General features: G+C 74.6%; 47 protein-coding genes (1 of these 47 running past the window's edge). 15 read left to right on the top strand and 32 right to left on the bottom strand.

Annotation, left to right across the window (positions count from 1 at the left end; all coding sequences use genetic code 11):
- On the top strand, nt 1-474 hold the 3' portion of the coding sequence (locus ACIPXM_RS28455; RefSeq protein WP_401661087.1) for a Wzz/FepE/Etk N-terminal domain-containing protein. Its footprint begins 237 nt before the window's first position; 474 of the gene's 711 nt are visible here — the last part of the coding sequence; the start codon falls outside the window, past its left edge; it ends in the stop codon at nt 472-474.
- 46 nt (nt 475-520) lie between these two features.
- Here ACIPXM_RS28455 and ACIPXM_RS28450 read toward each other — a convergent pair whose 3' ends face one another.
- From ACIPXM_RS28450 to ACIPXM_RS28415, 8 genes are all read right to left on the bottom strand, one after another.
- Nucleotides 521-1,129 carry an acyltransferase gene (locus ACIPXM_RS28450; protein ID WP_401661084.1) on the bottom strand — a complete coding sequence of 203 codons (609 nt, stop codon included), beginning with the start codon at nt 1,127-1,129 and terminating at the stop codon, nt 521-523.
- Between the two features lie 43 nt (nt 1,130-1,172).
- A complete protein-coding gene (locus tag ACIPXM_RS28445) occupies nt 1,173-2,219 on the bottom strand; it encodes a glycosyltransferase family 2 protein (protein WP_401661081.1) in 1,047 nt (348 codons plus the stop codon).
- Nucleotides 2,220-2,334: 115 nt separating this feature from the next.
- Nucleotides 2,335-5,592 carry a DUF4082 domain-containing protein gene (locus tag ACIPXM_RS28440; RefSeq protein ID WP_401661078.1) on the bottom strand — a complete coding sequence of 1,086 codons (3,258 nt, stop codon included), beginning with the start codon at nt 5,590-5,592 and terminating at the stop codon, nt 2,335-2,337.
- Between the two features lie 126 nt (nt 5,593-5,718).
- On the bottom strand, nt 5,719-6,834 hold the full coding sequence (locus ACIPXM_RS28435; protein WP_401661076.1) for a DegT/DnrJ/EryC1/StrS family aminotransferase: 1,116 nt from the start codon (nt 6,832-6,834) through the stop codon (nt 5,719-5,721).
- Complete coding sequence (locus tag ACIPXM_RS28430; protein WP_401661073.1) at nt 6,834-7,553, bottom strand: acetyltransferase; 720 nt, start codon at nt 7,551-7,553, stop codon at nt 6,834-6,836. Before ACIPXM_RS28430 ends, ACIPXM_RS28435 begins: the two co-directional genes overlap by 1 nt.
- Entirely contained in the window at nt 7,550-9,724 is a 2,175-nt protein-coding gene (locus ACIPXM_RS28425; RefSeq protein ID WP_401661070.1) for an aminotransferase class I/II-fold pyridoxal phosphate-dependent enzyme, read from the bottom strand. Before ACIPXM_RS28425 ends, ACIPXM_RS28430 begins: the two co-directional genes overlap by 4 nt.
- Nucleotides 9,721-10,830: a Gfo/Idh/MocA family protein gene (locus ACIPXM_RS28420; protein ID WP_401661067.1), complete on the bottom strand. Its 1,110-nt coding sequence runs from the start codon at nt 10,828-10,830 to the stop codon at nt 9,721-9,723. Before ACIPXM_RS28420 ends, ACIPXM_RS28425 begins: the two co-directional genes overlap by 4 nt.
- 67 nt (nt 10,831-10,897) lie before the next feature.
- Nucleotides 10,898-12,370: a sugar transferase gene (locus ACIPXM_RS28415; RefSeq protein WP_401661064.1), complete on the bottom strand. Its 1,473-nt coding sequence runs from the start codon at nt 12,368-12,370 to the stop codon at nt 10,898-10,900.
- A 349-nt stretch (nt 12,371-12,719) separates the two neighbouring features.
- Between ACIPXM_RS28415 and ACIPXM_RS28410 the strand changes: the two genes are divergently transcribed.
- The 3 genes from ACIPXM_RS28410 (at nt 12,720) to ACIPXM_RS28400 (ending at nt 15,515) form a co-directional block, all read left to right on the top strand.
- A complete protein-coding gene (locus tag ACIPXM_RS28410) occupies nt 12,720-13,658 on the top strand; it encodes a glycosyltransferase (protein ID WP_401661062.1) in 939 nt (312 codons plus the stop codon).
- A gap of 223 nt (nt 13,659-13,881) precedes the next feature.
- Nucleotides 13,882-15,189: a glycoside hydrolase family 6 protein gene (locus ACIPXM_RS28405; protein ID WP_401661060.1), complete on the top strand. Its 1,308-nt coding sequence runs from the start codon at nt 13,882-13,884 to the stop codon at nt 15,187-15,189.
- A 113-nt stretch (nt 15,190-15,302) separates the two neighbouring features.
- The gene (locus ACIPXM_RS28400) at nt 15,303-15,515 is read left to right on the top strand and encodes a cold-shock protein (RefSeq protein ID WP_401661055.1); all 213 of its coding nucleotides are present in this window, start codon (nt 15,303-15,305) and stop codon (nt 15,513-15,515) included.
- A gap of 16 nt (nt 15,516-15,531) precedes the next feature.
- Here the strand turns inward: ACIPXM_RS28400 and ACIPXM_RS28395 are convergent, their stop codons facing one another.
- From ACIPXM_RS28395 to ACIPXM_RS28385, 3 genes are all read right to left on the bottom strand, one after another.
- The gene (locus ACIPXM_RS28395; protein ID WP_401661052.1) at nt 15,532-16,785 is read right to left on the bottom strand and encodes an exo-alpha-sialidase; all 1,254 of its coding nucleotides are present in this window, start codon (nt 16,783-16,785) and stop codon (nt 15,532-15,534) included.
- Between the two features lie 113 nt (nt 16,786-16,898).
- On the bottom strand, nt 16,899-18,296 hold the full coding sequence (locus ACIPXM_RS28390) for an NAD(P)/FAD-dependent oxidoreductase (RefSeq protein ID WP_401661049.1): 1,398 nt from the start codon (nt 18,294-18,296) through the stop codon (nt 16,899-16,901).
- 173 nt (nt 18,297-18,469) lie between these two features.
- Nucleotides 18,470-19,171 carry a TetR/AcrR family transcriptional regulator gene (locus tag ACIPXM_RS28385; protein WP_401661046.1) on the bottom strand — a complete coding sequence of 234 codons (702 nt, stop codon included), beginning with the start codon at nt 19,169-19,171 and terminating at the stop codon, nt 18,470-18,472.
- Between the two features lie 139 nt (nt 19,172-19,310).
- On the opposite strand from ACIPXM_RS28385, the gene ACIPXM_RS28380 reads away from it, so the two are divergent.
- Nucleotides 19,311-20,945, top strand: a complete 1,635-nt coding sequence (locus tag ACIPXM_RS28380; RefSeq protein ID WP_401661044.1) for an amidohydrolase — start codon at nt 19,311-19,313, stop codon at nt 20,943-20,945.
- Nucleotides 20,946-20,979: 34 nt separating this feature from the next.
- Here the strand turns inward: ACIPXM_RS28380 and ACIPXM_RS28375 are convergent, their stop codons facing one another.
- Nucleotides 20,980-22,158 (bottom strand): LacI family DNA-binding transcriptional regulator, encoded by a 1,179-nt coding sequence (locus ACIPXM_RS28375; RefSeq protein WP_401661042.1) that lies wholly within the window; start codon nt 22,156-22,158, stop codon nt 20,980-20,982.
- A gap of 160 nt (nt 22,159-22,318) precedes the next feature.
- On the opposite strand from ACIPXM_RS28375, the gene ACIPXM_RS28370 reads away from it, so the two are divergent.
- The 5 genes from ACIPXM_RS28370 to ACIPXM_RS28350 are packed head-to-tail and all read left to right on the top strand — an operon-like array spanning nt 22,319 to nt 27,746.
- Nucleotides 22,319-23,965, top strand: coding sequence for an ABC transporter substrate-binding protein (locus ACIPXM_RS28370; protein WP_401661040.1), 1,647 nt, complete (start codon nt 22,319-22,321; stop codon nt 23,963-23,965).
- A gap of 35 nt (nt 23,966-24,000) precedes the next feature.
- Nucleotides 24,001-24,960, top strand: coding sequence for an ABC transporter permease (locus ACIPXM_RS28365; protein WP_401661435.1), 960 nt, complete (start codon nt 24,001-24,003; stop codon nt 24,958-24,960).
- Entirely contained in the window at nt 24,957-25,850 is an 894-nt protein-coding gene (locus tag ACIPXM_RS28360; protein ID WP_401661038.1) for an ABC transporter permease, read from the top strand. Before ACIPXM_RS28365 ends, ACIPXM_RS28360 begins: the two co-directional genes overlap by 4 nt.
- 7 nt (nt 25,851-25,857) lie before the next feature.
- Entirely contained in the window at nt 25,858-26,871 is a 1,014-nt protein-coding gene (locus tag ACIPXM_RS28355; RefSeq protein ID WP_401661036.1) for an ABC transporter ATP-binding protein, read from the top strand.
- The gene (locus tag ACIPXM_RS28350; protein ID WP_401661033.1) at nt 26,868-27,746 is read left to right on the top strand and encodes an ABC transporter ATP-binding protein; all 879 of its coding nucleotides are present in this window, start codon (nt 26,868-26,870) and stop codon (nt 27,744-27,746) included. The genes ACIPXM_RS28355 and ACIPXM_RS28350 overlap by 4 nt, the downstream gene beginning before the upstream one ends.
- 53 nt (nt 27,747-27,799) lie before the next feature.
- On the opposite strand, the gene abc-f is transcribed toward ACIPXM_RS28350, so the two are convergent.
- The 10 genes from abc-f to ACIPXM_RS28300 all read right to left on the bottom strand — a co-directional run bounded on the left by abc-f (nt 27,800) and on the right by ACIPXM_RS28300 (nt 40,302).
- The gene (gene abc-f / locus ACIPXM_RS28345) at nt 27,800-29,470 is read right to left on the bottom strand and encodes a ribosomal protection-like ABC-F family protein (RefSeq protein ID WP_401661031.1); all 1,671 of its coding nucleotides are present in this window, start codon (nt 29,468-29,470) and stop codon (nt 27,800-27,802) included.
- A 186-nt stretch (nt 29,471-29,656) separates the two neighbouring features.
- A complete protein-coding gene (locus ACIPXM_RS28340) occupies nt 29,657-30,436 on the bottom strand; it encodes an SGNH/GDSL hydrolase family protein (protein WP_401661029.1) in 780 nt (259 codons plus the stop codon).
- A gap of 82 nt (nt 30,437-30,518) precedes the next feature.
- Nucleotides 30,519-32,489 carry an amino acid transporter gene (locus ACIPXM_RS28335; protein ID WP_401661026.1) on the bottom strand — a complete coding sequence of 657 codons (1,971 nt, stop codon included), beginning with the start codon at nt 32,487-32,489 and terminating at the stop codon, nt 30,519-30,521.
- A 222-nt stretch (nt 32,490-32,711) separates the two neighbouring features.
- Nucleotides 32,712-33,260 (bottom strand): carboxymuconolactone decarboxylase family protein, encoded by a 549-nt coding sequence (locus ACIPXM_RS28330; protein WP_401661024.1) that lies wholly within the window; start codon nt 33,258-33,260, stop codon nt 32,712-32,714.
- Between the two features lie 7 nt (nt 33,261-33,267).
- Complete coding sequence (locus ACIPXM_RS28325; RefSeq protein WP_401661021.1) at nt 33,268-33,795, bottom strand: DUF6187 family protein; 528 nt, start codon at nt 33,793-33,795, stop codon at nt 33,268-33,270.
- Nucleotides 33,788-35,236, bottom strand: a complete 1,449-nt coding sequence (locus tag ACIPXM_RS28320; protein WP_401661018.1) for an FAD/NAD(P)-binding protein — start codon at nt 35,234-35,236, stop codon at nt 33,788-33,790. The genes ACIPXM_RS28325 and ACIPXM_RS28320 overlap by 8 nt, the downstream gene beginning before the upstream one ends.
- Nucleotides 35,233-35,718, bottom strand: a complete 486-nt coding sequence (locus ACIPXM_RS28315; protein WP_401661432.1) for a DUF6423 family protein — start codon at nt 35,716-35,718, stop codon at nt 35,233-35,235. Before ACIPXM_RS28315 ends, ACIPXM_RS28320 begins: the two co-directional genes overlap by 4 nt.
- A 268-nt stretch (nt 35,719-35,986) precedes the next feature.
- Nucleotides 35,987-37,018: a DUF6235 family protein gene (locus tag ACIPXM_RS28310; RefSeq protein ID WP_401661015.1), complete on the bottom strand. Its 1,032-nt coding sequence runs from the start codon at nt 37,016-37,018 to the stop codon at nt 35,987-35,989.
- A gap of 258 nt (nt 37,019-37,276) precedes the next feature.
- A complete protein-coding gene (locus tag ACIPXM_RS28305; protein ID WP_401661012.1) occupies nt 37,277-38,563 on the bottom strand; it encodes a cytochrome P450 in 1,287 nt (428 codons plus the stop codon).
- Nucleotides 38,560-40,302: an FAD-dependent monooxygenase gene (locus ACIPXM_RS28300; RefSeq protein ID WP_401661010.1), complete on the bottom strand. Its 1,743-nt coding sequence runs from the start codon at nt 40,300-40,302 to the stop codon at nt 38,560-38,562. Before ACIPXM_RS28300 ends, ACIPXM_RS28305 begins: the two co-directional genes overlap by 4 nt.
- Before the next feature lie 512 nt (nt 40,303-40,814).
- Here ACIPXM_RS28300 and ACIPXM_RS28295 point away from each other — a divergent pair.
- Together ACIPXM_RS28295 and ACIPXM_RS28290 are read left to right on the top strand one after the other, a co-directional pair.
- Nucleotides 40,815-41,564: a VC0807 family protein gene (locus tag ACIPXM_RS28295; protein ID WP_401661007.1), complete on the top strand. Its 750-nt coding sequence runs from the start codon at nt 40,815-40,817 to the stop codon at nt 41,562-41,564.
- A 267-nt stretch (nt 41,565-41,831) separates the two neighbouring features.
- A complete protein-coding gene (locus ACIPXM_RS28290; RefSeq protein WP_401661004.1) occupies nt 41,832-43,892 on the top strand; it encodes a SpoIIE family protein phosphatase in 2,061 nt (686 codons plus the stop codon).
- 15 nt (nt 43,893-43,907) lie between these two features.
- Here the strand turns inward: ACIPXM_RS28290 and ACIPXM_RS28285 are convergent, their stop codons facing one another.
- The 3 genes from ACIPXM_RS28285 to ACIPXM_RS28275 form a co-directional block, all read right to left on the bottom strand.
- Nucleotides 43,908-44,525, bottom strand: a complete 618-nt coding sequence (locus ACIPXM_RS28285; protein ID WP_401661429.1) for a DinB family protein — start codon at nt 44,523-44,525, stop codon at nt 43,908-43,910.
- 138 nt (nt 44,526-44,663) lie between these two features.
- Nucleotides 44,664-45,392: an HAD family hydrolase gene (locus ACIPXM_RS28280; RefSeq protein ID WP_401661002.1), complete on the bottom strand. Its 729-nt coding sequence runs from the start codon at nt 45,390-45,392 to the stop codon at nt 44,664-44,666.
- Nucleotides 45,393-45,523: 131 nt separating this feature from the next.
- Nucleotides 45,524-45,997 carry an Lrp/AsnC family transcriptional regulator gene (locus tag ACIPXM_RS28275; protein ID WP_401660999.1) on the bottom strand — a complete coding sequence of 158 codons (474 nt, stop codon included), beginning with the start codon at nt 45,995-45,997 and terminating at the stop codon, nt 45,524-45,526.
- Between the two features lie 333 nt (nt 45,998-46,330).
- Here ACIPXM_RS28275 and ACIPXM_RS28270 point away from each other — a divergent pair, with 333 nt between their 5' ends.
- Together ACIPXM_RS28270 and ACIPXM_RS28265 are read left to right on the top strand one after the other, a co-directional pair.
- Nucleotides 46,331-47,833 carry an FUSC family protein gene (locus tag ACIPXM_RS28270; protein ID WP_401661426.1) on the top strand — a complete coding sequence of 501 codons (1,503 nt, stop codon included), beginning with the start codon at nt 46,331-46,333 and terminating at the stop codon, nt 47,831-47,833.
- Between the two features lie 149 nt (nt 47,834-47,982).
- A complete protein-coding gene (locus tag ACIPXM_RS28265) occupies nt 47,983-49,065 on the top strand; it encodes a lactonase family protein (protein WP_401660996.1) in 1,083 nt (360 codons plus the stop codon).
- Nucleotides 49,066-49,163: 98 nt separating this feature from the next.
- On the opposite strand, the gene ACIPXM_RS28260 is transcribed toward ACIPXM_RS28265, so the two are convergent.
- From ACIPXM_RS28260 to ACIPXM_RS28240, 5 genes are all read right to left on the bottom strand, one after another.
- Nucleotides 49,164-50,081: a hypothetical protein gene (locus tag ACIPXM_RS28260; RefSeq protein WP_401660994.1), complete on the bottom strand. Its 918-nt coding sequence runs from the start codon at nt 50,079-50,081 to the stop codon at nt 49,164-49,166.
- 98 nt (nt 50,082-50,179) lie between these two features.
- Nucleotides 50,180-51,262, bottom strand: coding sequence for an N-acetylglucosamine kinase (locus ACIPXM_RS28255; RefSeq protein WP_401660991.1), 1,083 nt, complete (start codon nt 51,260-51,262; stop codon nt 50,180-50,182).
- Nucleotides 51,259-51,936 carry a uracil-DNA glycosylase gene (locus tag ACIPXM_RS28250; RefSeq protein WP_401660989.1) on the bottom strand — a complete coding sequence of 226 codons (678 nt, stop codon included), beginning with the start codon at nt 51,934-51,936 and terminating at the stop codon, nt 51,259-51,261. The genes ACIPXM_RS28255 and ACIPXM_RS28250 overlap by 4 nt, the downstream gene beginning before the upstream one ends.
- A gap of 98 nt (nt 51,937-52,034) precedes the next feature.
- Entirely contained in the window at nt 52,035-53,120 is a 1,086-nt protein-coding gene (locus ACIPXM_RS28245; RefSeq protein ID WP_401660986.1) for a WD40/YVTN/BNR-like repeat-containing protein, read from the bottom strand.
- A 179-nt stretch (nt 53,121-53,299) separates the two neighbouring features.
- On the bottom strand, nt 53,300-54,382 hold the full coding sequence (locus ACIPXM_RS28240) for an NADH:flavin oxidoreductase/NADH oxidase (protein WP_401660983.1): 1,083 nt from the start codon (nt 54,380-54,382) through the stop codon (nt 53,300-53,302).
- Nucleotides 54,383-54,530: 148 nt separating this feature from the next.
- Here ACIPXM_RS28240 and ACIPXM_RS28235 point away from each other — a divergent pair, with 148 nt between their 5' ends.
- The gene (locus tag ACIPXM_RS28235) at nt 54,531-54,884 is read left to right on the top strand and encodes an ArsR/SmtB family transcription factor (RefSeq protein ID WP_401660980.1); all 354 of its coding nucleotides are present in this window, start codon (nt 54,531-54,533) and stop codon (nt 54,882-54,884) included.
- Nucleotides 54,885-54,905: 21 nt separating this feature from the next.
- Here the strand turns inward: ACIPXM_RS28235 and ACIPXM_RS28230 are convergent, their stop codons facing one another.
- Nucleotides 54,906-55,505, bottom strand: coding sequence for an ankyrin repeat domain-containing protein (locus tag ACIPXM_RS28230; protein WP_401660977.1), 600 nt, complete (start codon nt 55,503-55,505; stop codon nt 54,906-54,908).
- A 209-nt stretch (nt 55,506-55,714) separates the two neighbouring features.
- Nucleotides 55,715-57,085 (bottom strand): FAD-dependent oxidoreductase, encoded by a 1,371-nt coding sequence (locus ACIPXM_RS28225; RefSeq protein ID WP_401660975.1) that lies wholly within the window; start codon nt 57,083-57,085, stop codon nt 55,715-55,717.
- Nucleotides 57,086-57,317: the final 232 nt, after the last annotated feature.

Here is a 57,317-nt window from a genome sequence, read left to right as displayed (position 1 = left end):
CAGCGGCTCCAGTCGCCGGACGGGCGCGCGGAGTTGCGGGCCGCGGGCGTGCGCGGCGACTACCGCCTCACCCCCCGCAACAGCGGCACCAGCGCCACGCCGTACTACTCGATCCCCACCCTGCAGATCGAGTCCGAGCAGCGCGCGCCCGAGGACGCCGACCGGGTGGTGCAGACGATCATCAAGGTCTACGAGCGGCACCTGAAGGCCCTCCAGGCCGAGCAGCACGTGTCCGCCTCGACGCTGCTCACCGTCGATCTGGTGAACCGCCCCGGCACGGTGGCACTGCCGCCCAACCGGACCCGCGCGGTGGCCGGGGTGGGGGCGCTCGGTGCCCTCGCGGGGGTGATGGCCGCGCTGTGGGCCGAGCGGTACGCGACCGCCCGGCGCCGCCGCCGCGCCGGGGCGACCGCCGGGCCGGTGGCCGGGGCGGGCGCCGGGGCGCGCGGGGCGGCGGCCTCGGCGACGGCCTGAGGGCCGCGCCGGGCGGCGGACGGGGGGACGAAGGACCGGCACCGGCTCAGCGCGCCGAACCGTGCTCGGTGAGCCGCCCGTCGCGCTCCTCGTACCGCTCCCCGGTCTCGGGGCAGGTCCACAGTCCGGCCCGGTCGGGGTCCGCGACGAGCCGGACGCCCGCCTTGCCGACCCAGCCCGTCTGCCGCGCGGGCACGCCCATCACCAGGGCGAAGTCGGGCACGTCCGCGGTCACCACCGAACCGGCCGCGACCAGCGCCCAGCGGCCGATGGTGACCGGCGCGACGCACACCGAGCGGGCGCCGACGGCGGCGCCGTCGCCGATCCGCACCGCGACCGGCTCCCAGTCGCCGCCGCGCTTCAGCCGCCCGTCGGGGTCGACGGCGCGCGGGTTGTGGTCGTTGGTGAGGACCACCGAGGGGCCGATGAACACCCCGTCGCCGAGCACCGCGGGCTCGTACACCAGGGCGTAGTTCTGCAGCTTGCAGTTGTCGCCGATGACGACGCCGGGGCCGACGTACGCCCCCCGGCCGATCACGCAGTTCTCGCCGAGGCGGGCGTCCTCGCGGATTTGCGCGAGCTCCCACACACTGCTCCCGGCGCCGACGACGGCCTTCGCGTCGACCTGGGCGGTGGGCTGGACCCGGTGGTTCACGGTGGTGCCTTTCTCCAGGGAATCTCTTGGGCGGAGTCGTGGTCTAGATGCCGTTGCGGCGCCAGGAGCGCCACCAGAACCACTCGCGTACCCGCTCGGCGACCGCGGACAGGATCAGCGGCTGGAGGTACGGCATGGTGCGGGCGCCGATCAGGCGGCGCAGCCGCAGTGCCCGGTACTCGGGCAGCGTGTCGGCGTCCGGGGTGCAGGCGCGGGCGAAGGCCACCAGCTCGTCGACCGGGACGACGTCGGTACGGCCCCGGTCGTACGCCCGGTAGGCGCGGCGCAGGGCCTGGCGGGCGAGCCGCCGGTCGACGAGCCGGGCGAGGTGGTCGGCCTGTGGCAGCCGGTCGGCGCACTTGTCGAGGACGGCGGTGAACGCGGCCCGCCGCTGCCGGATGTCGTCGAGCTGGCCGCCGAAGTCGACGGTCGACATGTTGTTGCCGTGCACCCGGTAGAACGCCTGGTCGGCGCCGCGGACGTAGCCGACGTCGGCGTGCGAGGCGAGCCGCATCCACATCTCGATGTCCCCGGCGTGCGGCAGTTCGGGGTCGTAGCCGCCGACCTTCCGCTGGAGGCTGGTGCGGACCACGACCTCGGGCGAGGTGATGCAGCCGGTGCCCTCGCGGAACCGGCGCTCCAGCCACCAGTGGCCGGGGTAGACGACCGAGCCGGTGGACTCGGTGCGGGCGGCCGGGAGCGGCCCGCCGTGTTCGAAGCGCAGCGGGCGGCCGTAGCAGAAGCCCGCCCGCGGGTGGGCGTCGAGCAGGGCCACGGCCCGCACGAGCGCCCCGGGGACCAGCCGGTCGTCGGCGGACAGCAGCACGACGTAGTCGCCGTCCGCCCAGTCGAGCAGGCCCTCGTTGTACGTGGCGATGTGGCCCTTGTTGCGCTCGTGGACCCGGACCTCGATCCGCGGGTCGGACGCGGCGAGTTTCCTGGCCACCTCCGCCGAGTCGTCGGGGGACGCGTCGTCGATGATCAGCACCCGCACGTCGAGGCCGGGCTGTTCGTCGAGCACGCTGCGTATGCAGTCGGCCAGGAAATGGCCGTACTTGTAGCAGGGGATCACGACGCTGACAGAGCTCATCCGGTGCATGTCCGATCTGGGTCGAGTCCGGTCCGGTCCGGCCGGGCCCCGGCGGGGGGCCCGGCCGGACCGGGTGGTGCGGGTGGTGCGGGGTGCTGCGGTCGGGCCAGCCGGGTCAGCCTGTCGTGAAGACCGGGCCGACCCAGTAGTTGGTGCCGTTGTAGGAGTTGTTCGGGAAGGCGCTCGCGCCGTAGCGGTACAGGCCGTTGGCGGATCCCGGGCCGTCGGCGGGCGCCGACAGCGGGTAGGCGAGGTGCGGAGTGGCGAAGTACCCGGCGTCCGAGGCGTAGTTGCCGCCCGGCGCGTGGTACGAGACCACGTACCGGGTGTTCGCGGTGACCGGCACCGGGGCGGCGAAGGTCAGGGTCTGCCATCCCGCGGCGGTCTCGCCGGTGAAGGTTCCGGTGGCGAGCAGGGTGCCGGAGTCGCTCCACAGGCTGCCGGTGTGGGTGCCGGTGTTGCCCGCGCCCTTGTAGAAGGTCACGCCGGTGACCTTGCCGTCGAGCGCGGACGTGAACCGGGTGCCGAGTTCGAGGGCGTTGGAGTCACTGGTCTCCGACGCCTTCGCCGGTACCGCCTCGGGTCCCCACAGCCGGCACGGGCAGCTGGCCGGGGGCGGGGTGTCGCTGGTGGTGAAGTCCCAGCTCACCGGGGTGCCCATGGCGTTGCCCCACAGGTCGGCGGCCTGCACCGACGCCGTGTAGGTGGTGCCGAGCGCGAGCTGACCGGCCAGCGTGAACGCCGCCGTGCGGCCGTCCGAGCTGAGCGTGGCCGTGCCCGGCACGGTGGCGCCGCCGTCCTCCTTGACGGTGAACACCAGGGTGCTCGCGTCCAGGGCTTCGCTGAAGGTCGCGGACAGCGGCGAGTTGATCGCCACCCCGGTCGCGTTCACGGCCGGGGTACGGCCGGTGACGGTCGGCGGGGCGGTGGAGGCGGAGCCCGTCTCCAGGATCGCGTCCACCCAGTAGTTGCTGGACCCGGACGACTGCGAAGGGAACGCGCTGGCGGAGGCGTACTTGTAGACGCCGTTGCCGCCGTCGACCCCGTTCTTCAGGGCGGTCAGCGGGGCGAGCCCGGCCCCCTTGTCGGCGAAGTACCCGGCGTCGTACGCGTATCCGCCGTTCGGCGCGTAGTAGGAGGCGACGTACGTGGTGTCGGCCTTGACCGGCACCGGGTTGGCGAACTTCAGGGTCTGCCAGCCGGAGGCCGTCTCGCCGGTGAAGGTGCCGGTGGCGAGCAGCTGCCCGGACGCCGACCACAGGCTGCCCTTGTGGGTACCGGTGTTGACGGCCGACTTGTAGAAGCGGACGCCGGTGATCGTGCCGGGCACCGAGCTGCGGACCTTCACGCCCAGCTCGACGGCGGAGCCGTCACCGCCGTTGGCGAGGGCCGGGGCGGCCGAGGCCGGCCAGACCGTGCAGGGGCAGCGCTGCGCCTCGACGGTCAGCGGCACCGTGGTGGTGGCGCCGATGTTGACGCTGTCGTCGACCGCGCGGACCTTCAGCTGGGCCGGGCCCATGGTCATCGGGGTCCAGGTGTACGACCAGGAGGTGGTGCCCTCGGCGGCCCGCCAGGTGGTGCCGCCGTCGGTGGAGACCTCGACCCGGGCGACCACGCCGTGGTTGGTGCCGGGGTCGTTGGCGGTGCCGGTGACGGTGATCTGCTGGAGCGCCGGGACGGCGCTGTTCGGGGCCGGGCTGGTCACGGTGACCGTCGGGCCCGTGGTGTCGTTCGAGGCGTCGGCCCGCACCAGGTTGTCCTGGCGCGTCAGCGGCTGGATGCCCATGTCGGCGAGGATGTTGACGGTGGCCTGCTGCATCCGCTTGTCCTCGGTGACCACGCCGCCGTCCGGATCGGCCGTCGGCACGTTGGTCAGACCCCAGGACCACTGCACGGTGCCCGCGCCGAACACCAGGGCGCGCGAGGTCGGGTCACGGAACGCCACCAGGCTGTGGGTGGCGGTGCCGTTGCCGTAGTTGTTGCCCCAGTCGAGCAGGTACTTGCCGTCGTTGACGTCGACCGCGGTCGACGACATCCGGATCTGCCCGGCGGGCCGCGAGGCGTTCTCGACGTCCGCGTCCCACTCGTAGCCGAGGGTGCCCTGCGGGAAGGTGGCGACCTGGTTGCCGGTGAGGTTGGCGACCGAGGTGTCGCGCCACAGCCGCATCTTCGCGAACGCGGCGGGGACGGTGATGGCGTCGCTGCGGTAGCCGTTCACCTGGAACAGCGAGCCGGTCAGGATGTTCTGCGGCCGGTAGGGCGCGCCGCCCTTGGTGCTGTCCGGGTCCATCCAGGTGCCGGTCCACTGGGTGCTGGGGTCCGGGACGCCGTTGGGCGTCGGGAACTTCAGCTTGGTCTCCTTGTAGCAGACCAGGGTGCGGTCGGCGGTGTGCGAGGCGTCGATGCCCGGCTCCAGGCGGGTCTTCCAGAAGACCTCGTTGCCCGAGAAGTACGTCTGGTGCTGCCCCGCCTTGCGGGCGTTGAGCACATGGGTGAACTGCTCCGCGGTCCAGTACTCGTCGTGGCCCTGCGACATGTACATCTTGTGCCGGGGCAGGATGGTGGCGCCGCGGGTGGCCACGTCGATGCCGGAGGCGTAGCTCACGTCGTAGCCGTTGCGCTCCAGCCAGGCGATCATCTCGAACTCGGAGCCGTAGACCCCGTTGTCGCCGCTGATGTCCAGCGGGCGGTTGTAACTCACCTTGTACGCGCGGCCGTCGGGCGCGGGCCCGTTGCCGTCGTACAGGTTGGTGCCGCCCCAGTCGTTGTACGCCTGCCAGGTCTGGTCCGAGGTCTGCACCAGGATGTCGGAGGTGCTGGCGTCGTTGCGGACCACGAAGGGGTACGGCATGAGGCCGTTGCCGTCGCCCTGGTCGAAGTTGGCGATGTAGAGCCCGGACGGTGCGTTGCTCGGCACCTGCCAGCTGGCCGTGGTGGGCCAGTTGCCGCAGTCGAGCAGCCCGGTCGCCTTCTCGGTGAGGCAGTCGGGACGCTTGAAGAGATAGGTCGCCGGGTAGGACTGGTCGGCCTGCGCGTCCGTCGACATCTGCCGCGCGCCGTCACCCCCGTACCAGCCGAGCCGGAAGATCCGGACGTGGTACGCGACCGGGGACTGGATCTTGAACTGGACGGTCTCGCCGGGCTGGACGCTCATCTTGGTCGAGAAGCCCGCGATGTCGCCGTAGTTGTTGCCGGAGAACCACTCGGACATCGGTGTGCCCGGCTTGGAGTTCTCGCACACGATCGGGTTGCTGCCCGAGCCGCACGGATCGGCGACGGCGCTCGCCTGCCCGCTCGAAGGCAGGAATATCGCGGTCAGCGCCGCGGCCAGGGCGACTATGGCGCCTCTGGCCCGGCGGAGTCGGTTCTGCATCGCTGTACCTTTCACGGGCAGTGCAGTCCCGGCCTGGGGGCCGGGGGTGGTGGGGGAGCGGGCCCCTGGGGCCGGTCCGGGGGAACGGGGGTGACGAACCGGCCCGCAAGCGGCGGACACGCCCTGTCAGTCCAGGGCATTCACCAGTGCGTCCACGACCCGGCGCTGCTGGTCGTGGGTGATCTGCGGGAACAGCGGCAGCGACAGGATCTCGTCACCGGCCCGTTCCGCGTGCGGGAAGTCCCCGCGCTCGTGGCCGAGATGGCGGTACGCGGGCGTCAGGTGCACCGGCGACGGGTAGTGCACGCCCGCCCCGATGCCGCTCGCGTTGAGCGTGCCGACCACGCCGTCGCGGTCGGCGCCCGGCACCCGTACCACGTACAGGTGCCAGACGTGCGTGGTGCCGTCGGCGGCCACCGGCAGCGTCACCCGGCCCGCCTCGGCGAGCGGGGCGAGCAGCTCGACGTACCGGGCGGCGGCCGTGCGGCGGGCCTCGTTCCCGGCGGCGAGGCGGCGCAGCTTGGCGCGCAGCACCACGGCCTGCAGCCCGTCGAGACGGCTGTTGAAGCCGGGCACGTCGTGCCGGTACTTGGCCACCCCGCCGTGGTTGGCGATGGCCCTGACCAGCTCCGCGGCCTCGGCGTCGTCCGTGAGGACCGCTCCCGCGTCGCCGTAGGCGCCCAGGTTCTTGCCCGGGTAGAAGCTGGTGGCGGCGATCCCGCCGGTGCCGGGGGTCCGGCCGTCCCGGGCGGCGCCCTGGCTCTGGGCGGCGTCCTCCACCACCCGCACATGCGCCGGAAGGGCCTCGGTGAGCGCGGTGACATCGGCGCACTGCCCGTACAGGTGCACCGGCACCACGGCCCGGGTCGCCGGGCCGACCGCCGCGAGCGCGGCCTTGGGGTCGATCAGGAGGGTGTCGGGCGCGCAGTCCACCAGGACCGGGCGGGCCCCGGTGCGGGCCACCGCGCCCGCGGTGGCGATGAAGGTGTTCGCGGGCAGCACCACCTCGTCGCCCGCGCCGACCCCGGACGCCCGCAGCGCCAGCTCCAGGGCGTCGGTGCCGTTGGCGACACCCACGCAGTGCGCGACCCCGCCGAACTCCGCGTACTCCCGCTCGAACGCGGCCACTTCGGCGCCGCCGATGAACGCGGTGTCCGCGAGGACCCGGTCGAAACCGGCGCGTATCTCGGCCTCGACCTCCGCGTGGGCCGCCTTCAGGTCCACCAGGGGAATGTGGTTCATCAGCCGTTCGCTCCTCGGGGCAAGGCTCCCGGGACTGCCGGGACAGGGGTGTCGAAACCATGGGTGAGCCGGTCGAGCGCCGACGCGGCGGCCGGGCGCAGCCGACGGGCCGGGGACCCGGCCCAGACCTCGCCCGGCGGGACGTCGGTGAGGACCACCGAGCCCATCCCGACGAGCGACCAGGCACCGACCGAGGTGCCCTCGCGGACCAGGGCGCCCGCGCCGAGATAGGCGCCGGTGCCGATCCGGGCGGTGCCGCCGAGCCGGACGCCGGACGCGACCGTGACGAAGTCGCCGAGCTCGTCGTCGTGGGTGAGCACGCTGTGCGGCATCACCGCGACATGGCGGCCGACCCGCACCGCCGCCGTCAGGACGGTGCCCGCGAGCAGCACCGTGCCGGGGCCGAGCACCGAGGTCGCCGACACCACCGCCGTCGGATGGACGACGGTGGTGTACCGCTCGTCGGGCAGCGCGAGCCGGGCCACCAGACGGGCCCGCGAGGCGTAGTCCCGCGGGCTGCCGACGCACACCACGAAGGCGGCGTCGGGGAGTTCATGGACGAGCCCGGTGCCACCGAGCACCGGCACGCCGTCGACCTCGGTGCCGTGCAGCGCCGGGTCGTCGTCGAGATGGCCCGCGAGCGGCAGGCCGGCGGCGCGGGCGGCCTGCGCGGTCTCCCGCGCGAAGCCGCCCGCACCGACGATCACGAGCTGGGTCACCGGCGCCCCGCCGCTTCCCGCAGGACCTCGACCACCCGGTCCTGCTGCGCCTCGGTCATGGTGTGGAACAACGGCAGGATCAGCGAGTCCCGGCTCAGCCGCTCGGTCACCGGCAGCGGCGCCACCGGGTGCTCCGCGTAGGCGGGTTCGAGATGACTGGCCATGATGCCGCGCCGGGCGGACACCCCCGACTCGGCGAGCACCGCGAGGAGTTCGTCCCGCCCGACCGGGAACTCCGCGCCGAGCAGCACCCAGTACGACTGGTAGTTGGTCGTGCCGTGCGCCGGGTCCCGCACCGGGTCGAGCCCCGGCACGTCGTGGAGCAACGCCGTGTAGCGGGCCGCGAGTTCACGGCGCCGGGCGACCATCGCGTCCAGCTTGTCCAGCTGGGTCAGGCCGACCGCGGCCTGGATGTCGGTCATCCGGTAGTTGAACCCGGTCTCCAGATAGCTCTCCAGGACCGGCCCGGTGCTCGCGTGCCGCTCCGCCGCCGACACGTTCATGCCGTGCTCGCGCAGCCGCCGCAGCCGCGCCGCCCACTCCGCGTTGTCCGTGGTGATCATGCCGCCCTCACCGGTGGTGAGCAGCTTGCGCGGATGGAACGACCAGGCGGCGAGCAGCGCGCTGCGGCCGACCGGACCGCCGCTCACGGTCGAGCCGATCGCGCAGGCCGCGTCCTCGACCAGCGGCATCCCCCAGGCGGCGCACGCCTCCCGCAGCTCCTCCACGTCCGCGGGCACCCCGCCCTGGTGGACCGCGAGGACGGCCTTCGCGCGCGCGGTGCGGACCGCGTCGACGGTCGCCGCGGTGAGGTTCCCGGTGGCCTGGTCGACGTCCGCGAACACCGGCTCGGCGCCCACGTACCGGACGGCGTTGGCGGTCGCGATGAACGAGAACGACGGGACCACCACCTCGTCGCCCGGGCCGATGCCCAGCGCGACCAGCGCCAGGTGCAGGGCGGTGGTGCAGGAGCTGACCGCCACCCCGTGCCGGGCACCGACCCGGTCCGCGAACGCCTGCTCGAAGGCGGCGACCCGCGGGCCCTGTGCCACCCAGCCGGACCTGACCGCGTCGGCGGCGGCCTCGGCCTCCTCCTCGCCCAGCCACGGCACCATCACCGGGATCCGGGCCGGGGCCGCCTGCTCCGGCCCCTCGGCCCCGGACTCCTCGGCCTCGGCGGTGGCGCGCAGGTCCGCGTCGGTCGCCGTGGCGCCCTTCTCGGCCCGCCACCAGTCGACCAGGTCCCGAAGGCCCGTCCGCAGGTCGATCTCGGCCTTGAAGCCGAGCAGCTCCGCCGCCTTGCTCGTGTCCGCGAGCCGCCGGGTCACCCCGTTGACCGCGCGTGCCGGACCGTGCACCGGCGCCAGGTCCGAACCCATCACCTCCAGGAGCGCGTCCGCCAGCTCCCGCAGCGAGGTCTCGGTCGCCGACGCCACGTTGAACACCTCGTCGGTGAGCCCCGGGCGGGCCGCCAGGATGTTCGCCCTGGCGATGTCACGGACGTCCACGAAGTCCATCGTCTGGGTGCCGTCGCCGAGGATCAGCGGCGGCTCGCCCGCCTCGATCCGCTCCATCCAGCGGATCAGCACCTCGGTGTACAGACCGTGGATGTCCATCCGCGGCCCGTAGACGTTGAAGTAGCGCAGCGCCACGTAGTCCAGGCCGTACATGGCCTGGAAGCTGCGCAGCATCCCCTCGTTGAACGCCTTCGCCGCCCCGTAGAACGTGTCGTTGTTGTACGGGTGGTGCCGCTCGTCGGTCGGGAAGGACTCGGCGAGCCCGTACACCGACGCCGACGAGGACGCGATGACCTTGCCCACCCCGGCGGCCGCGGCGGCCTCCAGGACGTTGAAGGTGCCGTCGACCATCACCTCGTTGGCGAGCCGCGGCTCCTCGGCGCACTGGGTGATCCGGATCGCCGCCAAGTGGTAGACCAGATCGGTGCCTTCGGTCACCCGGCGGACCGTCGCCGCGTCCCGGATGTCGCCCTCGACCAGCGAGATCCGGCCGCTCGCCAGGGCCTTCGCCAGATTGGCCCGGCGGCCGCGGACGAAGTTGTCGAGCACGACGACCTCCCGCGCACCCCCCTCGACCAGCAGATCCGTCACATGCGAGCCGATCGTCCCGGCACCGCCGGTGACCAGGATCCGCTTGCCGTCGAAGTCGTTCAACGCCGTTCTCCCGCCGTTTCGTTCACGTTCTTCAGGGACCGGTCGGCCCCGCTCCGCAACCCCACGACCGCGCCACGGAACTGCAGGCTCCGCGACGCCGCCTCCAGGATGTCCAGGACCCGCAGGCCCGCCCGCCCGTCGGTGAGCGGCGCCCGGCCCTCGGTGATCGCCGCCGCGAACTCGTCGACCATCGTCCGCAGCGCCTCCTTCTCACCGAGCGCGGGCGCGATCATGTCCCCGCTGCGGTACGAGATCAGCGCCTCGCGCCGCTCGTCCGCGCCCAGGTCCTGCGGCGTCGCCAGGTCCACCCCGCGGTCGAACACCGCGATCCGCTGGGCCGGGTTGAGGTCGTCCCAGACCAGCGTCCGCTTGGCGCCGCCGACCATGGTGGTGCGCACCTTGGTCGGGGACAGCCAGTTCACGTGGACGTGCGCGATGGCCCCGGTGTTCAGCTGGAGCGTCAGGTACGTGATGCAGTCCTGGCCCGCGCCGATCGGGTCGGCCCCGTGCGCGGCGACCGCCACCGGCTCGACGTGGTCCGGCAGGATGAAGTCCAGGATCGACAGGTCGTGCGGGGCGAGGTCCCACAGCACGTCGATGTCCTTCTGCACCAGGCCGAGGTTGATCCGCACCGAGTCCACGTAGTGGATCTCGCCGAGGGCGCCCTCGCGCACCAGCTCCCGGATCTTCGCGACGGCCGGGGTGTAGCAGTAGGTGTGGTCGCACATCAGGGTCAGTCCGCGCGCCTCCGCCTCGGCGACCAGGGCGGCCCCGTCGGCGTAGGTGGTGGCCAGCGGCTTCTCCACCAGGACGTGCTTGCCCGCGCGCAGCGCGGCGAGCGCCACGTCCAGATGGGTGCCCGCCGGGGTGGCCACGGCGACCGCCGCCACCTCCGGGTCGGCGAGCACGGCGGCGTAGTCGGCGGTCGCCCGGACCGTCGAGTAGCCGCCGAGCACCCGCTCGGCGCGGCTGACGTCGAGGTCGCACAGCCAGCGCAGCCGGAACCGGTCGCTGGACTGGAAGTTGCGCACCAGATTGGGGCCCCAGTAGCCGGCGCCTATGACGGCGACTCCCAGTCGCCCGTCGGGTCGGTCGGCGTCGTTCAACGTGTTCCCCTCCACATCGGTGGGTCCATCGGTGGTCGGTCGGGTCGGGCAGGTGCGGGTGCGCGGTTCAGTAGGCGCCGGTGCCGCGGACCACGGCGGGTCCGGTGCGCAGCAGGATCACGGCGTCCAGGGCCAGGGACCAGTTGTCCACATAGGCCAGGTCGAGCCGGACGGCCTCGTCCCACGGCAGGTCGGAGCGTCCGCTGACCTGCCAGAGCCCGGTGAGGCCCGGCTTCACGAGCAGCCGTCGGCGGATCTCGTGGGTGTAGCCGGCCACCTCCTCGGGCAGCGGCGGCCGCGGCCCGATCAGCGACATCCGGCCGCTCAGCACATTGATCAGCTGCGGGAGTTCGTCGATCGAGTACTTGCGCAGGGTGGCGCCGATCCGGGTGATCCGCGGGTCGTCGCGGACCTTGAACAGCAGGCCGTCGCTGTTCTGGTTGGCGTGCGCCAGCTCCGCCCGCCGGGCCTCGGCGTCGTTCTGCATGGTGCGGAACTTCAGCATGGTGAACTGCTTGCCGTGCAGCCCCACCCGGGCCTGCCGGAACAGCGCGGGCCCCTTGCTGCCGAACCGCACGGCGAGCGCCACCGCGCACATCAGCGGCGACAGGAGCAGCAGCAGGACGCCCGCGAGCAGCCGCTCCGCCAGCTCCTTCGGCAGCCGGGCCAGCCGGGAGAGCCGAGGTGCCCGTACGTGTATCAGCGGCACCCCGCCCACCGGCCGGACCTCCAGCCGGGCGGCGGCCACGTCACCGAGCGCGGGCGCGACCAGGAAGTCGCCCCCCGCCGCCGCGGTGCTCCAGGCGATCCGGCGCAGCTGCGGGCCGTCCATGTCCGGCGTCGGCAGCACCACGACGGCCGCCGGATCGCCGAAGGCCCGTATCGCCTCCGGCACTTCGTCGACACCGCCGAGCACCGGAACCCCGAAGCGTTCCACCGCCGAGGCGTTCACCGGATCGGTCAGGCACACCCCGGCGAAGTCCATGCCCTGCAGCGCGGGGCCCGCCGGTGTCCCCGGACGGCCGTCCCGCTGCAGCGCGGCGAGCAGTCCGGCCACCCCGGCCGACGGGCCCACCAGGACGGCGGTGGTCCGTCTTCGCCCGCGCGCCCACTGCCCGCGCAGCCGTCGCCGCAGCGCGCAGCGGGCGGCCAGCGAGAGGACGGCGGCCGGGACGGTCGCCAGGATCATCTCGTACATCAGGTCCGGGTCGTGGGCCAGCCCCCAGCCGAGCACCGCCGCGAGCGCCGGGAGCACCAGCGCACCGCGCAGCACCCGCCGGTACAGCTCGCTGCCGGAGCCCAACGGGCCGCTCGCGTACCCGCCGTGGGCGTGCAGCACCGCCACCCACGCGGGCGGCAGGCCGAGCACGACCGGCCAGTGCCCTCCCGTCCGCCACACGCACAGCGCGGCGACGGTCGCGGCCGCGGTGTCCGCGGCCAGCAGGGCGATCGGGTGTCTCCTCCGCCACCACGGGCGTGGGACGACGACATGTGTGGATTCGACACGGTGCCGCTCATGCGTGACCGGCAGGACGGTCATCCATTCCCCCCAAGGGCGCTTCGCGCGCACCCCGCTGAACCCTCCGGCCCGTCCCCCGGTCCGCCCATGAGTGCACAACTCATGGGCAGGGGAAGGGCGGTGAGGGTCGACGAGGGTACGCGGCTCTTCCGCCTGAACTGTTCGGTGCGGACCGAGTCGCAAGTCTCCCCAGCCACGGCAGGGCCCGCACAGGACGCAGAATCCGCCCGGTACGAGTGTTTCGTGCCCGAGGCGGATCCGGCAGCGCTCAATCTAGACCAACTGGGGCAGGCCATCCAGGAGTTGTGTGAAACTCCTACCGATAGTTGAAGGATCTGTAAGAGTCGGACGCGTTGGTCATACTGTCCTCGTGTCCACCGGTCCTCACCGCGCGCCCACGAGCGCCCCCGGCACCCCGCCCGGTGCCGTGCCCAGCATCGTCATCCCCGCCCACAACGAGGAACGCACGCTCGGCCGGCTCCTCGACCGGCTCCTGGACGGCGCGGCCGAGGGGGAGTTCGACATCCTCGTGGTCTGCAACGGCTGCACGGACGGCACCGCCGCCGTCGCCGCCGCCCGCGGCCCCCGGGTCCGGGTGGTCGAGACCCCGGTCCCCTCCAAGCACCAGGCCCTGCGCCTCGGCGACCGGCACACCGGGACCTTCCCCCGGGTGTACGTCGACGCCGACGTCGAGATCGGCGCCGCCGACGTCCGGGCCCTGGCCGCCGCCCTGACCGGCCCCGGCGGCGGCCAGGGCGCCGTGCAGGCCGCCGCACCCGCCCGGGTCCTGCCGATGACCGGCTGCTCCTGGCGGGTGCGGGCCTACTACCGGGTCTGGCAGCGGCTGCCCGCCGTCCGCGAGGGACTCTTCGGCCGGGGCGTCATCGCGCTGACCGAGGAGGGCCACGCCCGGATCGCCGCGCTGCCCCCGCTGATGGCCGACGACCTCGCCGCCTCGCTCGCCTTCGGCCCCGCCGAACGGGCCGTGCTCGACGGCGCCACGGTGGTCGTGCGCCCGCCGCGCACCTGGCGGGACCTGATCCGCCGCCGGGTCCGCGCCGCCACCTCCACCGCCCAGCTGGAACAGCACCAGCAGACGTCCGGCGACCCCGGCGCGAACACGCCCCCGCCGTCCGCCCGCACCGGCCTCGGCGACCTGAAAGCCCTGCTCCTGGCCGATCCGACGCTGCTTCCCGCGATGCTCGTCTTCGTCGCGGCGGCGCTCGCGGCGCGCAGGGGCGCACGCAAGGCCATCGAGAAGCGCGACTTCGACACCTGGCTCAGGGACGAGAGCAGCCGCGCCTCCTGAGCCCCCGCTCGCGCGTCCGGTGCGCCCGATGCGCCCCGGGCGCGCGGGGAGCACCAGGCGCACACCGAGCACCGGCCCCCGCGGCCCCTGCCTCCACGCGCCCCGCACGCGCCCCACGTACACGCCGTGCACTCCGCCCGTACGGCCGAACGCCTCCGCCCCGCCCCCACGCGATCACCGCGCAGCCTAGGCTGCTGCTTGATCATCCGTGGGAGGGACCATCATGACCAATCGGACGGTACGCGGCGGCCGCGCGCGCCGCAGGGCCGCGGGCCTGGCGGCGGTGCTCGCCGTGGGCGCCGCCTGGCTCGGCGGCGGGACGGCGGCGCGGGCGGAGGGGGCGGGCGGCGGCCAGGCCGACGCCGGGCGCCCGCTGGCGCCGAGCACCCGTTTCTATGTGGCGCCGGACAGCCGGGCCGCCCAGCAGGCCGTCGCCGACGCGGCGGCGGGCGCGAGCGAGGACGCGGCCCTGATGACCCGGCTCGCCGCGCTGCCGCAGGCCACCTGGTTCACCGGCGGCACCCCCGAGCGGGTCAGGGCCGACGCCGCCGCGCTCACCGAGCGGGCCGCCGCGGCCGGACAGGTGCCGGTGCTCGTCGCGTACAACATCCCCGGCCGCGACTGCGGCAGCTACTCCGGCGGCGGGGCCACCACCTCCGCCGCCTACCGGGAGTGGATCGGCGCCCTCGCCGACGGCATCGGCGACCGGCGGGCCGTCGTCGTCCTCGAACCGGACGGCCTCGCCGCCCTGCCCAAGGACTGCGCGGGCGGCATCGACCCGGACGGCAGCCGCACCACCACCCGGCTCGCCGACCTCGGCCACGCCGTGACCACCCTGAAGGCCCGCCCCGGCGCCACCGTCTACCTCGACGCGGGCAACAGCCAGTGGCGCGGGGTCGGCGAGATGGCCCAGCGGCTCATCGACGGCGGCGTCGCCGGTTCCGACGGCTTCGCGCTCAACGTCTCCAACTTCCACCCCACCGAGCGGCAGACCCGCTACGGCGGCTGGGTCGCCAAGTGCGTCTGGTTCGCCACCAAGGGCCCCGCCTGGGGCCGCGGCCACACCGACTGGTGCGCAAGCCAGTTCTGGTCCGCCGCCGCGCCCAACGACGGCAAGCCCGGCAACGCCGTCTCCGCCGACGACCCGGCCACCTGGCACTGGATCGACGCCTGGTACGACCAGACCGTCGGACAGCCCCCGGTCGCCGAGCTCGCCCACTTCGTCGTCGACACCAGCCGCAACGGCCGCGGCGCCTGGCACCCCGCCCCCGGCAGCTACGCCGACCCGGAGGCATGGTGCAACCCGCCCGGCCGGGGCATGGGCCCGCGCCCGACCGCCGACACCGGACAGCCGCTCGTCGACGCCTATCTGTACGTCAAGACCATCGGTGACTCCGACGGCAGCTGCACCCGGGGCACCGGCGGTCCCGTCGACCCGGTGTACGGCGTCGTCGACCCGCCCGCCGGCGGCTGGTGGCCCGAGTTCGCGCACGGCCTGGCCCGCGAGGCCCAGCCCGCGCTGCTCCCCTGACCGGGTGAGGCCGGGCCTTCTCGGGTCCATGAGTCAATGAGGAGGGGATCCCATCCGTCGTACGGGGTATCGACATCAGACACCCCCTTGTGCCACGGAAGGGAGCCCCCCTCATGGAGACCGAACCGGGCCGCAGCGTCGGCTTCGTCCAGTCCTTCGACCGCGCCGCGGGCTACGGCTTCGTCCTGCCCGTCGGCTCCCACGACCCCGTCTACTTCCGGGCCACCGCCCTGGAGGGCATCCGCTCGGTCTCCGAGGGGCAACAGGTGTCGTTCGTCCTCGTCCTCGGCGACGGCCGGTTCGAGGCGACCGAGATCCGCGCCTGACCGGACGGCGGCGCCGTCACCGCCCCGCGGCCCGGGCGGCGAGCCGGGCCAGCGGGACGCGCCGGAAGGTGATCGTCTCGTACGGGGAGCGGCGCCCGGTCTCGTACAGCACACCGATCGTGTCGTCGCCGACGGCCACCAGGTCCGAGTAGGCGGCCGGGTCGGTCGACAGGGTGAGCGCCCGGGTCAGCGTCCGGCCGCCGTCGGTGCTGGTCCACAGCGCGGCGGCGGCCCGCCGGTCGGGGACCGACGGCGCCGAGAACAGCAGCAGACCGTCCCCGGACGCGGACGCGGACGCGGAAGCGGTGCCGGGCACGGCCAGCAGGCTGCCCTGCACCACCGGCACGGCGGCCAGGGCGGGTTGGGGCGCGTAGGGGCGGTCAAGCGTGGCGCCGCCGTCGTACGAGCGGGCGTCGGCGCGGTTCCCCGGGGCGCTCCCGAGCTGGTCGCGGGTGCTGAAGTAGAGGCTGCCGTCGGGCAGTTCGGCGGCGGTCGACTCATTGCCGTTGACCGAGCCCTCCGGCGCGTCGTCGACGAAGCCGATCCGCCAGGTGCGCCCGCCGTCGTCGCTCACCAGCGCGTGCGCGCCGTAGTAGCGGGGCTCGCGGCCGGTGTCCCGGGAGCCCGGCGGGGGAGCGGTCGAGTGGTCGGCCGGGACGACGAGCCGCCCCGCGTACCGGCCTCGGGTCAGGACGACGGCGTGCCCTGGCCCGGTGGCGTACCACCGCCAGCCGGGCAGCTTGGCGGCGGCGGTGATGTCCTCGGGCGGCGAGAAGGAGCGCCCGTCGTCCGCGCTGCGCTGCACGTACACCCGGCGGCCCCGGTCGGCGCCCACCCGCCCCTGGAGGATCATGCGTTCGGTGACGGCGCCGTCGTTGCCCGAGGACAGCAGCACGACGTCACCGCTGCGCGGGTCGACGACCGGCGCCGGATTGCCCCGGGTGTGGCCCCGCCCGGCGGCGACCACCGCGAGCGGCCCCCAGGTGCAGCCGCCGTCGGCCGAGCGCCGCAGCACCAGGTCGACGTCCCCGGAGTCCCCGGCGCCGTGCCGCCTGCCCTCCGCGAAGGCCAGCAGGGTGCCCGCCGGGGTGCGCACCACCGCCGGTATCCGGTACGCGGCGTAGCCGCCGGTCCCCGCCCGGTACGGGACGGAGCCCGCGCAGCCGAGCCGGGCCGTGCTCCGCCCGTGGCCCACCGGCACGTCCGTCACCGCGACACCCGCCACCAGCGCGGCCACCACGGCCGCGTATCCCCACCGCCCCCAGCGCATACCGGCCACCGCATCCCGCCCCGGCGGCCGGCCCGTCAACTCCCCTTCACGAAAGGGTGATCGGCGGGGGAAGGGCAGGTGAACCCGGTCGTGCCCCCAGGGCGACCGGCGCCTCAGCTGTCGAAGCCCATCCCGGCCCGGTCGAGTGCCCGCAGCCACAGGTTGCGCCGCCCCTCGCGCGCGTCGGCGCGGGCCAGCGACCACTGGGTCAGACCGATGCCGACGGACCGCAGCGGCTCCGGCGGGAACGGCAGCGGCTTGCGGCGCACCAGGTCGAGCGAGGTGCGCTCGGTGCGCTCCCCGGCGAGCAGGTCGAGCATCACCTCGGCGCCGAAGCGGGTGGCGCCCACCCCGAGGCCGGTGAAGCCCGCCGCGTACGTCACCCGGCCCTGGTGGCTGGTGTCGAAGAACGCGCAGAAGCGGGTGCTGGTGTCGATCGCCCCGCCCCAGGCGTGGCTGAAGCGGACCCCGGCGAGCTGCGGGAAGGCGGTGAAGAAGTGCCGGGCCAGGGTCTTGAAGGTCTCCGGCCGCTGTTCGCGCTCCGCCCGCACCCCGCCGCCGCGCGCCCGGTACACCGCGTCGAAGCCGCCCCACAGGATCCGGTTGTCGGCGGACAGCCGCACATAGTGGAACCGGTTGGCGCAGTCGGCGAAGCCCTGCCGGTTCTTCCAGCCCACCGCGCCGAGTTGACTGTCCGTCAGCGGCTCGGTCATCAGCGCGTAGTCGTAGACGGGCACGGTGTACGGGCGGTGCCGCCGCAGCAGCGAGGGGTACGCGTTGGTGGCCAGGGCCACCTTCCGGGCACGCACCCGGCCGTACGGCGTGCGCACCGCGATCCGCGCGCCGTCCTCGGTGAGCGCGCCGCCCGGGGTGTGCTCGTACACCCGCACGTCGAGCTCCTGGCAGGCGCGCTTGAGGCCCCAGGCGAGCCGGGCCGGGTCGACCATGGCGACGCCGTCCTTGTTCCACAGTCCGCCGAGGAAGGTGGGGGAGTCGATCTCGGCACGGACCCGCGGCTCGTCGAGCAGCTCGACCTCGGCGCCGTACCGGGTGGCGGCCTCGGCCTCCTCGGCGAGTCCGGGCAGCTGGTACGGCTCCGTCGCGACCGCGAGCGAACCGCTGCGCCGCCAGTCGCAGTCGATGCCGTAGCGCGCGACCGCGTCCTCGATGGCCTGGAGGTTCGCCATGCCGAGCCGTTCGAGCCGGCCGATCTCGTGCGGCCAGCGGGCGATGCCGTTGCCGAGGCCGTGGGTGAGGCTGGCCTCGCAGAAGCCGCCGTTGCGGCCGGAGGCGGCGTGCCCGACCTCGGCCGCCTCGATGAGCACCACGTCGGCGGACGGATCGCGCTCCTTGGCGATCAGCGCGGTCCACAGTCCGCTGTAGCCGCCGCCGACCACGAGGAGGTCGCAGTCGGTGGGACCGACCAGGGCGGGCGCGGGCGCCGGGCGGCCCGGGTCGGTCAGCCAGAACGGGATGGGCGCGGCGTCCCGGAGGGCGTGCACGGGGTCCATGGGGCGGCTCCTTCGGTCGCTCGACCGGGACGGGCGGCGGCGGGTACGGAGGCCGCCGCGAAGTGCCGCCATCAGACCCGGCCCGGCGAAGTTGCGTCAATGGTGTTGTCGTAAGCCGCCCCACCGCCGCCCCCACCACCGCCCGCGCGCCCCGGAAGCCCCCCGAGGCCCGCTCAGCGCGCCGCCAGCCGCGCCCCCACCGCGTCGAGGAGGAGTTCGAGCGCGAACGGGTGCCCGCTGTCCCGCATGTCCGCCGCGAGCAGCGGGAAGGTCGCCGCCACATGCGGATGGGTGTCCGCCGCGAGCCTGCCGTACGCCTCGTGCCACACCTGCTCGTCCGCCTCCCGGGCCGCCGTCGGCAGCGCCTGCGCCGCCGCGTCGAGTGCGGCGAAGGCCAGTGCCTGGTCCACGAAGGCGTGGTAGATCCGCACCGCCTCCGGGTCGGGGAACCCGGCGGTGCGCAGCACCCCGAGGATCGCCTCGACCGCCCTGGTCTCGTGCTCGCGCCCGGTGGTGCGGTGCGCGGCGAGCGCCGCGACCTGCGGGTGGGCGAGATAGGCGGCGTGGATCCGCAGCGCGATGTCCCGCAGATCGGCCCGCCAGTCGCCGGTGGCCCGCCAGTTCGCCTGGGCCAGGCCCACCATCTCGTCGGCGAGCGCGAGCAGCAGGTCGTCGGTGTTGCGGAAGTAGCGGTAGACCGCGCTGGGGTCCGCGCCGAGCGCGGCGCCGAGCCGCCGTACCGACAGCGCGTCCGCGCCGTGCTGGGACACCAGGCGCAGCGCGGTCTCGACGATCACCCGCTCGGAGAGCACGGTCCCGTGCTTGGTGGGGCGGCGGCGCTGCCGCCGGTCTTCCGGAACCACTCGTTCGGCCATGGCCGGACCCTATCGCCGCCGAGCTTATGACAACACCCTTGACGTTTATCGCCCGCCGCCGGTTCCATGACGCATCCCCTTCGCCGGCCCCGCGCCGGCCGCCCCGTACCGGGGCCCCTCACCCTCCAGGAGTACGCAGATGAGCACCGCCGACCTGGTCTTCACCGGAGGCCCCGTCTTCACCGGCGACCCGGCCCGCACCCGGGCCACCTCGCTCGCCGTCGTCGGCGAGCGGATCGTCGCCGTCGGCCACGACGAGGTGCGCGGGCTGATCGGACCCGGCACCGAAGTCGTCGACCTCGCGGGCAAGTTGCTGATCCCCGGCTTCCAGGACGCGCACATCCACGCGGTGTACGGCGGCGTCGAACTCGCCGAGTGCGACCTCAGCGGCACCACCGGCGTCGACGAATACCGCCGGATCATCGCCGAGTTCGCCGCCGCCCACCCCGGCCAGGAGTGGATCACCGGCGGCGGCTGGTCCATGGAGAGCTTCGAAGGCGGCCTGCCCACCCGGGAGTTCCTCGACGCGATCGTTCCGGACCGCCCGGTGCTCCTGGTCAACCGCGACCACCACGGCTCCTGGGCCAACTCCCGGGCCCTGGAACTCGCCGGGATCACCGCCGACACCCCCGACCCGGCCGACGGCCGGATCGAGCGCGCCGCCGACGGCACCCCCTCCGGCGTCCTCCAGGAAGGCGCCGCCAACCTGGTCAGCCGGATCGTCCCGCCGTGCAGCGCCGCCGACCGGATCGCCGGACTGCTGCGCGCCCAGCGGCTGCTCCACTCGTACGGCATCACCGGCTGGCAGGACGCGCTGCTCGGCGAGTTCGGCGGCAAGCCCGACCCCTCCGACGCCTATGTCGCCTGCGCCGAGGACGGCACCCTCACCGCCCGGGTCACCGGCGCCCTGTGGTGGGACCGCGAGCGCGGCGCCGAGCAGATCCCCGGCCTGGTCGCGCAGCGCGCCAAGCTGGACGTCGGCCGGTTCAGGGCAGGCTCGATCAAGATCATGCAGGACGGCATCGCGGAGAACTTCACCGCCGCCATGACCAGCCCCTACCTCGACGGCTGCGGCTGCGCCACCGGCAACACCGGACTCAGCTTCGTCGACCCCGAGGCGCTGCGCGGCCACGTCACCGCACTCGACGCGCTCGATTTCCAGGTGCACTTCCACGCGCTCGGCGACCGCGCCGTCCGTGAGGCCCTGGACGCCGTCGAGGCCGCCGTCGCCGCCAACGGCCGGCGCGGCAACCGGCACCACCTCGCGCACCTCCAGGTGGTCCACCCCGACGACATCGCCCGCTTCGCCCGGCTCGGCGCGCTCGCCAACATCCAGCCGCTGTGGGCCGCCCACGAGCCGCAGATGGACGAGCTGACCATCCCCTTCCTCGGCCCCGAACGTGCCGCCTGGCAGTACCCGTTCGGCGACCTGGTGCGCGCCGGGGCCACCCTGGTCGCGGGCAGCGACTGGCCGGTCAGCAGCCCCGACCCGCTCGCCGGGATCCACGTCGCCGTCAACCGGGCCGAGCCGGGCGCCACCGACGGCCGGGTCTTCCTGCCCGAGCAGCGGCTCGACCTGTCCACCGCGCTGGCCGCCTACACCGCGGGCTCCGCCCATGTGAACGGCCACGACGACGCGGGCAGCCTGCGCGCCGGACACCTCGCCGACCTGGTGGTCCTGGACCGGGACATCCTCACCGCCCCGGCCGCCGAGATCGCCGAGGCCCGGGTCGAGCAGACCTTCGTCGGCGGCGCCCGCGTGTACGCGGGCTGACCCACCAGCGCCGGGACGGACCAGGAGGGAGGGATCAGCGATGGGCGGACGAGGCCCGCACCTGGAGCAGGGCGGTGAGCAGCACCCCGGCGGACCCTTCGGCGTCACCCGCCAGGGCCGCCACCAGCTGCGCGACGCCCGCCTCGGCGACCTCCGCCGGGCGCAGGCTCACCGTGCTGACCGGCGGGTCCGCGTGGGCGGCCGAGTCGTCCTCGCTCACGCACACCACCCGCAGGTCGTCGGGGACGGCGCGGCCGAGCCGCCGGGCCGCGTCCATGACGAGCGGCGGGCTCGCCTCGGCGACCACGAACAGGGCGTCCGGCGGCGGATCGGCGGTCAGGGCCGTCTCCACCGCGCGCACCACCGGGCCGTTGCCCGGCGCGGGCACCGCGGTCACCCGCTCCTCGGCGCCGTGCTCCGCGCACCACGCGCCGTACGCGGCCCGCACCTGGCGGTGGAACCGGGTGGTGCTGTCCGGCACGACGAGCGCGGGCCGCCGCGCCCCGCCGTCCCACAGATGCCCGAGGGACTCCCGTACGGCCGCAGGCGCGTCCACGTCCACCCAGTGGGCACCGGGTCTGCCCGCCACCGAGGCGTCGCTGAACACCGGGATGCGGGCCGCCAGGAAGTCCTCGACCAGCGGATCGTCCGCCACCGGGTCGGCGACGATCACCGCGTCCAGCGGCAGCTCGGCCCACTCCCGGTGCAGCGTGCCCGCGGGCAGCATCACCAGGGCGTAGCCGTGCCGCAGCGCGGTGGCGGCGGTCGCCGCGGTGAGCCGGGCGAAGTACGCCGAGTCCAGATACGTCCAGGGCTCACCGGCGAACTCGCCGACCACGTAGCCGATCAGCCGGGCCCGCCCGGCCCGCAGGTGGCGCGCGGTGGGGTTCGGCCGGTAGCCCATCCGGCGGGCGGTCTCGACGGCCTTCGCCCGGACGGCGTCGGAGAGCCGCCCGGTGCCGTTCAGGGCCGCCGACACGCTCGTCTTCGACAGGCCCGCCTCCCGGGCCACGTCGACGAGCCGCACCCGGGGCGCCGGCCGGAACCCGGACCCGCGCGGCCCGGCTGACGGACCGCCCGGCTGCCCGGCCGACGGTCCGACGAGCGGCCCGGCGGGCGCGACGGCCGGTGGGACGGCCGCGGGACCGGTCGTCCCCGCGGCCCCGCCGGGCCGTTCCTCGCCATGCCCCGAAGCGTGCTCCTGTGCGGTCATCCGCCGATGGTGTCACCTTCGTGACCTGCGCGAAACCGTTCCCGCAATGTCTCCGAAACTCTTGTGCGGGAACGTTCCCGCATCAATACTCGCCACCAATCCCCCCAGCCCGAAACCCCCAAGCCCCCCGTCACTACACCCGTAAAGGGGTGGGTCTCCCTTGCGTACGCCCAGACCTCGCACGCCCCGGCTCTCCGCCGCCCTCGCCTGCGTCGCCGCCCTCGCCCTGACCGTCTCCGGCTGCTCCGGCGCCACCCAGCAGCCCGGCGCCGGACCCGGCGGCTACGCCGTCGCCCCGCTCACGCCCGCGGCGAAGGGCCCGCTGCCCTCGCTCACCTGGTCGCTGTACGCGGAGCCGTACACCCTCGACTACGCGCTCGCCTACGACTACCCGCCGAACACCGTCCTCGCGAACGTCTGCGAGCAGCTGCTGCGGGTCACCCCCGACCTGAAGATCGAGCCGGGCCTCGCGGTCAAGTGGGAGAACCCCGACCCGCTGGTCTGGGTCTACACCCTGCGCCCCGGCGTGACCTTCCACGACGGCACCGTGCTGACCGCCGACGACGTGGTCGCCTCCCTGAAGCGGCAGATGGACCCCGCCACCGGCTCCCCGTGGGGCTCCGCCTTCAAGAACGTCAAGGCCGTCGAGAAGACCGGGCCGCTCCAGGTCACCCTGCGCCTGTCCAAGCCGGACATCCTGCTCAACGAACTGATGGCGGCCTCGCCCGGCACCATCGAGAGCGCCGCCTTCCTCGCCAAGGCGGGCAAGGACTACGGAGTCCCCGGCGGCAAGGTCAACTGCACCGGCCCCTACGCCCTGGAGAAGTGGCAGCAGGGCGAGTCGATCACCCTGCGCAAGCACCCCGGCTACTGGGACAAGAAGCTCACCCCGAAGACCGACACCGTCCGCTTCACCTTCGTCGAGGACCCCGCCGCCCGCGCCAACACCTTCCTCTCCGGCACCGCCGACGGCGGCTACATGATCCCGCTGGCCGCGCTCGCCCAACTGCGCGCCTCCGCCAAGGGCAAGGTCTACTTCGGCCCCAACACCGCCACCGCCAACCTCGCCGTCCTCGACTTCAAGGGCACCCTCGGCGACCTCAAGGTCCGCCAGGCACTGCACCTCGCCCTCGACCGGACGAACATCATCAAGGCCGCCGCCGGCGGCATCGGCGTCCCCGCCAAGGCCCCCACCGCGCGCGGCGCCTGGGCCCTGCTGCCCGAGCGCACCGAGGGCTACTTCAAGGAGCTCCCCGAACCCCGCTACGACATCGCCAAGGCCAAGGCGCTCGTCACCGAGGCGGGCGCCAACGGCAAGAAGCTCACCCTGGTCACCAGCACCCTCTCGCCCGAGATCAGCGTCGTCGCCAACGCCGTGCAGGCCGCGGGCCGCCAGATCGGGCTCGACGTCCAGCTGAAGTCCGTCGCCCCCGACGCGTACAGCAGCATCTTCGTCGACCCGAACGCCCGCAAGGGACTCGACCTGGTCATCACCAGCGGCTACGACAACACCCCGGACCCGCTGGAGTTCTACCAGTACCTGCGCACCGGCGACTTCGGGAACTACGGCAACTGGTCCGACCCCGTCTACGACGCCGCCTTCGACCGCGCCAACGCCGCCGCCGACCCCGGCGCCCGCAGCGACCTCACCCAGGAACTCCAGAAGATCGCGATGCGCGAACTGCCCATCATCCCGGTCTACGAGGCCCCCTACTCGGTCTTCCTCGGCAACAAGGTCACCGGCGCCCCCGCGGGCATCGCCCAGCTCTACTACCCCTGGGCCGCGACGATCGGTGCCGCCTCCTGATGAACGGCAAGAACCGCACCCACGGCCTCCCGGGCCTGACCCGCTACCTGGCCGGACGGCTCGCCGGACTCCTCGGCGTCCTGCTCGTCACCTCCTTCCTCGTCTTCGCCAGCATCCACCTCGCCCCCGGCGACCCGGTCACCTTCCTGCTCCACGGCCGCCCCGCCACCCCCGAGACCGTCGCCGCCCTGCGCGCCGAGCACCACCTCGACGACCCGCTCGCCGCCCAGTACCTCAGCTGGCTCGGCGACGCCCTGCACGGCGACTTCGGCCGCTCCGCCCAGTACCACCAGCCCGTCGCCGAACTCCTCGGCTCCCGGCTCGGCGGCACCCTGCTGCTCGTCGGGTACGCGGCGCTGCTCGTCGCCCTGCTCGGCGTCACCGCCGGAGTGCTCGCCGCGCTGCGCCCCGGGCTCGTCGACCGTCTCGTCCTCATCGGCACCGGCATCGCCACCGCCACCCCGTCCTTCGTCAGCGCCATCGCCCTGGTGTCGCTGTTCTCGGTGCGGCTCGGCTGGTTCCCGGGACCCGGCGGCACCCCGGAAGGACTCGGCGACCGGCTCTACCACCTCACCCTGCCCGCCTTCGCGCTCGCCACCACCTTCGCCGGACTCCTGGCCCGGGTCACCCGGTCCGCGATGCTCGACGAACTCGGCCGCGAACACGTCGAGGTGGCCCGCGCCCGCGGCGTCGCGGGCCGGACCGTGGTCCGCCGCCACGTACTGCGCAACAGCCTCGGCCCGGTCGTCACCGTCGGCGGCACCATGCTGGCCGGACTCCTGGTCACCACCTCCATCGTCGAGACCGCCTTCGACGTGCCGGGACTCGGCTCGCTCCTGGTCCAGTCCGTCACCTCGCAGGACTTCGCCGTCGTCCAGGCCGTCACCCTGCTCAGCGTCGCCGCGTTCGTCCTCGCCAACCTGGCCGTCGACCTGCTCGCGCCGCTGATCGACCCCCGGCTCACCCTGCTCACCCACGGGGAAGGCACCTCATGACCCTCACCGCACACCCCGGTGCGGCCGAACCCGCGACGGCCCTGCGCCGCCGACCCGGCCTGCGCGGCCTGCGCGCCCTCGGCGCCCAGGGCCCGCTGTTCACCGCGGCCGTCCTGGTGCTCGCCGCGCTGGTCCTGGTCGCCGTGTTCGCGCCGCTGATCGCCCCGTACGACCCCGAGGGCATGGACCTGTCCGCCAGCCTGGTCGGCACCAGCGGCGACCACCTCCTCGGCACCGACCAGTCGGGCCGCGACGTCCTGTCCCGGCTGTTGCACGGCGCCCGCACCGGACTCCTCGGCCCGCTGCTCGTCGTCGCCGTCTCCACCGTGCTCGGCACCGCCCTCGGCGTCATCGCGGGCTGGCGCGGCGGCTGGGCCGACACCCTGCTCTCCCGCTCCATGGACCTGGTCTTCGCCATCCCCGGACTGCTCGTCGCGATCATGCTGGTCGCGGTCGTCGGCTCCGGCATGACCGGACCCGTCGTCGCCATGGCCGTCGCCTACACCCCGTACGTCGGCCGCCTCGTGCGCGGCATCGCCCGCCAGGAGAAGGCCCGCCCCTACCTGGAGGCGTACCGCGTCCAGGGCTGGTCCGGCTGGACCATCTGCGTACGCCATCTGCTGCCCAACATCGCGCCGACCGTGCTCGCCCAGTCCGCGATGAACTTCGGCTACGCCCTGATGGACCTGGCCGCCCTGTCCTTCCTCGGCTTCGGCGTCCAGCCGCCGACCGCCGACTGGGGCGCCATGATCAACGAGGGCCAGTCGGCGATCCAGCAGGGCGCGATGCTGCCCGCGCTCGCCCCGTCCTTCGCCATCGTCCTCGCCGTCGTGGCGTTCGGCATCGTCGGCGAGGGCATCGCCGACCGGATCGCGAAGCGGGAGCGCTGAACCAGCCATGACCACCCACCCCCAGACGATCCCGTCCGGCGCGGCCCCCGCCGCCGCCCCGGTCCTCCAGATCGACCGGCTCACCCTCCGGCTGCCCGCCGGCCGGGCCGCCCGCCCGCTCCTCGACGGCGTCTCGCTGACCGTCGCCCCCGGCGAGACCGTCGGCCTGGTCGGCGAGTCCGGCTCCGGCAAGTCCGTCGCCTGCCGCACCGTGCTCGGCCTGCTGCCGCGCGGCGCCACCACCGAGGGCCAGGTCAGGGTCGGCGGCCAGGACGTCCTCGGCATGGACCGCAACACCCTCGCGGACCTGCGCGCCCGCCGGGCCGCCATGGTCTTCCAGGACCCGCGCGCCTCCGTCAACCCGCTGCGCCGCATCGGCGACTTCGTCACCGAGGGCCTGCGCGCCGCCGGCACCCCGGCCGCCAAGGCCACCGAACGCGCCGCCGAACTCCTCGCCGCCGTCGGCATCCGCGACCCGCGCGGCGCGCTCCGCCGCCGCCCGCACGAGTTCTCCGGCGGCATGCTCCAGCGCGTCGTGATCGCCGCCGCGCTCGCCGCCGACCCGGCGCTCCTCGTCGCCGACGAACCCACCACCGCGCTCGACGTCACCACCCAGGCCGAGATCATCGCGATCCTCACCCGGCTCCAGGCCGAACGCGGCACCGGACTCCTCTTCGTCACCCACGACCTCGAACTCGCCGCCGCCATCTGCGACCGGGTGTACGTGATGTACGCCGGGCGGATCGTCGAGACGGGCTCCACCCACGCCCTCTTCGACCGGCCCCGCCACCCCTACACCGCGGGACTGCTCTCCTGCACCCCGCGCCTCGACCCCGGCGCCCCGCCGCCCCGCCCGATCCCCGGCCGCCCGGTCTCGGTCGCCGAGGCCCCGCCCGGCTGCGCCTTCGCCGCCCGCTGCGCCCACGCCCTGCCGCGCTGCACGGCCGAGGCCCCGGCGCTGCTGCCCTACGGCGAAGGGCACGCCGCCTGCCACCGCGCCGACGAAGGGATCCTGCTGTGACGAGAGAGCCGACCGAGCCGACCGGACCGATCCCGTGGACCGGGCCGACCCCTGACGATGCCCCCGCCACGGCCGGGTCCGGCCTGGTGGTGCGCGGGCTCCGCAAGACGTACGGGGACCATGTCGCCGTCGACGACGTGTCGTTCCGCCTCGCCCCCGGCTCCTCCCTCGGCATCGTGGGGGAGTCGGGCAGCGGCAAGACCACCACCGTGCGGATGCTGGTCGGCCTGGAACGGGCCGAGGCGGGCACCGTCACCCTGGACGGCCGGGACCGCTCCGCCCGCCCGCGCGGCCGGGCCGAGCGGCTGGCCAGGGCGCGCGAGATCCAGATGGTGTTCCAGGACCCGTACCTCTCCCTCGACCCGCGGATCACCGTCGGCGGCTGCGTCGACGAGGTGCTGCGGCTGCACTCCCCGCTCGGCCCGGCGGCCCGCGCCGCCCGGGTCACCGAACTCCTCGACCAGGTCGGCCTCGGACCGCGCGAGGCCGCCGCACTGCCCCGGGCGCTGTCCGGCGGCCAGCGCCAGCGCGTCGCCATCGCCCGGGCGCTCGCCGCCGAACCCCGGGTGCTCGTGCTCGACGAGGCGGTCGCCGCGCTCGACGTCTCCATCCAGGCGCAGATCCTCGAACTCCTCGCCACCATCCGGCGGGAGGCGGGCGTCGGCTATCTCTTCGTCACCCACGACCTGGGGGTCGTGCGGCACGTGACCGAGGAGGTCGTGGTGCTGCGGCACGGCCGGATCGTCGAGGCCGGGCCGACCGGCCAGGTCCTCGACGCGCCCCGGCACCCGTACACCCGGCTGCTGCTCGACTCGGTGCCGCGCCGGGGCTGGGACCCGGCGCGGATCGCCGAGGCCAGGTCGGCGGTCGGCTGACGGACCCGGCGGCGGGACCGGTACCGGCGCGGGGGCCGGTACCGTGCCCGTCCTCACCGTGCGGCGGTCGCCGACACCGCACGCCCCGCCCGGAGTTCGAGCCGGTCGCCGCCGAACGCCGCCTGGAACGACGGGTCGTGCGAGACCGCGACCACCGCGCCGGGGAACCCGGCGAGCGCCGCCTCCAGTTCCTCGACGAGCGCCAGGGCCAGATGGTTGGTCGGCTCGTCCAGGACCAGCAGATCCACCGGCCGGGTCACGAGCCGGGCCAGTTCGAGCCGCCGCCGCTGCCCCACCGAGAGCGACCGCACCGGGACGTGCAGGTCCTCCGCGCGGAACAGACCGAGGCCGAGCAGCTCCGCCCGGTGCTCCTCGGGCAGCCCCGGCCTGCCCTGCGCGTAGGCGGTGAGCAGCGGTGCGGCGGGCGCGGTCGCGGGCAGCTCCTGGGCGAGGTGCCCGATCCGCTCCGGCAGCCTCACCTCGCCGCCGTCCGGGGCGAGTTCACCCGCGAGCACCTTCAACAGGGTGCTCTTCCCGGCCCCGTTGGGCCCGGAGACCAGCAACCGGTCGCCGGGCCCGAGGTCGAGCGTGTCGAGCGCGAGCCGGTCGCCGACCGTCACCCCGGACAGCGTGACCCGGGGGCCGTGCCCGGCCCCGGTGGCGGAATCGCTCCCGTCCGGGCCGTCGAAGGGGCCGTCGAACCGGGCCAGGAACCGCAGCGGCTCGGGCGGCGCGGCCACCGGCCGCTCCCGCAGCTCCGTCAGCCGCACCCGGGCCGCCCGCACCTGCCCGGACAGTTTGTTCTCGCTGGACCTGCGGTGCTTGCCGAAACCCTGCCGGGGGTCGCGCCCGGTGGCGGCGAGCCGCTGCCCGGCCGCGGCCACCAGATCCTCGGTGCGGGCCACCTCGTCGCACCACTCCTGGTGCTCCTGCGCCTGCCTGCGCCGGGCCGCCGCCCTGGCCGTACGGTATCCGGCCCAGCCGTCGCCGTAGCGGGTGACGGTACGGGTGTCCCGGTCGACCTCCAGGATCACGGTGGCCGTCGCCTCCAGGAAGGCCCGGTCGTGGGTGACCACGACGACCGTCCCGCGATGGGCGCGCAGCCGCTCCTGGAGCCAGCGCACGGCGGCCCGGTCGAGATGGTTGGTCGGCTCGTCGAGCAGCAGCAGTTCGGCGCCCGAGGCGAGCACACAGGCGAGCGCCAGCCGGGACTGCTCCCCGCCGGACAGCGTGCCGACCCGCCGCTCGGGCCCGATGTGCCCGAGCCCGAGCCCGTGCAGCGCGGCGGCGACCCCGGCGTCCGCCTCGTAACCGCCGCGTTCCTGGAAGCGGTCGAGCAACTCCCCGTACGCGGCGAGCTGTTCGTCGGTGGCCTCGCCGAGGCCGCGTTCGGCCTCCCGCAACCGGGCTTCGAGGGTGCGGAGTCCGGCGAGCGCGGCGTCGACGGTGTCCTGGACGGTGTGCCCGGGGCCGACGTCGTACGTCTCGCCGAGGGTCTGGGCGAGCCGGGCGACGGAGCCGGGGAACCGCACGGTGACCTCCCCGGCGTCGGGCGCCTCGGTCCCGGCGATCAGCCGGAGCAGGGTGGACTTGCCGGAGCCGTTCTCGCCGACGACGGCGGCCCGCTCGCCGGGCCGGACGGAGAAGGAGACGTCGTCGAGGACCCGGCGGGTGCCGTAGGTCCGGGAGACATGGTGAAGGGTGAGCTGGGCGCGGTCGCGCATGGGGGAGTCCCTGAAGGTGGGTTCGACTGTCTGATCTGCCGGGCGGGCACGGACACGGGCGGCCCGCCGCGGGACGCGTCACAGGCGTCGGCGGCTCGGGCCGGGTCCGGGGGCCGGGATCAGAGGAAGTAGTAGTGCGAACTCACGCTTCGACGGTAACAAACCGGGCGCGGGCACCGCGCGCGATTATTCGCGCGCGGCCGTCACCGGCGCAGGCTCCGGGCGCTTCGCCGTGCGGCCGTCGCCCGAGGAGCGGCCGCGCAGACGGCGGCCGATCCAGGGGCCGAGGAAACCGGCGACCCAGGCGGCCTCGGCGGTCAGGGCGCGGACGCCGGAGGGCGGCCGGACGGCGGCCGGCGGCAGCGGGCGGGTCCAGGAGTCGTCGGCGCCCGGCAGGGCCAGGGCCTCGGCGAAGGCGGCGGCGATCAGGGTGTGGCCGAGCGAGGAGGCGTGCAGCCGGTCGGTGCTCCACAGCCGGGGGTCGGTGGACGCCGGGTGCCGGTCGATCTCGACGACGGTGACGCCGTGCGGGCGGGCGGCCTCCCGTACGGCCGCGTTCAGGGCGGTGATCCGGGGCGCCAGCGGCCGGGCGGCCGGGATCAGCCGGGTGAGGTCGGGGGCGGCGACGGTGACCACCCGGGTGCCCGTCGCGGTGAGCGCGGCGAACATCGCCGCCAGGTGGCCGCCCACCTCGTCCGCGTCGAAGCGGGGCCGCAGCAGGTCGTTCACCCCGGCGACGACGGTCGCCAGGTCGGGCGCCAGGGCGAGCGCGGGCCCGAGCTGCTCGGCCCGTACCTGCCCGGCGAGCCGTCCCCGTACCGCCAGATTCGCGTACCGCAGCTCCGGGCTCGACCGCGCCACCGTCTCGGCGAGCCGGTCGGCCCAGCCGCGCAGCCCCGTGGTGTCGTCGCCGTCGCCGACACCCTCCGTCTGACTGTCGCCCAGGGCGACGTACCGCAGGAACACCGGCCCGCCTCGCTCACGCTGATCCCAGCACCGCACCTATTAACTTTGTTGAGTATAGGGGGGTGGGTCGCGGCCGTACGGCTCAGCCCACGTGCACCCGCGGCCGCCGCTCCCGGTCCGGCTCGGCCTCGCGCAGCACCTCACGCGTCACCGGCGCCACCTCGCCCTGCCCGAACAGGAAGAACCGCAGGAAGTTGGTGAACGGATTGCCCTCCGTCCACTCGAAGTAGATGTGCGGCCGCGCCCCCGTGGTGTCCCGCACGTGCAGCAGCAGCGCCGCCAGCGCGTTCGGGATCGACGAGCTCTCCACCGTGAGCACCCGGTAGCGGTCGTGCAGCACCTCGCCCCGGACCACCAGACCCGCCTCGAACTCCGACGGGTCGGTGACCGTCACCTCCACGAAGACGAAGTCCTCCTGCGGCGACAGGTCGTTGTCGTTGCGGATCTGCTCGATCTTCTCGCGGTACTCGGTGGCGTCCCGCTGGTCCGGCTCGTTGGCGATCAGCCGCGGCGTACGGCGGGCGATGTCCTGGACGAAGCGCTGGGCCAGCTCGTCGAGCTCGACATGGGTGACCCGCAGTTCGAAGGCGCGGCCGAGCCGGGAGAGCAGCGACACCAGGATGATCCCGGCGATGAAACAGGCACCGATCTTCACGCCGTCCGGACGCTCGATCACGTTCACGACGGTGGTGTAGAGGAACACCACCGAGATCACGCCGAAGCCGATCGTCCAGCCGCGCTGCCCCGCCTTGTGCGCCGCGATGGTCACCGCGATCGCCGCCGAGCAGATGAGCACCAGGACACCGGTGGCGTACGCGCCGCCCTGGGCGTCGACATCGGCGTCGAAGATCCACGTCACCAGGAACGCGACCAGGATGAAGACGATGACCATCGGCCGCACCGCGCGGGCCCAGTGCGGCGCCATGCCGTACTTCGGCAGATAGCGCGGCATCAGGTTCAGCAGACCCGCGAGCGCCGACGCCCCCGCGAACCACAGGATCGCGATCGTGGCGACGTCGTAGACCGTGCCGAAGGTGTTGCCCAGGTACTCGTGCGCGAGATACGCCAGCGCGCGGCCGTTCGCCTTGCCGCCCGACTCGAACTCCTCGTGCGGGATCAGCACCGTCGTCATGAAGCTGGTGGTGATCAGGAAGACGCTCATGATCAGCGCCGCCGTGGTCAGCAGCTTCTTGGTGCCCCGGATCCGGCCCGCCGGGCGCTCCTCGGTGTCGTCCGGGTCGCCCTTCACATGCGGCATCACCGCGACCCCGGTCTCGAAGCCGGACAGTCCGAGCGCCAGCTTCGGGAACACGAGCAGCGCCACCCCGACCATCGCGAACACGTTCCCGTGCTCCTGGGTCAGCGCGCTCGACCAGTCGGTGACCACATGGCCCTCGGTCGCCACGTGCCACAGGCCGGTGACCACCACCACCGCGTTCAGCAGCAGATAGACGCCGACCAGCGCGACCGCGACCCCGATGGCCTCCAGGAAGCCCTTGAGGAACACCGCCCCGAGCAGCGCGATCAGGATCAGGGTGATCACCAGCTGCTTGTCGTGCAGCGCGTTCTCCAGATGCGGGTTCTCCACCAGGTGGGTGGAGGCGTCCGCCGCCGACAGCGTGATGGTGATGAGGAAGTCGGTCGCCGCGAAGCCCAGCAGGGTCAGGACGAACAGCTTGCCCTTCCACTTCGAGAGCAGCCGCGACAGCATCGCGATCGAGCCCTCGCCGTGCGGACTCTCCTCCGCCACCCGCCGGTACACCGGCAGCGCGCCCGCCAGGGTCACGACCACCAGGACGACCGTCGCGACCGGCGAAAGGAGCCCGGCGGCCAGGGCCGCGATGCCCGGCTGGTAGCCGAGTGTCGAGAAGTAGTCCACACCGGTCAGACACATGACCCGCCACCACGGCTGGCCCTTGTGCTCCGGCTGCCCCTGAGGCTGCCCAGCGGCCTCCGGCGGCGCGGCACCCGGCCGCCCCTTGCCCATGTCGGACAGGCCCTCCAGCATCCATGCCCGAAGGCGGCTGGTGGGGGCGGGCGGTGGCGTGGCCATCGAGGGGCTCCTGCTGTCCGGTACGGCGCGGGGTCGGGTTTCGGCCATCGAACGGACGGCGGCCGAGTCAGCGTACGCACGCCGTACGTACGGAACGGCCGCCCGCGCGTATGGAAACCGTCAAGATCCCCCCGGCGGCCGTTACCCACGTCACCCGCCGGGCCCGCCTCCTGCCGCCCCGGACCTCTTCCCGCCCCGGACCTCCCGTGGCCCCCCGCCCGGTCAGCCGGCGGCGGGCGCGCCCGCCAGCGCGGTGTAGCCGTGCTCGTGCAGCCGGGCCGCCGAGACCGGCACGTACGCCGGGTCCGCGACGATGCCGAGGCCCTCCACCATCCGGTTCATGAAGTTGAACAGGGCCCCGACCAGGACCGCGTCGTACAGCGCCCGGTCGTCCCAGCCCGCCGCGCGGACCGCCTCGGCGTCCCGCTCGGTGAGCCGGTCCGGGGTGCGGGTGAGCACGGCGAGGTAGCGGAGCACCGGCTTGAGCCGCTCCTCCACCGGGGCGGAGTCCAGGTCCGCGAGCGCCGCGGCGAGCAGCCCCTCGGGGACCCCGAACGCCTCGGCGGTGGCGGTGTGGATGCCGTGGCAGTAGCCGCACGCGTTCAGTCCGGACACATAGGCGGCCATCAGCTCGCGCTCGGCGACGGTGAACGGGGAGGGCCCGCGCAGCAGCCGCTCGTGCAGCACGAGCAGCGGCTCCGAGGTCTCCGGGTGGCTCTGGAACACCTGCAGGAGCATGGCGTCGGCGGGCAGCGAGGTCAGATAGGACATGGCGGCATCAGTTCTCTGTGGTGAGGGGGCGCTCTGTGGTGAAGGGGCGCCGGTCGGCGTCGAACCGGTCGATGTCGTCCCGGCGCAGCCGGCAGGCGGTCAGATGGGCCAGGGTGGCGGGACCGACGTCCCCGAGGTCGCAGTGGCTGAGCAGCCGCACGGTCTGCTCCCAGGCCCGGCGCAGCGACACGGGCGTCGCCGCGGCCGGCCCCATGGCGTCGATCGCGGTGCGGGCCGAGCGCCAGCGGCGGACGCCGGTCTCGACCAGCACGTCGTAGTCGAGGGTGGCCGTGACCCCGTGCCGCAGCCGGTCCACGGCCAGCATCACCTGGGCCGGATCGTCCGCGAGCACCGCCATGCCGAGACCGGCGAGCAGCCGGTCCGTGTCGAGACCCATCAGCATCACGCCGGTCTCGGTGAACGCGGGCTCGTCGACCGGTGTGAGGGCGAACCGGGGGTCGTAGTCGTCGGGCGCGGGGACGGTCGCGGTCGCGCCCGAGATCCCGGCCGAGGTTCCGGCGAACGGGTCAGGCATGCGCGAACTCCCTTTCCGGTACGTCCCGCACGTCGTGCCCGTCGTGCCCGTCCGGTCCTTCGGGTCCGTCCAGGGCCGCCCGGGCGGCGGGTACGAGCGCCGCGCCCGTGCCGGCCGGCACGCACGCCGGGTCCTGCGCGCGGGGGAGCAGTCCGGCCTCGGCCAGCCGGGCGGCGATGGCGCCGGCCACTCGCGCGGTGGCGACCCGGTGGCCGTCGATGTTGCGCGCGGCGGGGCCCAGCACCATGCAGGCCGCCGCGCCGACGGCGGACACCTGGGGCGCGGCCCGGTAGGCGAGGGTCCGCTCGTCGAGGTCGGGCCAGCCGTCCCGGGCGCCCACGAGCTCCTCGGGCAGCACCTGCGCGCCGTTCGAGACGACCGTGCCGAGCGCCAGGACCACATGGTCGCCGACGACCCGCTCGCCGTCCGCGAGGACGACCGCCCGTCCGCCCGACGGCTCCGGGGCGACCGCGGTGACGGCCCGGCCCCGGTGCACGGTGAGCCGTCCCTCCGCCTCCGCCCGCTCCATCAGCGGGCGGAACTCGAACATGACGGACGCCCGCCGGTGACCGCCCATCAGGGCCAGCCGGTCCTCCCAGCTCGTCCCGTCGAAGCGAGCCCGGCCTTCGGCGCGGAAGAAGGACGCGTTCACGTCGGCGCACTGGTAGCGCTCCTCGGTGGCGCGCAGCACCCAGTCCACCCGCACGCCCGCGTTCAGCGCGTTCGCGATCAGATGGGCCGCGCTCAGCCCGGCGCCGACGACCACCAGACGGCGGACGTCCGCCGGGACGGGCTGGTCCCAGTAGGTCACCCCGGCGGGCGTGGCCTCGCCCTCCCACCAGTCGGCCGGCGCCTCGCGGCGCTCCTCGCCGAGGCACAGCACGACGTGCCGGGCGCGCAGCGCGAAGCCCTCCCCGCCCACGGTGACCCGGTCGGCGGCGGGGCGGACCTCACGCACGTCCGCCCGCCAGGTCCGCTCGTCCACGTGATGAAGCGTGGCGATGTGCCGGCAGTACGCCTCGAAGACGTCGACGGGCACGACGGAGCGGTGCCCGGACTGCGCCATCCGGATCTCGCGGCGCTCGTCGGGCGTCAGCGACGACCAGTGCAGCCGGGCGAAGTCGAGGAGTTCGCAGTCGCGGTAGCCCTCGACCCCCGGGTGGTGCTCGTACGGGGAACGCAGCACCCGCTGGCCGAGGGTGTCGATCCGGTCGAGGAACCGGCCGCAGGGCCGCCCGTCGCGGTCGAGGAGGGCCACGTCGCGCACCCCGAGGTGCCACAGGGCGGACGCCACCGCGAGCCCGGCGGGCCCGGCGCCGACCACGGCCACGTCGGCGGTGGCGGGCGGCGGGGTGAGCGGCGCGTGGCCCGCGGGCATCGGCGGCCAGTCACGGCCGCGCGGCGACTCGAGCAGCCGCGGCGGGGGGACGAAGGTGATCACCCGACGACCGTCACCGGGACGATGACCTCGACGACCGGGCGCTGCGGCATGCCCTCGGCCACCAGCCGCTCGACGGTCCGCGCGGTGATCTCGGGGGTGTCGGTGACGAGCGGGCTGAACCGGGAGTACGCGTAGGTGGGCGTCCGCCCGGTGGTCTCCAGGGAGTACATCTTCACCACGGACTCACCGGGACGGACCTCGCCGCCGAAGAACGTCAGACGGCGCTGGTCGGGGGTGAGGAACGACTTGGAGAACTGCCGTGACATCACGAGCGCCTCGGAGCCGTCGACGAACACGGAGTCCTCGTCGGTGGCGGCCTGCATGGCCACCCAGGTGCGGTCCGTCAGGTTGGTCTCGGCCTTGATGATCTGCCAGCGGCCGGGCTCGGGGAGGTTGACGCTGACGGAGACGTCGTGGTCGACGGTGTCGATGGCGCCCGAGATCATCAGGACCCGGCGGCGGAGGTCGGCCACGCCCGCCATCTGAATGTCGCGGGCCCGGACCCGCGAGGACACGTCTATGCCGGAAACATCCAAAGGCGCCATCGAAATCCCCAGAGTTCATGAAAAGCGGCGGTGAATCGTTGATCGCGGCCGACGTTTTCACGGGCCCCGGACTTGGTCAAGGAGTTCACGACGACTCAGGCAGGTCGGGGGCAGGTCGAGGGCAGGTCAGAGGCAGGTCAAGGGCATGTCGGGGGCACGTCGGTACGCGGGCGGACCGTCCCCCGGCCCGCCCGCGTACCCGTGTTCAGAGCGGCCTGCCGGCCGCCGCGTCCACCCCCGGGGCCTCGCCGATCGTGATCAGATCGACGATGTCGAAGGTGTCGAGGTCGTGCGCCCGGACCTTGAGGACGAGGCGTTCCCGGACCCGCACGCACAGCGCGAGCGGTTCGGCCGGGTCCTCGACGGTCTCGTACGCCCGGAAGGCCGAGCGGTCGGCGATGGCGAACAGGGCCTTGTGCACGGCGTTCCGGTCGATCTGCCCGGCCCCGTCGGACCACTTCTCCAGCCGCTCCCAGCCCGCCCGCAGCCGCATCGGGCCACGGACCCGGCCCTCGCCCCCGGCCGGTTCCCGCGCGTCGGGTGCCGCGCCGCCGTCGGCTGCCTGGCCGCCGGGCGACGGCGGCGCGCCGGGTGCCCGAAGTCCGCCGGGGAGCCGTACGAGAAGTTCGCGGGCGGACCGCAGAGCCCGTTGGACCGCCGGGACCGGACGCCGGGTCAGGACCGCGTCCAGCAGCCGGTGGGCCGTCCAGGCGTCCCCGTCGCGCAGGTGCGCGAGGGCCTGCCGGTACAGGAAGTCGACCTCCTCGCCGTCCGCCAGGTCCGGCGCCGCCACCAGGTCCTCGATCCGCCGCTCCCGGGCGCTGGCCACCGACGGCAGTGGCGCCGGGCCGGCGACGGACGGTTCCCGGGGCCGGACCACGACGGTGACCCGGCCCTCCGAGACCTCGGCGAGGGCCGCGAAGAACAACCGGCTGGCGTCGTCGAGCCGTTCCGCGTCGATCACCTCGACCCGGCAGGGACCCACCTGGTCGAACCACGCGCGCGCCACCGCGCCGAGCGTGCGGGCCACCCAGACGGTGTGCGGCGACCCGTCGGGCCCGGCGCGGCTCTCCTCCGCCCCCTCGTTCACCGCGCACGCGGGATCGTCGGGCGCCACCAACCGCAGCGCGCCCCGGGCGGGCGGCGGCCACGCCTCGGTGACACCGGCGCGCAACAGGGCGCGCACCGGCGAGAAGGAGACCGCTCCGTCCTGTGCCCGCACAGCGAATGTACGCATTCCTACCCCGGATTCCATCGGCGGGACCGTGCCTCTGCACGGTCCGGGACTTAGGAAAGTAGTGACGACCCCGGTACGCGACATCTTCGAAAGTGCTCTCGTACCAGCACCGCCGGAAAGCCTCCCGCCGACCTCGCCAAGTCCGCTGTCGACGGAACCCCGGATGAGGTAGGCGTGGGTACGGCCCCGCCGGGGCACGGCCCGCCCGGCGCGGCCAACCGGCCACCGGCCCCCGTGTTCAGCTGCGCGCGGAGATGTTCAAGCGACGACCGTCAGCCGCTCCGGGCCGTGGAACACCCAGTCCGGGGCGTACCGCACCTCGACCGCCGGGCGGGCGCCGGGCGCGAGCGCGGGCAGCCCGTCCAGGAGCGCCGCCAGACCGGCCTCCGCCTCCGCCCGGGCCAGACCCGCGCCCGCGCAGTAGTGGACACCGAGGCCGAACGCGCAGTGCCGGACGTGCTCCCGGCGCACATCGAGCCGGTCCGGGTCCGGGAAGCGCTCCGGGTCCCGGTTGGCCGCGCCCAGGACGAGCACCAGCCGGTCGCCCCGGCGCACCGGATGCCCCGCCAGCAGGGTGTCGCGGTGCGCCCAGCGGGTGATCATCTGGACCGGCGGGTCGCGCCGCAGGAACTCGTCGACGGCGCCCGGCAGCAGCGCCGGGTCCGCCCGCAGCACGGCCCGCAGCTCCGGCCGGTGCAGCAGGGCGAGCGCCGCCTTGCCGAGCAGCCCGGTGGTGGTCTCATGTCCCGCCGTCAGCAGAGGGACGCAGGTCGCCGACTGCTCCTCGGGGGTGAGCGAGGTCCGCTCGTCGGCCGCCCGCACCAGCGCCGACAACAGGTCGCCGCGGTCCCGGCCCGCGCCGCGCCGGGCAGCCAGCTCCCGCCGGAAGAACACGGTGAGTTCGTCCGCCGCCCGCTCCGCCGCCCGCTCCACCGCCGTCGTCCCGGCCGCGTCCCGGTCGCCCCGGGTGCTGCCCGCCCGTTGCAGTACCAGCGCCCGGTCCCGGAACCAGCCGTGCAGCTCCTCCGGGATCCCGAGCACCCCCGCGATCACCAGGAGCGGCAGCGGGGCCGCGAACTCGGCCACCAGATCGACCGGTTCGCCCGGCGGCCTGTCGGCGAGCGGCGCCACGAGCTGCCGCGCGATCCGCTGGATGCGCGGGCCGAGCGCGGCGACCGGGCCCGCCCCGAGCGCCGGGGAGACCAGCGTCCGCAGCCGGGTGTGCCGGGGCGGATCGAGGAACACCAGCCAGTTCTCCACCACTTGACGCAGCACCGGGTACCCGGGCGGCGGCGCCGCCGCCCGGCCGGTCGCCGGGTTCGCCCGGCCGAACTCCCGGCGGGCCAGCGTCCTGGCCACCTCCGCGTACCCGAAGACGTACCAGCTCGTCGGGCCCGCGCCAGGACCCGGGTGCCGGACCGGGTGCACCGGGCCCGCCGCCCGGTAACGGTGGTAGACCGGGTAGGGATCGGCGAGGTCGAGCCCGGCGGGGTCGAACTCGGGCAGCGGGCGGCGCGGCGGAAGATACCTGGACCCCACGCTCATGCGCCCACCCCGGGGCCGCCGTGGCCGGTCCCGCCCGCCCTGCCCGCCCCGCGCACCAGGTCCACCAGCAGATCGGGACACCGGGGCGGTGCCGCGCCGCGCCAGGCCACATGGCCGTCCGGCCGGACGAGCACATACGGCCGCTCGTAGCGCGCCGCGACCTCCGGGTCGGCGCACCGCACCACCCGCAGCGGCACCCGCCGCTCGGCGAACGCCCGTACCGTACCGTCCGGTTCGACCCCCACCCCGGTCCCACCGTTCCCACCGGTCCCGCCGGTCCCACAGCTCCCGCCCGGCTGGTCCGCGCCGCCGAGGCAGAGCAGCACGAACCCGCCCCCGTACAGATCGAGCGTCGAACGCCCCGGCGCCAGCCACGCGTGCGGCGCGCGGGCGCCCGGCAGCGTCGACCGGTTGAGGACGGGACCGCCCGGCCCCACGTCGCCCGCCCCGCTTGGCTGGACGTCGTCGGGCTCCGCGGCGATCACCGCGGAGCCGTACCGGTACGTGAGATGCAGCTCGGGCCGGTCGAACTCGCGCCGCGCGTCGGAGTCCGCCAGCTCCCGCCCGAGCACCGCCCTGGCCCGCGCGCCCGCCGGGTCGTCGTCGAGCAGCGCGAGCGGGATCTTCCGCTGCTGGGTACGGCGCAGATCGCGGTGGGCCTCCGCCACCCCCGCCAGGGCCACCGGACGGCGCTCCGCCTGGTACGAGTCGAGCAGCGCGGGCCCGGCCCAGCCCGCCAGGGCCGCCGCCAGCTTCCAGCCGAGGTCGGCCGCGTCGCACACGCCCGTGCTCATCCCGAGACCGTCGGACGGCGACAGCGTGTGCGCCGCGTCCCCGGCCAGGAACACCCGGCCGCGCCGGTAGTGCTCGGCGACCCGGTGGGCCAGCTGCCACACCGCGTCCGACACCAGCTCGAACGGTGTGTCGAGCGGCACCGCGCGCCGCACCACCTCCAGCGGCGCGGCCGTGCCGACCGGCGCCGTCAGCCGGTACAGGCCGCGCCCGTCGACCGCCCGCAGCGGATAGCGCAGCCCGCTCGGCGACACCAGACAGTGGATCAGCGGGGCGCGCGGCCCGAGGAGCTTCGGCAGCTCCGGCGCCCGGAACGCGATGGTGCGCAGCGTCCGCCCCTCGTGCAGCTCGGGCGCCGCGATCCCGGCCGCCTTCCGCACCGGCGAACCGGCCCCGTCGCACCCCACCAGATAGCGCGCCCGCACCAGGAACCGCGCCCCGTCGCCGGTCGCCACCGTGGCCGTCACCCCGTCGCGCCCGGTGGTGTAGCCGAGCAGCCGGCAGCGCAGCCGTACCGGACCGTCCGGATGCCGGCCGAGCCGGTCGACGAGCAGCGGTGTCATCCAGTGCTGCGGGCAGACCGCCGCCGGCTCCGGGGTGTGCTCGGGCAGCGGCCGGGTGGCGGCCGTGCCGAAGTCCAGCCGGTGCAGCTCGTGCCCGCCGACCGCCGTCACCCAGGCGACGTCCAGCGAGTGGTCGCCCGGCCAGCCCGCGCCGCGCAGCGCGTCCGCCACCCCCCAGCGCCGGAACAGCTCCATGGCGCGCGGCCCCGCCGTGGTCACCCGCGGGTCGGCACTGGTCCCGTCGCCCGCCTCCACCAGGGTGAAGTCCACCCCGCGCCGGGTCAGATCCAGCCCGAGCGCCAGTCCGACCGGACCGCCGCCCACCACCAGGACGTCCGTCTCCCAGGTCCCCGGCGTCGACCGGGGTTTCTCGTACCTGCTCATGGCTGGGCGTCCTCCCTCGGCACGGAACTCCTCGGCGTGGCACGTCATCGACTCCGGGACCCGGTCCGGCACGCCGGGACGCTCCCGGGCCGTCCGGGCCGGATGCGCGAAACGCATCGTGAAGCCCCGGCCCCCACCCGCAGCCGTGCTCCGCACCCGCAGCCGTGTTCCGCACCCGCGCCCCGGAACCAGCGGCTCCGGACTGTTCCTCAGAGTGCGCGCCGATGATCACTCCTCGCCAGGGCGTACGGACCGGCGCAAGGGGCATTCGACCTGCCGATATGACTCCCTGTGCATCACATCGTCGGTTTGAGTGACGACCGGCTCAAAAGTGACGCTCGCGGGGTGGCCGGAGACGGAGTCCGGGCCTCCGGACGCCTTGGAGATCATTTGGTACGGCGGGCCTTGTGACCGTCACGGGCGCGGCCCTACGGTGCCCCTGCCGTCGTACCGGCGTCACCGCGCACCTCGCGCGAGTCAACCGCGCACACCGCGCGATCCAGGGGGAAAACATGTCAGCAGCCTCGGCCCCACCGGCCCCGCAGGAACCGCCCAGCCCGTCGGGTGCCGTCATCGCCATCGGCTGGGTGCTCACCATCGGCCTCAACGTGGTCGCGCCGATCCTCACCTACAACGCGCTCGAGGACCGTGGCTGGAGCGAGTTCGCCGCGCTGCTCGTGAGCGGTGTGTGGCCGGTTGTCGACACCGTGGTCCACCTGGCCTGGCACCGCAAGATGGACGAGTTCGCGATCATCACCCTCTTCCTGCTCGCGGTGACCGCCGTCGTCTCGCTGATCGGCACCCACTCCACCCGGGCCCTGCTGGTCAAGGACTCGGCCGTGACCGGCCTCTTCGGTGTCATCTGCCTGGCCACCCTGCTCGCCCCGAGGCCGCTGATGTACTACTTCGGGCGCCGCTTCTCCACCGACGGCACCCCGGAGAGCCACGCCTGGTGGAACGGGCTCTGGCAGTTCGAGGGCTTCCGCTCGGTGATGCGCCTGATGACGATCGTCTGGGGCACCGCCTACCTGGCCGAGGCGATCGTCCGGGTCGTCCTGTCGTACACCCTCTCCGTCGACGCCATGGTCGTGGTCAACCCCTTCCTCATCTACGGCACCCTCGGCCTGCTCGTGCTGTGGACCATCCGCACCTCCAAGCGCTCCCGTGCCGAGGGTGACGCCCGTCAGGCCGCCCTGGACGCGGCGGCGGCCGAGGCGGCGGCCGAGGCGGCGGCCCGCCCCCAGTCGGAGCCGAACGTCTGACGGTGGTGCCGAACGTCTGACCGACCCGCCCGGACCTGCGGAAGCGCTCGCCCTTTATGTCTCATATAGGGTGATTCGATAGGAATCCGGGAACTTCCCGGGGTGCCCGCCGAAGCGGTCGGCGGACGACGTCAGCGGGCCGGGAGACCCAGGAGACCCAGGAGATCCAGAAGATCCGGCAATACCGGCAATACCGGCAGTCCCATCAATCCAGACAGGAATCGCGGATGCGCCCCTCGGGGCCCGGCCGATGCGTAGGTCGATGCGTTGGACACTGATCAGTCGCCGAGCAGGGTCCCGCAGCCGCCCCTGGCGGCCGTCGGGTACGCGGGCGTGCTCAACGACCTGCTGCCCATCGCGCTGTGGCGCGAGGACGCCGGCGGCCGGATCGTCGAATGGTCGCTGGCCGCCCAGGACCTCCTCGGGTACCGCCCCGAGGACGTCATCGGGCGGCTGGCCACCCCGCTGTTCGTCCCGGACGGCAACCGCGAGCTCGCCGACCGGCTGACCCGCCAGGTCCAGGCCGGGGAGACCGTCGTCGGCACCCTGCCGGTCCGCCACCGGGACGGACACTCGCTCGCCATGGAGATGTGGATCGTGCCGGCCGCCGACCCCGAGGGACGGCCCGGCGCGATGCTCATCGCCTTCGAGACCTCCCAGGTGCTGCGGATGCGCGACTCCCTCGCCGCCCTGGAGTCCCTCTTCACCCAGTCGCCCATCGGCCTCGCCACCCTCGGCCCCGACCTCCGCTTCGTCCGCGTCAACGACGCCCTCGCCCGGATGAACGGCGTCCCGCCCGCCGACCACCTCGGCCGCCGCCTCACCGAGGTCGTCCCCGGCGTCAACGCCGGCGCCCTCGAAGCCCTGATGCGCCGGGTCCTCGACACCGGCACCGCCGTCGTCGACGCCCGCCGGGTCGGCCGCACCCCCGCCGACCCCGGCCGCGACCACATCTGGTCCAACTCCTACGCGCCGCTCCTCGACCACGGCGGCCGCCCGCTCGGCGTCATCGCCTCCCTCATCGACATCACCGACAGCCAGCAGGCCCACATCGAGGTCGAACGCGCCCGCCACCGCTTCGCGCTGCTCGCCGAGGCCGGCGCCCGCATCGGCACCACCCTCGACCTCGCCCAGACCGCCGAGGAGGTCGTCGCCTTCCTCGTCCCCCAGCTGGCCGACTCCGCCGACGTCCACCTCCTCGAAGCCGTCCTCGACCCCGACGAGAGCTCCGCCGCCCACCGCGGCGTGCTCCGCCGCCTCGCCGCGCGCTTCCCCGACCCCAGCGCCCCCACCGCGCTGCTCGCCCCGGGACAGACCTTCCAGATCCCGCTCGACTCCGCCTACGAACAGGTCATCACCGACGCCCGGGCCATGGACCTCGGCATCCCCGACATCCCCCAGCTCCTGCGCGACCCCCGCCTCGAAGCGCTGCGCCGCTACTTCGCCGCCCGGATCGGCTCCGCCCGGCTGATCCCGCTGGTCGCCCGCGGCAAGGTGCTCGGCAGCGTCTCCGTCACCCGGCTGCGCAGCCGGGAACCCTTCGACGACGAGGACCGGATCCTGATGGACGAGGTGGTCGCCCGTGCCGCCACCAACATCGACAACGCCCGGCTCTACACCACCCAGCGGCATGCCGCCCTCACCCTCCAGCGCAGCCTCACCAACAACGCGCTCCCCGAGGTCGCGGGCATGGAACTCACCGGCCGCTACCTCCCGGCCAGCGACCACGACGTCGGCGGCGACTGGTTCGACGTGGTCGAGCTGCCCGGCGGCCGCACCGGCCTGGTGATCGGCGACGTCATGGGCCACGGCGTGCACGCCGCCGCCGTGATGGGCCAGCTCCGCACCGCCGTCCGCACCCTCGCCCGGCACGACGTGCCCCCGGTGCCGATGCTGCGCTCCCTCGACACCGTCGTCGCCGACCTCGGCGAGGACGAGATGGCCACCTGCGTGTACGCGGTGCACGACCCGGCCACCGGGGTCTGGACGATCGCCCGCGCCGGGCACCCGCCGCCCGCCGTGGTCACCCCCGACGGCACCGTCACCTTCCTCGACGGGCCGCCCGGCACCCCGCTGGGCACCGGCGGCCACGAGTTCGGCACCGAGGAGATCGCGCTGCCCGACGGCGGACTGCTCGTGCTCTACACCGACGGCCTCATCGAGGCCCGCGACCGCGACCTCGACCAGGGCATGGCCCGGGTCGGCCGCGCCCTGCGGGACATGAGCCGCCCGCTCGACGAACTGTGCGACGAGCTCCTGGCGGGCCTCCCGGAAGGCCCGGCCCAGGACGACATCGCGATGCTCCTCGCCCGTACGAAACAGACGTGAGCGGTCACCGAGAACTCAGCCGCGGGCCCGGTACAGGTCCCTGAGCAGGGCGATCTCCGCGCCGTGTGCGAGCAGCTCCTGGTTCATCCACCACACCGTCTCCACCATCGGGTCCTCGGGATCACTGCCGTGCGGGTACGAGCTGTACCCCACCGTGTCCAGGTCCGCGTCGGTCAACGTGCCCAGCATCGCGTGCCAGCCCGCCATCGCCCGCTCGAAGTCGGCGACCGCCGTCGCCGCGTCACCGCGGCTGACGAAGTCGTCCCGGGTCAGCGTCCGGCCGCCCGCCGTGTGGTCGGTGCGCAGCATGAACATCTCGGCGAGGTGGCTCACCCGCCAGGCCAGCGTGGTGAACGGCGCGGGCTCCGGATGCGGCGGCGGCGTCGCGTCCCGGCCCCAGGCACCCGCGCCGACCAGCACCGTGGCCCGGTCACCCGGTCCGTCCGCGTGCCGCCGCACCGACCAGCACCCGGCCACCGGCTCCCACCGGTACTCCTCGTCCGTCAGCGGCCCGACCGGCACGTCCGTCCCGTTGCCGCTGTCCATCACCGGACCGCGGAGCCGGGCAAGCAGCCGGTCCCTGGCGAACTCGAACTGCGCGAGGAGGGGGACGAGACGGGGCGGGGTCACGATGATCGCTCCAGGGCGTGGGAGGGGCGGGAGAGGGGTACGGCGACGGCGGGCCGCGGCCGCCCCGCACCCTGCCACACCGGATCCGCCCCGACCACGGGTTTTCGCCCGGCGGTGGGCGCCGCCCGGAGCGTTTCGGCGCTATCCGGCGTACGCCCCGCTCAGCCACTCAAGCCCGGCCCGCGCCGTGAACTCCGCCTGCCCGCCCCGGAACAGCAGGTCAGCCCCGCCGAACGCCGGATCGTCGGCCGTGCCCGGCACGTACGGGAGCGCGACGCAGCGCATGCCCGCCGCGCGCGCCGCCGCCGCGCCCGGGGGCGCGTCCTCCAGGACCACGCACCGCTCCGGCGGGATCCCGCCGAGCCTGCGGGCCGCCTCCAGGAAAACGTCCGGCTCCGGCTTGCCGCGCGCCACCTCCTCCGCCGAGACGAGCGTCGTCAGCCAGGCGTCCAGGCCGGTCCCCGCGAGCACCGCCTCGATGGCCGCCCGGGACGAACCCGAGGCCACCGCCATCGGCACCCCGGCCGCGTACAGCCGCGCCACGAACGTCCGCATCTCCGGGAAGACCGGGGTGGAAGCCCGCGCCAGCTCCAGGTAGTGCCGGTTGGTGGCATCGAGGAGTTCGCCGACCGGCGCGGTGATGCCGAACCGCTCGGCCAGCAGCTCCAGGGACTCCTGGGTGCCGATGCCGATGAACCGGCTGTGCTCGGCCCAGTCGTAGTCCGCCCGCGTCACGCCGTACGGGCCGAGGGCGCGCAGCGTGGCCTCGTGGTAGTTGGGCTCGCTGTCCACCAGCGTGCCGTCGAGATCGAACACGACGGCGAAGCGCGGGCCGTCCGGGGCGCCGTCCAGGGGGGTGCGGAAGTCCATGCGGCAAGCCTCGCAGAGCGCGGGGCCGCGGCCGAGGGCCGTTCGGCCCGATCCCGGCCCGATCCCGGCCAGGCCCGGCCGGGCCCGGACCCCACCTCGGGCCCGCCCGCGGTCTTCAGGGGCGGCCGCCGCTACGCCGTACCCCGCCCCACCGCCTCCACCAGCGGCAGCAGCCGGTGCGGCACCCGCTCGCGCAGCGCCAGCTCGGTGCGGGTGCGGACCACCCCGGGCAGCTGGATGAGGTGCTGGATCACGTCCTCCAGGTGCCCGGCGTCGCGCGCCACCACCCGGGTGAGCAGATCGCCGCCGCCGGTGATGGAGAACGCCTCCACGATCTCCGGGACGGCCGCGAGCGCGTCCCCGACCTCGTCCAGGTGCCCCTGGGTGACCTCGATGCGCACGAACGCGAGCACCGGGTGCCCGAGCGCGGCGGGGGACAGCACCGGACCCGTCGCGGTGATCACGCCGTCGCGCTCCAGCCGGTCGATCCGGGCCTGCACGGTGCCCCGGGCGACGCCGAGGATCCGCGCGTACTCGCGCACGCTGGTGCGCGGCTGTTCGATGAGCAACCGCAGGACGCGGGTGTCGAGCTCGTCCACCGCCATGGTCCGTTGGCCTCCCTGTGGCCGAGTGCGTGAGCCTTCGACTGTACCAATGGCCCAGTCATTCACTCGCCTGTTGAGCCACTGGGCCGATGAATGCTTTCCTCTGGGGGAAAGACTTGGACAGGATGGCGCCGCGCACGCGCCGGACCGGCGAGGTGGCCGGACCCGGACCGCGGCGCCATCGTCATGTCCGGACGGCGACGACAGTGACGAAGAGGGTGTGTGTACGGCAGCGGGGGCGGGGACACCGTCGAGAACAGCACCAGGAACGACCGGCGGACCACGGCACCGGTGCGCCGGGCCCTGACGGCGGGCGGCGGGCTGCTGCGCCGGATGTGCGTGGCCCCCGACCCGGGCAAGGTCCGGCTGCGGATCGCGAGCCGCGCCGTCCTCGGCATCGGCCTCGCCGTCACCGCCGCCGAACTGGCCGGGCTCTCCCTCACCGCCTCCATCACCGCCGGGCTCGCCGCGCTGCTCGCCCTGTTCACCGTCGGCGACCCGACCGTGCGCCGCCAGGCCGTCACCACCGCCCTGCTGCCGCTGGCCGGGTTCCCCGTGCTCGCCCTCGCGACCGTGCTGCACGGCCTGCCGCAGCTGCGCGACCTCGCCTGGCTCGTCGTCGTCTTCGCCGGGGTGTACGCCCGCCGCTGGGGACCGCGCGGCCACGCCCTCGGCATCTTCGCCTTCATGCAGTTCTTCGTCACCCAGTTCCTGCACGCCGTCCCCGCCCAGCTGCCCGAGCTGTTCGGCGCGGTGCTGCTCGCGCTCGGCGCCGCCGGTCTCGTCCGGTTCGGCTTCTGGTGCGTCGAGCGCCGCGTACCACCGCCCGCCGCTCCGGCGCCACTGCCCGGCACCGGCCTCGACCGGCCCACCACCCGGCAGGCCGTGCAGGCCACCGTCGCCTGCGCGGTCGCCCTCGCGGCCGGCCAGTTCCTGTCCGAGGACCGCTGGTACTGGGCCGTCGGCACCGCCTGGTGGATCTTCGTCAACACCGCCTCGCGCGGCGAGACCCTGGTCCGCGGCTTCCGCCGGGTCCTCGGCACCGTCGTCGGCATCGCCGCGGGCCTGCTGATCGCGCTGCCCCTCGGCGGCGCCCCCGCGCCCACCGCCGCCCTCGTCGCCGTCTGCGTCTTCGGCATCTTCTACACCGCCCCGCTGTCCTACAGCTGGATGATGTTCTTCGTGACCGTCATGGCGGGCCTCCTGTACGGGCTGCTCGGCGTCCTGCACCCCGGGCTCCTGGTCCTCCGCTTCGAGGAGACGGCGGTCGGCGCGCTCGGCGCGGCCGTCGGCGTCGCCCTCCTCCCGGTCACCACCCACGCGGCCACCAACGCCTGGATCCAGCGCGCCGTCGGCTGCGTCCACGCCTGCACCACCGCCGCCGCCCGGCGGCTCGCCGGCGACCCGCACGCCGACCCGGCGGCCCACGCCACCGAGCTCGACCTGCTGCTCGGCCGGGCCCGGCTCACCCTGGCCCCGCTGGTCCACCCGCTGAGCCCGCTGCGCGCCCGCAAGGCCAGGGCCCGCCACGTCCTCGACCTGCTCGACGCCTGCGCCCGCGAGACCCGCGGCCTCGCCGCCGTCGCCGCCGACCCGGACGCCTCCCACGACGCCCGGCTCGCCGCCGCCGCCCGCCGGGTCGAGGCCGCCGTGCACGCCCTGGTCGAACCGGCCGCGCCGAAGCGCGCCGAGCGGGCCGCCCCGGCCGGACTCCCGGCCCACCACCCCGGCGCCGAGGCCGCGCTCGGCCATCTGCACGCCCTGGAACACGCGCTCACCGCGCTGGCCACCCCGCTGCGCACCGCCCCGCGCTCCCCGCTGGTCCCGGCCGCCTGACCCCGTCCGGTTCCCCCGTCCGACTCCCCGGGCCGATTCCGCCCGGCTGGTCTAGACCGCCTGCTAACGTCAGCCCGAACGACGGCCGGTCCACGGCCGGAGCAGCGGATCCGCGGACTTCGGCGGATCCGGGGACCAGGGGAGGCGCCGTGAGCGGCACACAGACGGGACAGGGCGGCGCCGGGCGCCGTACCAGGGCGTTCATCGGATCGTTCACCTCGGCCGGCGGGCCTGGCGTGCTCGCCGCCGACTGGGACCCGCGGACCGGGGCGCTGACCGTCACCGGCGCCAGCGACGCCGTCCCCGACCCGTCGTTCCTCGCGCTCGACGGCGACACCCTCTACGCCGTCTCCGAGACCGACCACGGCGCCGCCGCGGCCTTCGACATCACCGGCCCCGCCCCCCGGCCGCTCGCCCCTGCCGTCCCGGTGGACGCCAAGGGCCCCACCCACCTCGCCGTCACCCCCGGCCACGTGGTCACCGCCAACTACACCTCCGGCAGCGTCAGCGCCCTGCCCAGGAACGCCGACGGCACCCTCGGCCCGGTCTCCGGACAGACCGCCCACCAGGGCTCGGGGCCGGTCACGTCGCGCCAGGCGGGCCCGCACGCCCACCAGGTGCTGCCCGACCCCACCGGACGCTGGCTGCTCGCCGTCGACCTCGGTACGGACTCCGTCGAGATCAGCGCCCTCGACCCGGCCACCGGCGGACTCCGCCCGCACGGCAGCGCCGCGCTGCGCCCCGGCACCGGGCCGCGCCACCTGGTCTTCCACCCGGCGGGCAGCCACGCCTACGTCCTGAACGAGCTGGTGCCCACCGTCACCGTCTGCCGCTGGGACGCCGAGGCGGGCGTGCTCACCCCGCTCGGCGAGACCCCGGTGGTCCAGGATGTCGCCGAAGGGGCGGCCGGGGACGTCGAAAGCCCCGCCTACCCCTCCGAGGTCGTCGTCGACCCCGAGGGCCGCTTCCTGTGGGCGGCGGTGCGCGGCGCGGACACCCTCGCCGTCCTCGCGCTCGACCCGTCCGGCGACACCGCGCGGCTGGTCGGCTCGGTGCCCTGCGGCGGCCGCTGGCCGCGCGATCTGACCCTGGCCCCGTCCGGCCGCCACCTCTACGCCGCCAACGAGCGCTCCGGCGACATCACCTGGTTCACCGTGGACCCGGAGACCGGACTGCCCGAGCGCGCCGGATCGGTCCCGGCCGCCGCCGCGTCCTGCGTCGTCTTCGGCTGACCGCCCCGCCACACCTCCCGAGCGCGTACGGGAAGGGCCCGCACCGGAATCCTCCGGTGCGGGCCCTTCCCGTCACGGTCACGGTCCTGCGGCGCGGCTCAGAGAGCCGGCGCGCCCTGCTGGGGCGCGATGCCGAGCGCCGACATGTACTGCGAGAGCACCAGCTTGCCGATCGCCGGGTAGGCGCCCAGCGGCTCGGACGCGGCGCAGCCCGCCTCCTTCGCGGCCACCTCGAGCAGGCCCTCGGCCAGCTCGGGACCGATCAGGTACGGGGCGAGCGCGAGCTGCTCCGCACCGGCGCCGCGCAGCTGCTCGGCCACCGCCGCGATCGAACCGTCCTGGTCGAGCGCCGCCGCCATCACCGGCACCGCGAGCCGGGCCGCGAGCAGCATGCCGGTGATCCCGGCGGTCTGCACCGCCTCCTCACCGCCGACGGTGGCCAGGATGATGCCGTCGGCCGCCGTGGCGACGGTGAACAGGCGCGCCCGGTCGGCGCGGGCCAGACCGGCCTCGGAGAGCCGCACGTGCAGGCCCTCGGCGAGCAGCGGGTGCGGACCGAGGACGTCGGTCAGCTCGGCGTTGTTGCCCGCGTCCATCACGGCCTGCCGGATCCGGCGGGTCAGCCCGCTGTCCGGACCGGCGAGCAGCGGCACCACGACCGCGGCGGGTCCCGCGGGGGCGGCGACCTCACGGCCGGCCGCGACCGCGATCTCGTACCGCTCGGCGCGCAGCGCGGTGACCCGGGACAGCACCGTGGTCAGGGTCGGGTACTCGGCGTCGTCGCCGTCCAGGTAGCCGATCGCGGCCTCGAGGCCGGGCAGCTCCGAACGGGCGATGCTCACGACCTCCTCGGCCAGTGAGCGTATGGCGGCCGACGGCACACCGGGGACGGTCAGAACCAGCGCGGGAGCGCCCTCGGGCGCCGCCACGGGTTCGGGGCGACGGTGTCGCCCGGACTGGCGGGGTCGCGGCATTCGTACGGGCAGCCCGGGAGTGGGCCCAGTGGGGGAGCTCATGGCGCCGCATGCTACTGGTTTCACCCGACGGTCGGCTCGCTGAGGTGCGGCTCGGCGACTTCTGCCCCGCTATGTCCGAAGTGGGCAGGAACCGCCGCTTACCTGGTGAGTTGAAGCAGCCGTACGTCCTCCGGCAGCCGCAGCGATCCACCGCCCAGGGCGGCGGCGATGGTCACCGCCCCGGCCAACGGGTCGCCGCCCGCCGGGACCTGACGCACCCCCGGCAGCAGCGCCGCCAGCTCGGCCCGCAACGGACCGAGCAGCGGCTCACCGAGCCGGAACAGCCCGCCCGTGAACGCCACTTCGGTCCCGTCCGCGACCGCGCCTCCCGCGCCCGCACCGCCTGAACCGGCCGCCGCCGTGGCGGCCTCCGCGATATGACGGGCGGCCAGCTCCAGGATCCCGGCCGCGACCGGGTCCCCGGCGGCCGCGCACGCCGCCACGTCCGGGGTGAACGAGGCGAGCACCGCGGGCCGGTCGGTCCGTGGATAGAGCGCGCCCGGCAGCCCGGCCACGGGCCCGAACCGTGCTTCGGCCCGGGCGAGCAGCGCCGCCGAACCACCGCGCCGCCCGTCGTGGGCGCGCAGCGCCGCCTCCAGACCGGCCCGGCCGATCCACGCGCCGCTGCCGCAGTCGCCGAGCAGATGCCCCCAGCCGTCGGCCCGCCGCCAGCCGGACAGATCGGTGCCGAGCGCGATCAGGCCGGTGCCACCGGCCACCACCACACCGGGCCGCTGCCCGAGCGCCCCGGCGTACGCGGTGACCGCGTCGGCCGCGAGCGCGAGCCGCCGGGTCCCCCAGGCGGCGGCGAACGCGTCCGGCAGCTCGGCCCGCAGCCGGTCGCCGAGGGTCGCCATCCCGGCCGCCCCGACGGCGACCGCCACGATCCGGCCGCCACCGGCCCGCCCGGTCATCGCGGCCACGGCGGGCAGCACCAGGTCGAGGAACTGCCCGGCGTCGATACCGCCGGGGCCGGTGCGCACCGGCCCCCGGGACACCACCGTCTCCAGGACCGCGACCCGCACCGCGTCCGCGCCCGCCGCCGGGCCCGTACCGCCTTCGTCGACTCCGGCCCCGGCCCCGGACCCCGTACCGGACCCCGCCTCGGCGAGTGCGATCCGCAGGCCCGAGCCGCCGGAGTCGACCCCGACGACGAACGCGCGCTCCGGGCCGCCGGTCACGGCAGCTGCCAGTCCACCGGCTCGGCGCCAAGACCCTGCAACAGCTCGTTGGTGCGGCTGAACGGGCGGGAGCCGAAGAAGCCCCGGTCCGCCGACATCGGCGAGGGGTGCGAGGACTCGATCGCCGGCAACTGCCCGAGCAGCGGGCGCAGATTGCGCGCGTCCCGCCCCCACAGGATCGACACCAGCGGCTTGCCGCGCGCCGCGAGCGCCCGGATCGCCTGCTCGGTGACCGCCTCCCAGCCCTTGTCCCGGTGCGCCCCCGGCTTGCGGGGAGCGGTGGTGAGCGCCCTGTTGAGGAGCAGCACGCCCTGCCGGGTCCACGGGGTGAGGTCACCGTTCGACGGCCGGGGCAGGCCGAGGTCGGTGTGCATCTCCCAGTGGATGTTGTCCAGGCTCGGCGGCAGCGGACGCACCTCGGGCGCCACCGAGAAGCTCAGGCCCACCGCGTGGCCCGGGGTCGGATAGGGGTCCTGGCCGACGATGAGGACCCGCACCTCGTCGAAGGGCTGCTGGAACGCCCGCAGGACGTTCACCCCCGACGGTACGTAGGTGCGCCCGGCGGCGACCTCCGCGCGGAGGAAGTCGCCCATCGCGGCGATCTGTTCGGCCACCGGCGCGAGCGCGCGCGCCCACCCGGCCTCGACGATTTCGTTCAACGGTCGTGCTGCCACGCCGTCACTCTACTGGCGGACACCGACACCACCGCCCGGCCGGGACCTGCCAGGACTCCGCCCAGGACCCGGTCAGCCGAGCACCGCTCCGGTCTCGGTCAGCCGATCACCGCCGCCCGCACGCAGAGCACGTCCGGCAGATGGTCGGCGATCAGCCGCCAGTTGTCGCCGTCGTCCGCGCTCGCGTACACCTCGCCGTTGCGGTTGCCGAAGTAGACGCCCGCCGGGTCCGCGTCGTCCGTGCACAGCGCGTCGCGCAGCACCGTGCCGTAGTGGTCGCCGTCCGGCAGCCCCGCGCCGAGCGGCTCCCAGGACGCCCCGGCGTCGGTGGTCCGGTAGACCCGGCAGCGGTGTCCGGCCGGGACCCGGTCGGCGTCGGCGTTGATCGGGAACACGTAGGCGGTGTCCGCCCGGTGCGGGTGGGCGGCGACCGCGAAACCGAAGTCGGAGGGCAGCCCGGCGCCGATGTCGGTCCAGCTGCCGCCCGCGTCGTCGCTGCGGAACACGCCCCAGTGGTTCTGCAGATAGAGCCGGTCCGGGTCGACGGCGTCCCGGGCGATCTTGTGCACGCACTGCCCGAACTCCGGGTGGGGATCGGGCAGGAACACCGCCGATACTCCCTCGTTCGAGGGAGCCCAGCTCGCGCCGCCGTCCCGCGAACGGAACACCCCCGCGGTGGACACCGCCACCGTCACCGCGTCCGCGTCCCGCGGATCGGTGACCACCGTGTGCACCGCCTCGCCGCCCCCGCCCGGCACCCAGCGGTCCCGCGTCGGGTGCTCCCACAGCGGACGCACGAGCTCGAAGGACGCGCCGCCGTCGGCGGACCGGAACAGCGCGGCCGGCTCGGTCCCCGCGTACACCACGTCGGGGGAGTGGTCGGGTGCCGGCTGCAACTGCCAGACCCGCTCCAGGGAAGTGCCGGTGTCCTGCGGGAACTTCACGGCGGGCCGGGGCGGCTCGGTCCAGCTGCCGCCGAGGTCGTCGGAGTGGAAGACCGAGGGACCCCAGTGCGCGCTGTCCCCGCCGACCAGGATGCGGGGAGCGGCGCGCCGGGTGTCGATCCCGATCGAGTAGATCGCCTGCGCGTTGAAATGCGGGGGGCCGAACTCCCATCGGCCGTCCCGCCCGCGGCCGATGAAGAGCCCCTTGCGGGTGCCCACGGTCAGTAGCACGTCGGTCATCGCCGACACCTCCAGGACGCCATTGTCTCGGATGCCCGGATCCGGATCCGGGTACGGGAAAAAGTCTGCACCGCACCACTGACAACGGCCCCCGGAGCCGGCCCCGGCCCAGGTCAGAGGCGTGTTGCGGGCCAGTGTCCAGCCCGGCCCCGCCCGCCGCCCCTGCCCCCGGAGGTGCCCTAGATCGCCCAGGCGTACTGCGGCGGGGCGGCCAGCTCCGCGCCGAGCTCGCGGGCGGCCCGGCGCGGCCAGGAGGCGTCGCGGAGCAGCTCGCGGCCGAGCAGCACCGCGTCGGCCTCGCCGTTGGCGACGACCTTCTCGGCCTGCTCGCTCTCGGTGAGCAGCCCCACCGCGCCGACCGCGAGTCCGGTCTCGGCCTTGATCCGGGCCGCGAACGGCACCTGGTAGCCGGGGCCGGTCGGGATCGCGGCCGGACCGCCGTTGCCCCCGGAGGAGACGTCGATCAGATCGACCCCGTGGTCGCGCAGCAGCCCGGCCAGCCGGACCGTCTCGTCGGCGTTCCAGCCCTGGTCGAGCCAGTCGGTCGCGGACACCCGGAAGAACAGCGGCAGTTCCTCGGGCCACACGGCGCGCACGGCGTCGACGACCTCCAGGGCGAACCGGGCGCGGTTCTCGAACGAGCCGCCGTAGGCGTCGGTGCGGTGGTTGCTGTGCGGGGAGAGGAACTCGTGGATCAGATAGCCGTGGGCGCCGTGCACCTCGAGGACCCGGAATCCGGCGGCCAGCGCGCGCCGGGCCGCGTCGGCGAACCGGCCGACGATCTCCTGGATGCCGTCCACGGTCAGCTCGGTCGGCACCGGGTAGCCCTCGCCGAACGGCACCGGGCTCGGTCCGGCCGGCTGCCAGCCGATGCCGGTGGCCGGGTCCACCGGGCCGCGCCCCGCCCAGGGCTGCTGGGTGGACGCCTTGCGCCCGGCGTGCCCGATCTGCAGGCCGGGCACGGTGCCGTGGGCGGTCAGGAACTCGGCGATCCGGCGCAGCCCGGCGATCTGGCCGTCGTCCCACAGGCCGAGGTCGAAGGGGCTGATCCTGCCTTCAGGGGCGACCGCCGTCGCCTCCACCAGGATCAGCCCGGCGCCGCCGGTGGCACGGGAGCCGTAGTGGGCGAAGTGCCAGTCGCCCGCGACACCCGCGCCGGGACCGGTCGGCTCCGCCGAGTACTGGCACATCGGGGACATCCAGACCCGGTTGGGCACGGTGACGGACCGCAGGGTCAGGGGCTCGAACAGGGCGGCGCTCATGACGGGACTCCGTTTCGGCGTGGCAGTCGTGGCGGTGCTGCCTCGGGACGACACTCGTACGATACGCATCGTAGTACGGCGCCTGTCAAACTACGAGGATTCTCGTACAATGAGCTTGTCCCCTTCACCGGAACCCAGGAGCGCAGCCGTGACGACCGCGACCAACCCCCGGGTCCTGGAGCACCCCGAACGCACGGACATCCGCCTCGCCGGCGTCCTCCACGCGCTCTCCGACCCGGTACGCCTGACGATCGTGCGGGAGATGGCACTCGGCGAGGGCGACGACTTCGCCTGCTCCTACTTCGACCTGCCGGTCACCAAGTCGACCACCACCCACCACTTCCGCGTCCTGCGCGAGAGCGGCGTCGTCCGCCAGCTCTACAGCGGCACCACCAAGCTCAACCGGCTGCGCCGCGACGACCTGGACACCCTCTTCCCCGGCCTCCTCGACAGCGTCCTGTCGGCCGCGACGGCGGAGACCGCCCGCGACACGGCCCGCTGAGCCTCCGTCCGGACACACGACTCAGCCGCGCAGCAGCGCCGCCAGTTCCGCGAAGCCGCGCCGCTCCGCGTGCGCCAGGGCCGTGACCCCGTCCCGGTCGGGCAGCTCACGGTCCGCGCCCGCCGCGAGGAGCAGCGCCACCACCTTCTGGTGCGCCCGGCCGCCGTCACCGAGGATGACGGCCTCCAGGAGGGCGGTCCAGCCCAGGTCGTTGACGTGGTCCACGTCGATCGCCGTCTCCTGGAGCACCGCCTGCACATAGGCGACATGGCCGCGCTCGGCCGCCGGGATCACACTGATCCCGCCGAACCGGTTCCGCAGCGTCAGATCGGGCCCCTGCTCCGCCGCGAGCAGCACCCGCATCATCGCCACACTGCCGGTGACCCCGGTCGCCAGCCACGGACTGTCGTGCCGCGCGTCCCGCGCGTTCACGTCGGCGCCCGCCGCCACCAGCTCCCGGGCCGCCGCCACGTGGTCGCCGAGCACCGCGAGCAGCAGCGCGGTCCGCAGCTCCGGGTCCCGCGCCTCGACCCGCGCGCCCCGGTCGAGCGCGTCGCGTACGGCCGCGGCGTCGCCCCGGCGGGCGGCGGCGAGCAGGAGAGGATCGGCGGCGGTGGGCATGTCGGCTCCTTGACGGGTACGGGCGGTGCGGTCGGACGACGGGGCTAACGGTCGGGCGGTACGGACAGGTCGGGCGGTACGGGCGTGGCAGGCGCGCTACCGATGGCACCGCGGTGCCCCGCCCGCGTACCCCCATCCTGCGGGCACCCCCGCCCGCGCGGCGTCCGCCCCGCGGCCCCTCCCACCACGCCGGGCGGCCGACGCCGGGGTCAGCCGATCGGATGACCCGCACGGGCGGCGGCCCGCAGCCCCGCCCAGTCCGGGATCTTCACCGGGCCGCGCCCCAGCGCACGACCGAGCGACGCCTCCGCCCGCTCGATCGACAGCCACCCCGGCCACGCCACCGGCGCGTGACCGAGCGCCCGCAACGCGGCCACCGGGTCCGGCGCGACCCGCCGGGCCGCAAGCGCCGCCGCGTCGGCCAGCAGCGAACCGGTGGTCTCCTTGGCGTCCGGCCGGTTGGTGCCGATCACCCCGGTCGGACCCCGCTTGATCCACCCCGCCACATACTCGCCGGGCGACACCGCACCGTCCCGCAGCACCCGCCCCGCCGCGTGCGGCACCGTGCCGCGCCCCGCGTCGAACGGCAGACCCGGCAGCGGCACCCCCTGATAGCCGACCGCCCGCAGCACGATCCCGGCCGGGATCTCCTCGTACCGCCCGGTGCCCCGCACCCCGCCCGACCCGTCGGGCTCGGTGCGCTCGAAACGGACCGCGGCGACCCGGCCGTCGGCCGTGCCGAGGATCTCCACCGGCCGCAGGAAGAACCGCAGCCGCACCGCGCGCGAGGGCGGCGGCCCGCCGTCGGGCGGCCCGGCCGCCGCCCAGGCGCGGACGACCTCCACATTGCGCCGGCTGACGGCCGGCAGCCCCGCCGGGTCGGCGAACGCCGGGTCGAGGGCCAGGTCCGCCGGGTCGACGACCACCCGGCTGTCCGGCAGACCGCCCAGCTCCCGCAGCTCCTTGGTGGTGAACCGGCCCTGCGCGGGCCCCCGTCGGGCCACCATGTGCACCTCGCGCACCGCGCTCCCGGCCAGCGCCGTCAGCGCGCCCTGCGGGATGTCGGTCGGCCGCAGCTCGTCCGGCCGCCGCGCGAGCAGCCGGGTCACGTCCACCGCCACGTTCCCCGCGCCGATCACCACCGCGCCGGTCCCGTCGAGCGCGAACCCGTTCCGTACCGCGTCCGGATGGGCGCTGTACCAGGCCACGAACTCGGTCGCCGAATGGCTGCCGCGCAGCTCCTCGCCCGGAATGCCGAGCCGCCGGTCACGGGCGGCACCGACGCAGTAGACCACCGCGTGGTACAGCTCAAGGAGCCGCGCCGGGGTGAGCCCCCGCGCGCCGACCTCCACGTCCCCGAGGAACGAGATCCGCTCGTCCTCCAGGACCGTCCGCAGACTGCCCTGGAGCGACTTGATCTTCTCGTGGTCGGGCGCCACGCCGTACCGCACCAGTCCGTACGGGCAGGGCAACCGGTCGAGCACGTCCACCCGGATCCCGGGCACGGTGCTCTGCCCCACCAACGCCTGGGCGGTGTAGACCCCGCTGGGCCCGGAACCGACGACGGCGACACGCAGCACGACGTACCCCTTCCCGCAGGGAGGTCTCCAGGATGGCACCGACCGGCCCGCCGGGGGAGTGGGCGTACGCCACCCGCGCGCGTGCACCCCACCGGGCGGACACCGACCGCGCCCCGGCCCTGCCGTCCCGGCCCGCGCTAGGTTCTGTCGTCAAATGTCACGCCCACATCAGGAGTGATGCGAGGGTGACGGCTGCTTCGTAGGACTGTGCGGTCTTGTCGTAGCGGGTGGC

It is taken from the genome of Streptomyces sp. NPDC090025 (assembly GCF_044748125.1).
In the GTDB taxonomy this organism is placed as follows: domain Bacteria; phylum Actinomycetota; class Actinomycetes; order Streptomycetales; family Streptomycetaceae; genus Streptomyces.
This window is presented reverse-complemented; position numbering and strand designations above follow the sequence as displayed.

Coding starts and splice junctions, on each gene's coding strand:
- ACIPXM_RS28445 (WP_401661081.1), bottom strand. CDS start 2,219: ATGAGCTCTGTCAGCGTCGTGATCCCCTGCTACAAGTACGGCCATTTC.
- ACIPXM_RS28440 (WP_401661078.1), bottom strand. CDS start 5,592: ATGCAGAACCGACTCCGCCGGGCCAGAGGCGCCATAGTCGCCCTGGCC.
- ACIPXM_RS28435 (WP_401661076.1), bottom strand. CDS start 6,834: ATGAACCACATTCCCCTGGTGGACCTGAAGGCGGCCCACGCGGAGGTC.
- ACIPXM_RS28415 (WP_401661064.1), bottom strand. CDS start 12,370: ATGACCGTCCTGCCGGTCACGCATGAGCGGCACCGTGTCGAATCCACA.
- ACIPXM_RS28405 (WP_401661060.1), top strand. CDS start 13,882: ATGACCAATCGGACGGTACGCGGCGGCCGCGCGCGCCGCAGGGCCGCG.
- ACIPXM_RS28400 (WP_401661055.1), top strand. CDS start 15,303: ATGGAGACCGAACCGGGCCGCAGCGTCGGCTTCGTCCAGTCCTTCGAC.
- ACIPXM_RS28395 (WP_401661052.1), bottom strand. CDS start 16,785: ATGCGCTGGGGGCGGTGGGGATACGCGGCCGTGGTGGCCGCGCTGGTG.
- ACIPXM_RS28390 (WP_401661049.1), bottom strand. CDS start 18,296: ATGGACCCCGTGCACGCCCTCCGGGACGCCGCGCCCATCCCGTTCTGG.
- ACIPXM_RS28385 (WP_401661046.1), bottom strand. CDS start 19,171: ATGGCCGAACGAGTGGTTCCGGAAGACCGGCGGCAGCGCCGCCGCCCC.
- ACIPXM_RS28380 (WP_401661044.1), top strand. CDS start 19,311: ATGAGCACCGCCGACCTGGTCTTCACCGGAGGCCCCGTCTTCACCGGC.
- ACIPXM_RS28375 (WP_401661042.1), bottom strand. CDS start 22,158: ATGACCGCACAGGAGCACGCTTCGGGGCATGGCGAGGAACGGCCCGGC.
- ACIPXM_RS28360 (WP_401661038.1), top strand. CDS start 24,957: ATGACCCTCACCGCACACCCCGGTGCGGCCGAACCCGCGACGGCCCTG.
- ACIPXM_RS28355 (WP_401661036.1), top strand. CDS start 25,858: ATGACCACCCACCCCCAGACGATCCCGTCCGGCGCGGCCCCCGCCGCC.
- abc-f (WP_401661031.1), bottom strand. CDS start 29,470: ATGCGCGACCGCGCCCAGCTCACCCTTCACCATGTCTCCCGGACCTAC.
- ACIPXM_RS28335 (WP_401661026.1), bottom strand. CDS start 32,489: ATGGCCACGCCACCGCCCGCCCCCACCAGCCGCCTTCGGGCATGGATG.
- ACIPXM_RS28330 (WP_401661024.1), bottom strand. CDS start 33,260: ATGTCCTATCTGACCTCGCTGCCCGCCGACGCCATGCTCCTGCAGGTG.
- ACIPXM_RS28325 (WP_401661021.1), bottom strand. CDS start 33,795: ATGCCTGACCCGTTCGCCGGAACCTCGGCCGGGATCTCGGGCGCGACC.
- ACIPXM_RS28315 (WP_401661432.1), bottom strand. CDS start 35,718: ATGGCGGGCGTGGCCGACCTCCGCCGCCGGGTCCTGATGATCTCGGGC.
- ACIPXM_RS28310 (WP_401661015.1), bottom strand. CDS start 37,018: ATGCGTACATTCGCTGTGCGGGCACAGGACGGAGCGGTCTCCTTCTCG.
- ACIPXM_RS28305 (WP_401661012.1), bottom strand. CDS start 38,563: ATGAGCGTGGGGTCCAGGTATCTTCCGCCGCGCCGCCCGCTGCCCGAG.
- ACIPXM_RS28300 (WP_401661010.1), bottom strand. CDS start 40,302: ATGAGCAGGTACGAGAAACCCCGGTCGACGCCGGGGACCTGGGAGACG.
- ACIPXM_RS28295 (WP_401661007.1), top strand. CDS start 40,815: ATGTCAGCAGCCTCGGCCCCACCGGCCCCGCAGGAACCGCCCAGCCCG.
- ACIPXM_RS28280 (WP_401661002.1), bottom strand. CDS start 45,392: ATGGACTTCCGCACCCCCCTGGACGGCGCCCCGGACGGCCCGCGCTTC.
- ACIPXM_RS28275 (WP_401660999.1), bottom strand. CDS start 45,997: ATGGCGGTGGACGAGCTCGACACCCGCGTCCTGCGGTTGCTCATCGAA.
- ACIPXM_RS28270 (WP_401661426.1), top strand. CDS start 46,331: ATGTGCGTGGCCCCCGACCCGGGCAAGGTCCGGCTGCGGATCGCGAGC.
- ACIPXM_RS28260 (WP_401660994.1), bottom strand. CDS start 50,081: ATGAGCTCCCCCACTGGGCCCACTCCCGGGCTGCCCGTACGAATGCCG.
- ACIPXM_RS28245 (WP_401660986.1), bottom strand. CDS start 53,120: ATGACCGACGTGCTACTGACCGTGGGCACCCGCAAGGGGCTCTTCATC.
- ACIPXM_RS28240 (WP_401660983.1), bottom strand. CDS start 54,382: ATGAGCGCCGCCCTGTTCGAGCCCCTGACCCTGCGGTCCGTCACCGTG.
- ACIPXM_RS28230 (WP_401660977.1), bottom strand. CDS start 55,505: ATGCCCACCGCCGCCGATCCTCTCCTGCTCGCCGCCGCCCGCCGGGGC.